The sequence below is a fragment of the Acinetobacter sp. YH12231 genome (genome assembly GCF_013417755.1).
Classification (GTDB): domain Bacteria; phylum Pseudomonadota; class Gammaproteobacteria; order Pseudomonadales; family Moraxellaceae; genus Acinetobacter; species Acinetobacter amyesii.
Genome location: NZ_VPDJ01000003.1, coordinates 57,672 through 115,342, shown reverse-complemented (window position 1 = coordinate 115,342; position 57,671 = coordinate 57,672). Strand labels below are relative to the sequence as shown.

Below are 57,671 nucleotides of genomic sequence, written 5' to 3'. Positions count from 1 at the left end.
GGCAAAAAACATAAGTTTGGTGTGATTGAAATTCCATCGTTTTACTTAAACTATCGTGCACGTCGTGCGGGTACAGATTACCGTTCTGTGTCGGAAGATACCAATAAAGCTTTAAAAACTTTAGATGCGCAAAATGTTGAAGGCATCATCATTGACTTGCGTAACAACCCTGGTGGCTCACTTGAAGAAGTAGCACGTATGCTTGGACAAGTGATTAAATCAGGTCCAGTGGTGCAAATCCGTGATGGTAATGGCAATGTCAGCGTGTTTGAAGATGATGATGGTGGCGCGCAAACTTATGCAGGCCCATTGGCGGTATTGATTAATTTGGCTTCGGCTTCTGCGAGTGAAATTTATTCTGCTGCGATTCAAGACTATGAGCGTGGTGTGGTGATTGGTAGTACCACAACGGGTAAAGGAACAGCGCAGGTACAACTTGACTCTTTAGCCTATGGTCAAGCAACCTTAACGCAACGTAAATTTTACCGAGTGACGGGCGGCAGTACCCAAAATAAAGGGGTCGTACCGGATATTAAGCTGGTCGATATTTACAATGAAGAGTTTGGTGAGCGTAAATCGAAAAATGCTTTACAGTGGGATACTATTCCAACTGCACCGTTTAAACGTGAAGGCTCGATCCAAGCCTATGTTCCAGATTTGATTAAGTCATCTCAGCAACGCGTCACGATTGATCCTCAATTTAAGTATTTAGAGCAACGTACAGCGATTGCAAAAAAGACGGATGAGCAAAAGCGTGTGGTACTCGACTTAACGAAGCGTAAAGCTGAATTGTTGGCACTTGAGCAAAAGTCTTTGGATGCTGAAAATCAACGTCGTAAAGTGGTGGGTCAAAAGCCTTATGCCAACTGGGAGAGCTACCAAGCGTCTATGGATGCATTGGTGGAAGCACGTGCGAAAATGAAGGCGAACCAACGTCCAGCACTGCCTGAAGAAGAAGTCTTTGTGATGGAAGCAGCGAATGTGCTAATGGACTATGCCAAATTACAAGGTACGAATCCAACAACAGCAGCCAAAAAGTAAGCCATTCATCCATAAAAATATTGAGCTGATTGCTTAAGTTTTTGACGGAAAAGATGAATTTACCTATTGAGAAATAGCGAGCTACGGCTCGCTATTTTTTTGTGTAGAGAGGCATGATTTAAATCTAGAAAACAATATAGAAATCAATCTAATTTATTCATTTTATTATGGTTAGAAACTGTTCTAAAATAAAAACCACCTGATGCATTTTTTATCAAAAGTTTAAGTTTTAGTGAACTTGATCAAGCTTTCTTTTTTTAAATTAATCAGTTGCTTAAAATCTTGAAAGAAAGACTTGACCATTATCGTAGACTAATAGATTCTAAGGGAAAATAAGTAAGTAATTGAAAACGTAACAAGTTAAAGGGAAGAGATAGATTGGGTAATTCGGTTAAAGAAAGTGCCACGATAACCTAAGCGGAACGCTTGATATGACTCATATTCATTATGATTACAGTCTGGTCGCTGGTTCAATCGTAGTTGCATTATTAAGTTGTTACTTTGCTGTTTCACTCGAACAAATGTTGTTTCGTGGAACACGACCAAGATATGAAAATGTCATTTTATTCTTCAGCGGTGCAATTTTAGGTGCTGCGATCTGGTGCATGCATTTTGTAAGCATGATAGCCAGCCATTTGCCTTCAAGCCATAGTTTCGATACCAGTCTGACCCTGATATCCTATTTTATTGCTTTCGTTGCTTCCACTTTTGCTGTGTGGTTAACCACACGACAGACATTACCTTTTCCTCGTTTAATTTTAGGTTCAGTGTTAATGGGCCTTGGCATTTCCGGCATGCATTATACCGGTATGCTGAGTTTAGCCGTTCAGGGCTATGAACAACGGTATGAACCTTTAATTGTTATCTGTTCAATTTTAGTTGCGATCTGTGGTTCGGGTTTGGCCTTTTGGATGACGTTTAAAAATAAATATTCGCCAAAACGGAATATTTTGAATGTCTTTGTCGCATTAATGCTGACTTTTAGCATTGTGGCTATGCATTATATTGGTATGGCGGCTGTTGATTTTGTACCGCTAAACTCGATGGATGTATTGGTGGCAGCGCAGATAAACCATAATTTATTGCTGTTTATTGTCTTATTTGTCACCAGTTTATTGTTGATGGCAGCCTTTAGTGTAGCGGTATTAGAACAACGTTTAGAGCATCGCAGTTTACAGTTGATGCGTGCAAATCGAGAATTGGCCAATCAAGCGGTACAAGACAATTTGACCCGTTTACCTAATCGACTGTTTTTGGCTGAATATGCACATTTTCTATTTACAGAGCATCGCTTAAGACAAGATAAAATTGCTTTTATTTATATTGATATCGACCGTTTTAAAGCGGTCAATGATGTGTTTGGACACCATGTGGGTGATCAATTGCTGATTCAAATTGCCACGCGAATTCATCGTTTAATCGATGATCAAGCCAAATTGCTACGAATCGGTGGCGATGAGTTTCTGATTGTGCTTGAGTCGGCAAGCAATGACTCTGCGACAGCAATGTCTGAAAAAATATTGGAATTGATGCAAGAAAGCTTTTTGATTGCAGGCAAGGAAATCAATATTTCAGGCAGTATTGGTATTGCGATGTACCCTGAACATGGTGCGAACCTACAAGATCTGCTGATCAATGCAGATACAGCAATGTTGAGTTCAAAGTATCAAGGGCGGAATACCTATTCATTTTTTAATTATACCGCTGACCAATTTGAAGAAAAAAGTCAGACGAAACTGATCAATGATTTATATAAAGCGGTAGAAGAACAACAATTTATCTTATTTTATCAGCCAAAATTCAATGCCACTGATCGTGAAATTTGTGGGGTTGAGGCCTTAATTCGTTGGAATCATCCAACCTTAGGTATGCTGACGCCAAATAAGTTTATCAATGGTGCGGAAAAAACTGGACTGATTATTGCCATGGGCTATTGGGCGCTTGAAGAAGCCTGTAAGCAAATTCAGCACTGGGAAAAGCTGAATATGCCGCTGTATCCGATTGCGGTCAATTTATCGGCCATCCAGTTTGAGCATAAACATTTATTTAGTACTTTAGAGTCGCTTTTTGCACGTTATGAAATTAACCCGTCAAATTTAATTATTGAAATTACCGAGTCAACAGCGATGCATCATATCGATGCCAGTATCGTGACTTTTGAACATTTGAGACAGATGGGGATTAAAGTTGCGATTGATGACTTTGGAACAGGACATTCAAGTTTCTTGTATTTAAAAGAACTACCTGTAGATGAGCTGAAAATTGACCGTGAATTTATCCGCAATTTGAGCGTTGGCTCTAAAGAAGAAATTATTTTAGAAAGTATTATTCACTTGGCAATTCGACTGGGGCTAACAGTCACTGCAGAAGGTGTAGAGACAGAACAACAAGCAGAAATTTTAAAACGTTTAGGTTGCCAACAGTTACAAGGATATTTGTTAGGAATGCCGATGCCAGTGGTACAGCTTGAAGAAAGCATGAAAGCGAAAGTTGAATAAGGTCATTTGTAGTCTGATCGCATTGCCAATGTGTATAGAAAAAAAGAAAATGAAATGTGCTATATCGTCGATAAAAACAGGTCGTCATCCAATGTAAAACATCAAGACACGCCACGCTAAGATTTTGACTCAACCCGATGTGGTTGATTATTTTTAATGGTCAATCTGATACAATATCGCCAATTTTCCATATTGATCAGATCTGATCTTTTGCACTGCGAGTTTTGCAGTAGGTGTCTTTCATGAGTTTTAAAGAAGAATTAGCGACACAGGTCGCTCAGCGACGTACTTTCGCTATTATTTCCCACCCCGATGCCGGTAAAACCACAATGACAGAAAAACTGTTGTTATGGGGACAGGCGATTCAGGTTGCAGGTATGGTAAAAAGCCGTAAATCTGATCGTGCGGCAACGTCTGACTGGATGGAAATGGAAAAAGAACGTGGGATTTCGATCACCACTTCGGTTATGCAGTTCCCGTTTAAAGACAAGATGATTAACTTGCTCGACACCCCAGGGCATGAAGACTTTTCTGAAGATACCTACCGTACATTAACTGCCGTTGACTCTGCACTTATGGTGATTGATGGTGCAAAAGGTGTCGAAGATCGTACGATCAAGTTGATGGAAGTGTGTCGTATGCGCGACACGCCGATTATTTCATTCGTCAACAAAATGGACCGTGAAATTCGTGAGCCATTAGAATTGCTTGATGAAATCGAAAACGTTTTAAAAATTAAATGTGTTCCGATTACTTGGCCACTGGGCACAGGTCGTGACTTTGCCGGTGTATTTAACCTACTCGAAGAAAAGTTCTACGTTTATAAGGCAGGTTTCGGTTCAACCATTACGGATATTGAAGTCCGTGATGGCTATGACTATGCAGATTTGCGTGAAAAAGTCGGTGATCTCGCTTGGGCTGCATTTGAAGAATCATTGGAATTGGTTCAAATGGCCAATGAACCTTTAGACCGTGATGAATTTTTGGCAGGTCGTCAAACGCCAGTCTTGTTTGGTACGGCACTCGGTAACTTTGGTGTGGACCACGTTTTGGATGCATTTAGTCAATATGCGCCTGAACCTAAAGCACATCCAACTCAAGACCGTAAAGTTGAAGCGACTGAAGAAGGCTTCACTGGTTTCGTCTTTAAAATTCAAGCCAATATGGATCCAAAACACCGTGACCGTATTGCATTCATGCGTATCTGTTCGGGTAAGTATGAAAAAGGCTTAAAAATGAAACATGTGCGTCTAGGTAAAGATGTGCGTATTAGTGATGCCTTAACGTTCCTTGCCGGTGACCGTCAACACCTTGAAGAAGCATGGCCGGGTGACATTATCGGTTTGCATAACCATGGTACGATTCAAATCGGTGATACTTTCACTTCGGGTGAAGATTTACATTTTACCGGTATTCCTCACTTCGCCCCTGAAATGTTCCGTCGCGTGCGTTTAAAAGATCCTTTGAAGTCAAAACAGCTACAAAAAGGCTTAAAAGAACTTTCAGAAGAAGGGGCTACTCAGGTCTTTATGCCTCAAAACAGTAACGACTTAATCGTGGGTGCTGTGGGTGTGCTTCAGTTTGAAGTTGTGGCTTATCGTCTGAAAGAAGAATACAAAGTTGATTGTATTTATGAGCCTGTAAGTATCAATACCGTACGTTGGGTATCGTGTGATGACGAGAAAAAATTCAACGAATTTAAGAAAAAAGCACACGACCAATTGTCTGTCGATGGCGGTGGTCATTTAACTTATCTTGCACCAAGTCGTGTGAATTTACAGTTAATGCAAGAACGTTATCCGGATATCGTGTTCAGCAATACACGTGAACACTAAGTTGTTCTTTTACAGAAATAAAACAGCTTCTTCGTGAAGCTGTTTTATTTTGTGGTAGAGTTTTTAAATCCATACATTACGCAATCATTTGGTCGTTTAGGACATCATGAAAAAATTCAAGGATGCTACAGTTTTTGCACTTTTGGGGAGTGTTTTGCTGCTCAGTGCATGTGATTCAGGAAAAGAAAACAAAGCGACAAAGCCGGCCGACGGTGGTGCTTCTGAAGCGGCTGTGATTAATCCAGATGTTTTGCCTTATTTAAATATCCAAGAGCAAGCCGCAAAAATCGCCAAACCGTTTTGTGAAAATAAAAGTTGTATTGATTTAGAGATACAAACCATTCAGACCGTAGATACATGGTTGAATGGCTGGATTGAAAAGAATCAGGCCAGCGTCGTACAAGATCAGATTGCATTAAAGCAAAATATGAATCTCCAACAAGCCGTCGATGCGTATGTGAAAAAATCAGATGCTTGGCAGGCAGAGTTTAAAACCAATAAAGCCTATGAATTGGCCATGTACACACGAGTTCCATATCAACAGAATCAATATGTGTTGCTGCAAATCGGTGTTGATACCAAACAGGAAAATATCACGGTCAAAGAGCGTTATTATTTTTTTGTGGCAGACCGCCGTGCGAAAAAGAATCTTAAACCTTTAGATATTATTGATGCAAAGCAACAGCAAAATATGGATGCTATTGTGCAGCAAGCCTATAGCAAATGGCTAGATGAACAAGAGGTAGATGTCAAAAAATCGGCACCGAAAAAACTCTATTGGGGCCAAGCAGATTGGTTCTTTGATCAAGAAGGTGTCGGTTTGCATTACCGTACAGATGAAATTGTCAAAGATGGTAAACAACTGGATATTTATCTCAGCAAAGCACAAACACAACAAGTATTGAAAGCTGACGTTTATCAGCATATGTTCTAAACAACGAAAGTATTTAATTTGATAAGATATTTACCAAAATAAATATCAATCATTCGAAATGAAAGGTTGAAGCAATGGTGCAAAAAAATAAAATTTGGGCAAGCTCAATATTGGCAGTTTCTGTTGCATTCACGGCGTGTCAGCCACAACAAGCTGAACCTGAAAAAAAGCCGGATCAAGCCAAAACTGAACAGCCAGATTTGAGTGCAAAACTGATTGGTGATGCGGAAAAATTACAACTGAATTTACCTGAATGTGATGGCGGGGTCTGTCCTGAAATTTCAGTTGAACGCTTAAACAGTAATCAAGCCTTTATTGATGAATTTATTGATGCGAAAATCTTAAAACAGTTAGACGAAATTCTATCTATTTCGCCTTTAGAAGATAAGACGCTGAGCACTGATGCTCCCGCTGCAAGTGAAGTTCCTGCAGCATCTGAAACAAAATCTGCTTTGGCCAAGGTTGAAACGCCCAAATTAAAATTGGAAAAAGCCACGCAGCCTTATATGCAAGCGTTTTTAAATTTAGATAAAGAATTGAAATCTTTAAGTGCCAATCAGCAAATCAGTTTGATGATTAAACCTAAAATATTGAATGCTGAAAAACCCTTGGCAACAGTGGTTTTAAATACCAGTTCATATTTAGGTGGAGCGCATGGTTCTTCTGCACAGCAATATTATAACTTCGATTTAAGCACTCAAAAATTGGTACAGCTCAATGACATATTATTGCCTAATCAACGTGCAGAGCTTGAAAAGCGGGGCTATGAAGTCTTTAAAACTTGGGTGAAAGATGCCAAGTTGGCAGACAATATTCAAGAATACGAACAGATTTGGAAATTTAAACTGTCTGATAATTTTTATCTGAGTCAGCAAGGTTTAATTTTGCAATATGCCGAATATGAAATTGGGCCGTATGTGGTGGGTTTACCTCGCTTGACCATTCCCTATGATCAATTGCAAAGTGTATTGAAAAAGCAATATCTACCTCCAGTTGAAGCTGTTGAAGCTGTTGAAGCCTCAGCCGCAAAAGCAAATTAATTAGTTCAATGACTTACTCACTGTTTGATACGCATACGCATTTTGATGTCCCTGATTTTGACGCTGATCGGGAACAGTTGGCGTATGCTGCCAAACAGGCGGGTGTCGATGCGTTGGTATTGATTGGTTTTTTACAGTCACGTTTTCAAGATTTGCTGCAAACTCAAGAGTTTTTAGCTCGTTTATCCAATGTTCCAAAAAGCTATTTAGCTCCCGGCTTACATCCGTTTTATATTGAGCAACATCGTACAGAACATTTGCTCGATGTGGAGCAGATGCTAAAGCAGCATGATTGTGTTGCTGTCGGTGAAATAGGTTTAGATACCTTTTTGAAACAGCATAAACAGCCTGAACTTTTTCAAAAGCAGCAGCAGTATTTTTCCGCACAACTTGAGTTAGCACAGCAGTTTGATAAACCCATTTTGCTGCATATTCGCAAATCCCATGCGGAGGTGCTTTCGATGCTAAAGCAGCATCAATTTAAACTCGGTGGTATCGCACATGCATTTAGTGGTGGTGTTGAAGAAGCGAAGGCATTTACCAAACTAGGTTTTAAAATTGGTATAACAGGGCAAATCACCAATCCTAATGCAAAAAAATTACATCAAGTGGTTCAGACTTTGGATGTAGATCATTTGGTCTTAGAAACCGACTGTCCAGATATGACACCCTTATGTTGTCAGCATTCGACGGAAGGGCGTACTCGTAATACGCCGGTCAATTTGCCCTATGTCTTGCAGGGGTTAGCTCAGAGCTTAAACCGTACTGAATCTGAGATTGCACAGATCTTATGGACTAATTCATTACAAGCATTGCATCTGGACGCTTAAGGGCCAATAAATATTGATGCTGCTTGATTGAATCTAGTTTCATTCGCATCGTGCATGCAATGATGGTTTTCTAAAAAAAGGCGCATTATGCAATTTCTAAAATGCTTTAGACTTGGCATTATGCTGTTAAATTATTTTGAGTGAGTTTCACATGGCACAAGGACTATTGGCTGGCAAACGCTTTTTAATCGCGGGTATTGCAAGTAAGTTATCAATCGCATTTGGTATTGCGCAAGCTTTACATCGCGAAGGTGCAGAACTGGCTTTTACATATCCAAATGAAAAATTAAAAAAACGTGTAGATGATTTTGCTGAACAATTTGGTTCAACTTTAGTTTTCCCATGTGATGTCGCAGTGGACGCTGAAATTGATACCGCTTTTGCTGAACTTGCTAAACATTGGGATGGTCTAGACGGTGTTGTGCATTCAATTGGTTTTGCACCGGCACATACTTTAGATGGCGATTTCACTGATATTACCGACCGTGAAGGTTTTAAAATTGCTCACGACATCAGCGCATATAGCTTTATTGCGATGGCTCGTGCGGCAAAACCTTTATTGGCTGCACGTCAAGGTTGCTTATTGACGCTGACTTACCAAGGTTCTGAACGCGTAATGCCAAACTATAACGTTATGGGCATGGCAAAAGCGTCACTAGAAGCAGGCGTACGTTATTTGGCAACAAGTCTTGGTGCTGAAGGTATTCGTGTCAATGCGATTTCAGCAGGTCCGATTCGTACCTTAGCGGCTTCAGGGATTAAATCTTTCCGTAAAATGTTAGACCTAAATGAAAAAGTCGCACCACTTAAACGCAATGTAACTATTGAAGATGTCGGTAATGCAGCATTGTTCCTTTGCTCGCCTTGGGCAAATGGTATTACAGGTGAAATTTTGTATGTTGATGCTGGCTTTAATACTGTAGGTATGAGCGCTGATCTAATGGCAGATGCTGAGTAATTCTCTTTAAGTTCCCTCTCCCTTTGGGAGAGGGCGAGGGTGAGGGAATAAAAACCTCTCCCCTTGGAAACAGTGTTTCTCATCTCCTGGAAGGAGAGGGAATAAATAAAGCATAAAAAAGACCGCAAAAGCGGTCTTTTTTAGATTTGAAGATAAGCGATTAAGCTTGGCCTTCAGCAGCAGTTTGCGCACGTTGCAAATTCGCTTCGAATTCAGCATCGAAGTTAATTGGTGTAAGCAATAATTGTGGGAAGCTGCCTTTAGTAACCATATCGTTCACAGCTTCACGTAGGAATGGGAACAAGATATTTGGGCAGTAAGCACCAAGAATGTAAGGAAGACGTTCTTCTTCAACGCTATCGATCAGGAAGATACCTGCTTGAGTAACGTCAACGATAAATGCAGTGTCACCCGCATTGTTCGCTTGAACGACAACTTTCAGTGAAACTTCGAAGTGTGTTGGATCAACTTTTTCTGCAGAAGAAGAAAGGTTGATATTTAGTTCAGGCTGCCATTCTTTAGTAAATACTTGAGCCCCAGGTACTTCGAAAGAAATATCTTTAGTATAAATACGCTCTAATGCCAATTGTGGTTGAGCTTGTTGTTCTTCACTCATTGTTTATTCCTTAATATGAGGTGACATTTATGTTTAAAATTAAGATAGCATGCCGTCGAGTTTGCCTTCACGCTCTAAAGCATAAAGTTGGTCAAAACCGCCAATAAACTGATCATTAATAAAAATTTGAGGAACGGTACGGTGGTTGGTGCGTTGCATCAATTCAACACGTACTTCAGGCGCTTCATTGGATAAATTAATTTCTTTATAAGCCACGCCTTTACGCTCTAGGAGCTGTTTTGCACGAATGCAGTAAGGACATACAGTTGTTGAATAAATCGTAACTTCAGCCATGTTAATCTCCTAAGAAGCGCTTATTTGCTTTTAACTAAAGGTAAGCCTTGAGCTTTCCAGTTGCTAATGCCGCCGTCTAAACGGTATGCATCTGCATGACCGACTTGTTGCAATGCAGAACCTGCCACTTGACCAAGGTTACATACAAAAACCAACGGGCGATCAGAAGTTTTTAACTCTTCAATGTGTTTTGTAATTTGGCTATATGGAATATTACGGCTACCGCTAATATGACCTTCGCGGAAGTCTTTCGCATCACGTAAGTCAATCAATTGAGCATTTTTAGCTTTAACTAAAATCCCTAAAGATTGAGGTGAAATTTTGCGACCATTACGCTGGCCTTCAAGAATAAAGAACAGCACGACCAATACAGCCAGCGTTCCAAATAAGAAGGGGTGATTCCCCATAAATTCGAACCAACGTTCCACAATTCACCTAACTACAATTTTAAATTGCCAAGAGTATAGCCCATAAATATGGTGATCAAAATCACCCCTTCAAGGGCATGAACAGAATAAAAATTAATTTTTTTGCTGCGCTTCCGTGATTTCGTCGATCAGACGTAAATAACTGTCTAATCGACGCGGTAAAATTTCGCCATTTTGAGCCGCCATTCTAAGCGCACATTGCTTTTCATGTTTATGCGTACAGTTACGGAACTGACAATAACCCAAATGTGACTCAATCTCAGGGAAACCTTGTTGAACTTTTTCCAGTTCTAAGTGCCATAAACCAAATTCACGGATTCCTGGTGAATCAATCAATGCAGAACCTTCACCAAACGCAATTAAGCGCGTAGAGGTGGTGGTGTGCTGACCGAGCGCGGAGTTTTCCGAAATAATATTGGTTTTTTGCGCAGCATCCGGAACAATGGCATTAATTAAAGTGCTCTTACCAACCCCAGACTGACCTACAAATGCGACAGTTTCACCAGAAAGTCGAGCAGAAAGTGCGCTTAAGTCACCATCGGATTGGGTTTGCATGACCTCATAGCCCAAGTCACGATATTCTTGTAATAGCGTTAAGATCGGATCGTTGTCTTTAAGCAAGTCGGATTTATTTAAGACCAATAAGGCTGGAATATCAGCATCTGCACAGGCCACCAAATAGCGGTCAATCAGGCCAGGTGCTGGCTCAGGAAGCGGTGCAAATACAATCACAATCAGGCTGACATTGGCTGCGACAGGTTTCACTTTGTGATAACGGTCAGGGCGTGTCAGTAAAGATTGGCGTGGATGAATCGCGGTAATAATCCCTAAACCTGTGATCGGGTCAGCTTGCCATTTGACACGGTCACCCGTCACCAATAATTCGAGATTGGTACGGGTATGGCAGCGCCAAACACTGCCTAATTCGATAGGTTTCCAATGTGGTTCAGGTTCACCTGCTTGCACAATGGGTTTTTCAGGATGCTGGTCGGGTGTAGACAGCGCTTGAACTTCAAGTTGACGACCATAATGTTGGACGACCAAGCCTTCCAAATCTGCAGAAGTATCGATTTCTTCCTGACGAGATTTATGTTGCTTCTGAATGCGACGTTGCTGCTGTTCAGTCAGTCGGCGCTTACGAATTAAAGCCATTCATATCCTAAAAAACCATGAAAACTAGATGGCAAAAATAGCATGAAAGCAGGGTCTATTTACAGCGCAAGCCCAATAAATTTGCTACTATGTTCATTTTTACAGCCTAATAAGATTGCACATTTATGAGCAGCACACCTGATACACGCCTGATTTGGATTGACCTTGAAATGACAGGTCTAGATACAGATAACGACCAGATTATTGAAGTTGCAACAATTGTGACGGATGATAATTTAAATATTCTGGCGGAAGGGCCTGTGCTTGCGGTACATCAGTCTGACCGTGTGCTCAATGCGATGGATGAATGGAACACTCGCCAACATGGTCAATCAGGTCTGATCGAACGTGTACGTCGTAGTAAATTGACAGCACAAGATGCTGAACAGCAAACTTTAGAATTTTTGAAAAAATGGGTAAATCCAAAATCATCACCGATGTGCGGTAACTCAATTTGCCAAGATCGTCGTTTCTTGCATCGTTTAATGCCTGAAATGGAACAATACTTCCACTACCGTAATCTCGATGTATCATCAGTGAAAGAATTGGCGAAACGCTGGCGCCCAGAGATCATGGGGGGCTTGAAGAAAAATGCCTCGCATTTAGCAATGGATGATATCCGTGACTCGATTGCAGAGCTTAAATACTACCGTGAATATTTCTTTATTATGAATAAAGACTAAGGTTGTAAGATCGAAAAAGAGGCGAAAGCCTCTTTTTTTTATCCGAGATATTTTCTCTATCGTTGATAGATGTTGGCTTGATGAATCTCGAGAAAACTTGCAGGTTGAGCCAAATCGGTAAAGCCAAATTGGCGATATAGGCCATGTGCATCCGCCGTCGCAAGCAACATGCGTCTTAGATCTACGGCGCCACATTTTTCAAATAAAGTACTCACAATTAATTTTGAATAGCCTTTGCCTCGATGCGCATCGGCGACATAAATATCGGCTAAATAAGCAAAAGTTGCATAATCCGTAATGGCACGACCAAAACCGATGAGTTCTTCATCGAGAAGTAAGGCCACGGCCAAAGAGTTTTCAATCGCTTTTTTCACCACATGTTTTGGAATATCTTTTGACCAATAGGTATGGCTTAAAAAGCGATGCACGGTATCTAAATCCATTTCATTTTGTCATCGGTAATTTTTAAATTATTTGGCAGAGGATGGATGTCCATGGCAATACACACTTGAGTTTTAGATCTATGGTTATACTTTTTAAAGCAGACCTCCGTTCGCTGTAAATGTTTATTTTGATGGATTTAGACCTGATGCGAATGCCGCTCTGTTGCGCTGACTGCTGAATTGCGTTTTATCAAAGAAAATAAGTAGCGAATTTGCTAAAATGGCGGCTGATTTAACACTGCCTCCAAACCTATGACTGAACTGCTCCAAGATGATGAATATGACCGCCGTTTTGCTGGCGTAGCCAAAATATATAGTGATGAAAGTTTTCATCATTATGAAAAAAGTCATGTCATGGTGATAGGGATTGGTGGTGTAGGCTCATGGGCGGTCGAAGCTTTAGCGCGTACTGGTATTGGTGAGCTGACCTTGGTCGATATGGATGTCGTTGCTGCATCGAATATTAATCGACAATTGCCTGCCATGAGCACGACACTGGGACATGAAAAAATTGAAGTGATGGCAGAGCGATGCCGTGCGATCAATCCCCGAATCAAAATAAATTTGATTGATGATTATCTCACACCCGAAAATGTCAAAGAAATTTTGGCAGGTGCTCCTGACCTAATTTTAGATTGTATTGATGATGTGAAGGCCAAATTTGCCTTAATGCTACATTGCCGTTTTAATAAAATTCCGTTGATCGTTTCCGGTGGAGCAGGGGGTAAACTTGATCCGCTGAAAATCCGAGTCGCAGATTTATCAAGAACAGAGCAAGACCCGATGTTAGCCAAATTGCGCACACAATTACGCGGCAAAGGCATTTGTAAAAAGCCGAAAGAAAAGTTTGGGATTACCTGTGTTTATTCGATTGATAATCCATTTTCCAGTGCTGATGTTTGTCCAAGTGCAGGCTTACGTTGTGGTGGATATGGTTCAGCAGTAGTCGTGACGTCCAGCTTTGCGATGGTGGCTGTGTCAGAGGTGCTCAAAAAACTTGATGCAAAACGAGCAAAAGCATGACAGCTATCTCATTTTGAAAAAAATAAAGCACCGAATTCGGTGCTTTTTTTGTATATAGAATTAAAATCAGACACAATGTTGGAATAATTAAAATATTGATTTTTTTGGGGCGAGTATGTGGTTTTTACTGATACTAATTTTGGGGATGGGAGCACTTGCGTTTTGGATGTGGAAAAGACCCGATCCAGTAAAACGCGATCAGGCTAAAGCGGTTGGGCATGACTTGTGGATAGACCAATTAGATGCACAGCTGAAATTTGCAGAACGTTTAATGCTTGATGCACCAACCGACTATGCGCGTGCCTATGAGTTGTATCAAAATTTGGCCAAACAGCATGAAATTCCACAGGCCTATGTCGCTATGGGACAGATGCATTTACAAGGCTTAGGCAGAGAAGTTAGTGTGGAAAATGCGCTGGCTCTATTGGAAAAAGCCAATAGTTTAGGTAGTGATGATGCTGCATATGTGTTGGGACAAGTTGAAGAAGGTATCTATGGCGGTGTACCCAATCTTGAAAAAGCGCAGTATTGGTATCGACATGCGATTTCACGCGGTCATTTGGATGCACAATATCGACTCGCCGAACTAAACCCAGAAGATCAGACACATGCCGAGCAGCAACATTTAGATTTGTTGCAAAAAAATGCGGACAATGGACATGCCAATTCACAGTATCAATTGGCACAGTTCTATTTAAAACAAGCCACGCCAAATATTGCTCTGGGATTGGAATATTTACTGAAAGCTGCCCAACAAGACCATATGGCGGCTATTCAGCAATTGCAGCAGTTCTATGCTCAAGGAAAGTATCTTGCGCAAAATGATGAAAAGTCATTGCAATATTTAAAGCGAGGATTGCTACTCGGGCACCAGCAGCAGTTGTATGAATATTATCAAGCAGTATTGATGGGTAAAATCGATGTCGATCAGCGTCAGCGGGTTTATCATGATCTTTTGCAGCAGGCCAAAGAGCACAAAGTTGCTGCAGCCAGCCGATTATTAGGTATTGCACATTTTCATGGTTGGTATTTGGAGAAGCAGGAAACTTTAGGTTTTCGCTTTCTGACCGAAGCTGCTCAACTTAAAGATGCTGATGCAATTAGTCTTATTGCAGCGCTGTATTTTGAAAAGTATTTGGTTCGTGATGATCCGCAAAAAGCATTTGAGTTATATCAAACAGCGTATCAATTCAAACCATTATTCATTAACCAAGTCGGTTTGGCCCTATGCTATCTACACGGCGTCGGTGTTGAGCGAAATATCAAGCAAGCGCAGCAACTTTTAGTTGAAGCGGCAAGACACTTAAATGATATGTCCATTACGTGTGTCGCCGATCAAAACTATGTGATTGGACGTTTTTATGCATTGCCAGAGTATCCATTAGCACATCGTGATCAGTGTCTGAGTTATCTGGAAAAAGCCGCAGAACAAGGTTCGCAGGATGCTGCTTGGTATCTCTACCGTTTAGCCGTGGACAATATCTTGCCTGATCTACAATTTGATGATGCTCAAAGCCAGCGAGCATTGTTGAAGGCGGCAAAATTAGGCCATCCTGATGCACTCACGCAACTGGGTCTGGTTAATTTAAAAGGACAATGGGGAACACAAGATTTCCAACAAGCGTTGCAGTATTTCTCGCAAGCGGCAGCATTGGGAAATGTGACTGCCTTGTACCAGCTTGGTGAAATGTCAGAACATGGTTTAGGTGTACAGCAAGATTTAACCCTAGCGCATAGCTATTATGCACAAGCGGCTCAGGGGATGAGTGCTGCGGCGTTAACGCGATTGGGCTATTTATATATTCATGGCATGGGCGTAGAGCGTGATCTTAAAATTGCACAGCAATATTTGGAAAAAGCGGCCTTGCAAGGCTATGTCGAAGCACAAGAACAATTGGAGAATATTCACGCATTTTTAAATACTAATTAATCGTGATGCAAGGCAGTAAGGTGGTATGAAGAGACCTGAAGTTTAGTTTGATGGTCTCTACATTTTTTTAATGCAGAAATAAATAGAGTAAAAATAACATAAAGAATTGATGTAGAAATTTGAATTTTTACTTACATAAAACCCAAAAAAGCAGGCAGATTATGCCTAGAAAAATATGAGTTTTTTTGATTAAATACCCCGCATATTTTATAAAAATCTGATTTTAGATAATAACGATGCTGAACAATATTTATTCTGCACTTGAGAAATTGGGCATTAGTCCACAAAAACGTGCCTTGCATATTCAATTTTCCAATACCACGCTGAATGAACAAGTATTCTTGCAACGTATTGATGGGGAACATGCGCTTAGTACGGGTTTAAATGTTCAACTGATTTGTCTGTCTACTTCTGCCACCTTAGAACTCAAACAATTTATTGGTACGCAAGTCGCAATCGATCAGGTAACCGATGCGGGTCAACTTTTTCGTATTACCGGGATCATTACAGAAGCATTTCAAGGCCAAAGTGATGGTGCATTAACGCTATATAAGTTGACCTTAGAAGATGCAACGGCATTGTGGCATAAGCGTCGTAATAGCCGTGTGTTTATGAATAAATCGGTCAAAGATGTGGTCGAGATTATTTTTAAGGAATGGCAAAAAAAGAGCCCACTTTTTGCAGCGAGCTTAAGTTTGGACTTAAGTGGCTTAAAAAAAGAGTATGACGTTCGACCATTCATGATGCAAAGTAATGAAACCGACTATGATTTTATTACTCGCTTACTACGCAGTGAAGGCATTCATTGGTTGGTTGATGAAGCGCAGCATTTTGTCTCTTCCTCTTCAGCGCCACTCCAAGCCCAAAAGCTGCGTTTAATTGATGAAAATAGTCAATATCAGCCTCTAGATCGTCGCAATATCCGTTTTCATCGCAGCAGCGCTACAGAAAAGCAAGACAGCATGACCAGTTTTATTGGGCAACGCAGTTTGCAACCGACGTCGGTACATGTGCAGCGGTGGCAGGCGGATGTGCTTGAACAGGACGAGGGGGGTGGTGCAGTACAAAGCAAGCACCTACATAGTCAAAATCAAGATAATGCGAGCTTAAGCTTAGAGCAGGCATGGCATGTGAGCCCTGCATGGATGCAAGATCTGAATGGTGAAGATGCTGCAACTGCTTCTAATAGTGCTCAAGTTGAACGTCTCAATCAAAATTTTAGTGATTATTATGCGGCTCAAGCCAAACAATTTATTGCCAAAAGTACCGTACGTGATACGCAAGTTGGTTATTGGTTCAAATTGGATGAGCATCCAGAGATTGACCAGCATCGTGGTGCAGATCAAGAGTTTTTGATTTTATCTAAGTCTTTTTATAATCAAAATAATTTACCCAAAGACTTAACCGATCAAGTTACACAACTGATCCATCAAAGTCAGTGGCAAGTCAAACAAAGCGATGCGGATGAACGCCAAGCCAATACCTTGGCTTTACAACGTCGAAATATAACGACCGTCCCTGAATTTAATCCACTTACACATCGACCAGTAACACATCCCCAACGTGCCAAAGTTGTGGGGCCTGCCGGTGAAGAAATCCATGTTGATGAATGGGGGCGGATAAAAGTCCGTTTCCTATTTACCCGTTCCGATGATCATGGCCATGATGGCGGTGCAGGTGCGAATAATAATGACACAGACTCGGCTTGGGTGGATGTACTGACCCCTTGGGCCGGCGAAGGTTATGGCGCACGTTTCTTACCTCGAATTGGTGAAATAGTTGTCGTTGATTTCTTTGATGGAAACATTGACCGACCTTTTGTCGTGGGTCGTATTCATGAAGCGCAGCGTAGTCCTACTAAATTTGATAATAAAGGACAATTACCAGATACCAAAAAGCTAGCAGGGATTCGTTCTAAAGAAGTCGGGGGTGAAGGCTTTGGACAACTGCGCTTTGATGACACTACAGGACAAATATCCACCCAACTGCAAAGCAGTCACGGTGTGACACAGTTAAACTTAGGTAATTTAAGCCATCCTAAAGAAAAGGCCGAGAGTGAAAGTCGGGGTGAAGGCTTTGAACTGCGGACCGATCAATGGGGGGCGGTACGAGCTGGACAAGGTTTATTGGTGTCGACACATCAGCAAGCACAGGCAGGTGGGGTGCATTTATCGAGCAATGAAGCCCATACTCAAATCGAAAGTGCATTGAATAATGCTAAAGGGCTGAGTGATGTAGCGAAAAACCAACAGACCGACCCGCTTGAAGTATTGGAGAGTCTTCAAGCCTTTATTGAGGTGTTAAGTCAGGATGATCAGCAAAAAGCTGCTGAGTTTAAGTCGGCAGTGATGGTATTAGCTGCGCCAAATTCGATTGCGATAAGTTCCAATGAAGATGTACATATTTCCGCAAATGGTCAGATCAGCCAAACTGCAGGCGATAGTATGAACATTTCCACGCAAAAATCTTTAATAGGTCATGCAGGCAAAAAAATCAGTTTATTTGCAGCGCAAGAAGGATTGAGAGCATTTGCTGGGAAAGGGAAAGTTGAAATTCAGGCACAAGGTGATGGACTCGATCTAATTGCACGTAAGGGCATTCAGATTATTTCAACCGAAGATACGGTATATATCACCAGCCCTAAAGAAATAAACTTAACTGCGGGTGGTTCGCAGATCAAACTGAATGGCTCGGGAATATATCCAACTACAGGTGGGAAGTTTGAGGCGAAAGCGGGGCAGCATAAGTTTGTGGAAGGGGAAAAGGTGGAGGTTCCACCAATTAAATTAAATTCGTCACCTTGTTACTTAACATTTGAAATTGTCGATGAATTTGGTAAGCCAGGACAAGGTGTTGAATATGTAGTTTTTAAATCTGATGGTACGCAAAAAATTGGTAAGACTGATGCTAATGGTAAAACGGAAAGATTCGAAACTGATGGTCCAGAGCGAATAGGTGTGCATATTTCAGATAAAGACGCTTCAAAATATAAAATTTTGCAAAATAACTAAATTGGATAAGAAAATGGATAAATATTACGTTATTGATAATAAAATTCAGCTTAGTAAGCAGGGGGGTGGAGCGCTCTCTAAAGTAAAATATAAAGTACAAATAGTACAAAATAACAAAGTAGTAAAAGAGCTACAGGATGTAACTGATGAAAATGGGCAAACAAAAAATGTAATAGTAGAGAGTATTTGCCAACTAAGATTTTTTGTTTATGGATTTAAGAGTCCTTATTCAGCTAAAAGTGAATGGATGATCCCATTATTTTCTAAAAGTGATGTAAGTAATATTATTGTCATTGATGAAGAGAAGTTACTTGAAAACTCTAAATTTCCAAGTGAACAGAAATATGAATTAAGAAAGAAAGAATTAAGAAATACAATAAAAGTAATGAAAGAGAATTCTACGAAGGGAATTTTTTCAAACAATGGTATCGGAAAAATTAACATTCAAAAATCAGTTTTTGAATTATCGGGTAGTAAGCCAATAGACCCAAAATTTGCAGAAATACTGAAAAATAAAAACTTAAGTAATAGTAATGGTTTGATTGAACCATTTGAACGGTCACTTAAAGATTTAGGCAATAATTATATTGAATATAAAAAGAAATGTACAAAAAAAATTTATAAAGCTAAGGTATTTTTCTTGAAGACGTATTCTGTTTTTCAGTTTATGAATTCACAGTCAAAACCTATATCTAATATTCAATATCAAGTATTTGAGAAAAATAATAAGAAGCCAATTTTAAACAATTTTCCAAAGAGTGCTGAAAAAAATGGGGTAACAGGAATTGCATTCACTACCAAAAGTAGTCAGGTTAAATATAAAATAGGAAATCAAGATAAAGAGAGTGAATTTTTTCCCTCGATCACTTGTATTGATAAAAATCAAATTAATCAAATTCGTATAGGTGTAGCAATCGGTGGGAGCAGCCCGAATGAAAATACTACTGTCGGCTTAGGTAAAGCTAAAAAAATACCAATTGTAGTAAATCCTCATACTGATGAATTGTTAATATTACCTCAGGATGCTTTCGATACATTTGAAAAAATAACGCGTGACTTAGAAGATTCTATAAAAAATATACATCGTACAAAATATGAATTAGATGAAAAAATGAACTATTTATCTAGCTCTACTGCTAAGTCTACTGCTGAAATTGAAGAAATTGAAAAAAGATTAAATATTAATCAACAAAAAGCAATAGAAAAATTAAATGAAAAATTTGGAAATAAAGCAGATTTGCGAGAAGTTTTGGTTTTAGAAACCAAAGGAGATACTAAAACAGGGGAAAAACAACTATTAAGAAAATATTTAACGGCGAAGGAATATGATCAATTAAAGTCAAAGCGACTAAATGGTGAATCAAAAATAAAAATAAAAACTGCTGCGATTAAATCTAGGAATTATGAAGAAGATGGTGATATAGAAATTGACTTACTAGATATGAAGAAAAGCTTCGATGATTTAAAAGAGCAACTAAGCGTAGAAATTTATAAAAAGAAATTTGGTGATGATGAAAAAGTTATCTACGACATGATAGGTGGGATTGGTGGAGAAATTGCAGAACAATATAAAAATAGTAATGGGGTCAATGTTAGTGTTGAGTCGCAATGGATGCGCTTAGTTGCTGGAAATGGAGGTGAAGCTTCAATACATGCGACTAATAAAGGAACTTCAATTAGAGCAAAAGGCGATCTCTCTGCAAAATTTGTATTATTTGAAAAGCAAAAAGAATGGAGAAGCTTTTATCCAAGTGAAAATGGTTGGAATCTAGAGGTCGGAGATATGGCACTAGGTACTATTCGCTTTATTCGCGGTTGTAGTTTACATGGTTTTGCTGGTGCAAATATTGGATTGGCAGGTAATTTATCGGTTGATTTGCCAATGACTGTTGGTGCGCCTCAAGTTGTTTATCCTACGACACGGACACCAAGGCGTACTAATGCTACTTCCCGCGGTATTTTAAAGCCTGATGATGCTGATTTTGACAAAACAACAGAAAATCAAGTGACAGCTGAAGTAAAAGCATTTGGTGGAGCCCAAATGGGTGTTACTGCTTTAGGCTCTATAGAGTGGTATAACGATAAGACAGAGAGTCCAGCTAAGTTTGTTAATTTGGCCTCTGCAGCACCGACGGTGGGTGGAAGTATTGGTGGAGGGTTTGAGGGGAAATTTCAAATATTTCTTGAAGGTGGAAAATTTAAATTTCGTGTGGCTTTGCATGTATGTTGGGGGATCGGGGCAAAGGGAGCTTTAGACTTTGAAGTTGATTTCAAGCAAATGTGGTATTTTGCGCTGTTTGTAAAAAGTCAATTATTACAAGCGTCATTTAAACAGCTTTTATATATTAATGAATTAGCTTTCACTGCATTAGCGCAAATATTAGCTTATTGTATTGGAGATAATCATCCTTTGACACAAAATGTTAATGAATTAGTCATTGATTTTAGTGTTTGGATAAGTGGCCTTTCTTCTGATCAACAACGTTATAGAGCCGCTATGAATATCAACTCACCTAGTGGTTTAGATGGTTTAGTCATTGCCTCACCTGAAACCAAGGGGATATTGATCTATGGGGTAACACACTGGACAACTCGTACAGCTTCTTTATTTGATATGACGATTAGCATGAGTGGTTTAGATGTAGAGATTAACCGTTTTGTAACACGGAAAAATGCCATTATTAATATATTTAAAACCTGTATCTCCACTCAGGAATGGATGAATGTCATTCAACATGTGCATCCTCGTGCTAAAACCCAGTCCAAAAGTAATATGCAAAAAATTGAAGGGGATATTATTCGCTTTTTAAACTATGGCGAAGATGTCAGTATTGCTGAAGATATTATTATTGCACTCAATTCCGGGGGAGATTATGCAGGTGGTCGAGAGAACCAATGGTTAAAAGATTTCCTTAAATACCGTAAGCAGGCAAAACCGATACAAGGTTACCCTTTGAATCATTTAATTGTAAAAAATCAAGATGATATGCAATTTAAACAGTTGGATTATATGAATGGTTATGCAGATAACGACGCAATTTTAGCTACAAATTTAGATATTTTAGCTCCATTTGACGACAAGGACATACAGCTCTATCAAGCTTGAGCTTGATAGAGCTGAACGTTACGTTAGACTATAGAATCTTTTTAGTTTGGTTTACTACACAGCGTACAGAGTTGTCAAAGTTTGGATTGATTACTCCCTTAAATCTTTCAGGGAAATCTACTGGTTGAATAGGGTGAGTATGACTACGCCGTACAGTTAAACCCTCCCCCATCTGCAAGGTTTGGCCATCTAGAGGTTTAGCACTACGGAGGACTTTCTCAGTTCCTGCTTTAGGGCCTTTCGGGTTTTTTTCAGGGGAATGTTGATAATAATCTGCTGCATACCAATCAAGCATCCATTCATAGTTGTCTGTAATTAAATCATAAAAACCTAGTGCTGAAGCTGGGTATCTGCCTATTACAGAAATTTCAGCACCAATAGACTTAAATTCATGAAATAATGCTTGTCGCTGTTTAAAACTCCATACATTTACGCCATTTTCGATTTTTCCTGTATTGGTTGGAAAATGAATCTTTTGGCCTTTATTGCGGGCAGCATATTCCCACTGAGCTTCGGTCGGGAGGTCTATGTCAAGTTTTAGTTGTGTACCTAACCATTGGCAATAATTTCGTCCCTCTTGCCAAGAAACACCTGCAGAAGAAACAGGATATCTAAATTGTGAAGAGTGAGACTCGGTTGAGCCTACTTTAGGGGTATTGGTTGCAGCGCTGTATATGTCTAAATCTGCATAGGTGGCTTTATAAGCAGACATGCTAAAGCTATCTAGAGTTACTTTGTGAACAGGTTTGCTATCAATCTTGCTGTCATAATGATCAAAATCCCCCATCATAAAAGTACCACCTTCCACAAAAATCATATTCTTTTTGGTTTTTTCTAGCAATTTTTGAATTTGTGCTTGTAATTCGGGAGAAGCATTATTTTGATGATTAGAAGGTGCTTGAGTCTCGTTGGTAGTTTTTGCGCATGCACTTAAAGCAAAGGTTGATAGTAAAATAATGGCTAGGTTTTGATTGATCATATTCTTAAAAATTATAGAGTTGTTAAAATATTGCCAAAGAATAAAGCAAATTTAATATCTCAAAAAGAGAGTTTTTGTTATTTAAACCCTTTAGATGTAAAAAAAGCCCCTCAGGGCTTTTTTTATATAAATCAAGGTAACTGTTGAATCGGACTGCCACCCAACGCCTGCATTAAAGTTACATAAGCATTATATTGACTCTGTTTGGTTTGAACCAAAGACAGTCGCGCATTACGTGTGGTCTCCTGTGCATCTAGCAAGTTTTTCAACGCAATTGCACCATTTCGATAACGTACTTCAGTCAAACGCTCAGTCTTTTCTGCAAGCTGTACATTACGCTCTTGCAAAGCAACTTGTTGACTTAACTCAGTACGATTGGATAGTGCATTTTCCACATCGGCAAAAGCCTGATACAAGGTCTGACGATATTGAATAATAGATTTTTCATAATCTAAATCGCTAATCGCAAGGTCTTTCTTCATATCGTTATATTGCAAGAAAGGTAAACTTAAACTTGCACCCAAAGCCAAAGCAGGGTTTTGTAATAAATTACTCAAAGAGGTACTGCTCGATCCTAAATTGCCAGTCAAACTAATCGAAGGATAGTAACTCGCTTTCGTTGCATCTTTATTTGCCAAAGCTTTACGTAATCTTAATTCGCTCGCTTGTAAATCTGGACGGCGAGACAACAACTCGGCAGGTAAACCTGCAGCAATCGTAGGTAATGCAATTCGAGGTAAACGCTGCGGCTCTGAAATATTCAGTTGTTGCACAGGTTGATGTAACAACACAGCCAATGCAGTGCGTGTTTCCACTTTTTGTTGGGCAATTTGGCTTAAGGTCGATTTTTGACTTTGGACCGACTGTTCTGCTTGGGTTAGATCTAAACCTGACACAGCGCCAGCTTTATATTGCACCTTGACCAAGTCATAGGTTTTTTGCGTACTGGCCAAATTTTGCTGCGCAATACTGTAGCGCTCATTTAAATAGCCAAGTTGCCAATATAGGTTTGCTGTTGTTGCAATCAAGCTTTGGGCAGTGGCTTGCAGGTCTTGTTCAGTCGCTAAAGCTTCCCACTTTGCTGCTTCAGTCTGGCTAGCCAAACGACCAAATAAATCTACTTCATAACTGACGCCACCGCTGAGTGATACACCTTTTGAGGAATCATCACCTGAATTAAGGTCAAAGTTATGTCCAGTTGAAACACTTGAACTCACGCGTGGCCCTTGTTTATTTTCAGCTAAACCTGCTTGTAGCCGAGCTTGCTGTAAATTAATACCTGCAACAGCAAGGTCAGTATTGGCAGCTAAAACTTGATTCACCAACTGGTTCAATTGAGCATCATTAAACAATGTCCACCATTGGTCAGCATAAGTATCTGCATGAACTTGCTGACTCATGGCTTTCGCATTTTGAAATTGCGTCGGAATTTGTGTTGCAGGAGCTTCGTACGGCGTTTTAACCACAGCGGCACAGCCGACTAAGCTACTTCCGAGAATGAAGGCACTTGCAAGTTTAGTTAAGGTCATTTGCATCATTAATTCCTTATTCGCGAGAAAGCGCATCGACAGGGTTAAGCTGTGCGGCATTACGTGCAGGAATAAAGCCAAACACAATACCAATCATACTTGAGCAGACAAATGCAGCAACGATAGACGTCGTTGAATAGGCCATTTGAAATGTTCCACCGGCAAAATGACTAATCAATTGTCCAATACCTAAAGATAATAAAACCCCAAGCACACCGCCTAAGATACACACCAACACCGCCTCAATCAGGAACTGTTGCAGAATGTCACTTTGACGTGCACCCACGGCCATACGCACACCAATTTCTTGGGTACGTTCAGTCACAGAAACCAACATAATGTTCATGACCCCAATACCACCGACGACCAATGAAATCACGGCAATCGCAGACACTAATAGGGTCATTGTTGCCGTGGTTTGTTGAATGGTTTCGCGGATACTATCGGAGTTCTGTGTAAAGACATCTTGCGCGCCATGACGTTGTACCAATAAGCTTAAGATGGCGTTCTCAGCAGCAGCACTTGGATATTCATCTTTCACTCGGACAATGATGCTACGTACATTCGACTGACCTAACATACGACTCATGACCGTTGAATAGGGTAAATACACATTCAGGCTATCTGAGTTGCCCATCATGCTTTTTTGTTCTTCGATCACGCCAATGATACGGCTCGGCACACTGCCTAACAAAATGACTTGACCCACAGGGTTGGTGCCATCGGCAAAGAAAGTATTTTTAGTATTACTATCAATCACCACATCTTGCGCTTGCTCAGTCACACTTTCTTTATCAAAAGGTTGACCAGAAGCGAAGTTCATTCCTTTGACATAGAAGAAATCTTCACTCACGCCATTCACTGTGGTCGACGCTTCAGTGTCTTTAAAACGTGCTGTAACAGATGAATTGACTGAAGGACTAACGCCATCGACATAAGGCTGTTCAGCAAGGGCCGTCGCATCGGCAGGAATCAATGTTTTGGCTTGGGATGATCTGGAATTATCACCAAAGCCTCGACCTTGATAAACCGTAATGGTATTGGTTCCCAAGCTGCTGATATTTTCTAAAATTTGCTTTTGCGAACCATTACCCAAGGCCACCACTGAGACCACAGAGGCAATACCGATAATAATCCCGAGCATGGTGAGGAAGGTCCGCATCCGGTGTGCATTCATGGCAAGGATCGCCATACGGAATGCTTCACCAAGACGGTCAACGGCAGAGCGCCAACTCGAGGTTTTTTTCTGGGTGTTTGGAACGAGTTGTTGCTTTTCTAAAGGTTCATCATCTGTTTCAGGCACATTGGGCTGATCTGAAATGATGTTACCGTCTGAAATTTCAATAATTCGAGTCGCATTTTTTGCAACATTATGATCGTGCGTGACCAAAATAATGGTATGACCTTTGGCATTGAGTTCGCGTAAAATCCGCATCACTTCAATACCACTATTCTTATCCAATGCACCGGTGGGTTCATCGGCAAGAATAACGTCACCACCATTCATGAGGGCGCGGGCAATCGACACACGTTGTTGCTGACCACCCGAGAGTTGGCTCGGACGGTTTTGAGTTTTTTCACCCAATCCTAGGTCGGTCAGCAGTTGCTTGGCACGTGCATTACGTTCGGTTGCATCTGCACCGGCATAGATAGCGGGAACTTCGACGTTACCCGCAGCATTCAAATCACCGAGTAAGTGATAACGCTGGAAAATAAAGCCGAAATATTCACGGCGTAACTGTGCCAGTTCATCAGGTTCAAGTTCACGGGTTTCACGCCCCTTGACCTTGTAACTGCCTTTGGTTGGCTTATCTAAACACCCCAAAATGTTCATGAGGGTAGATTTACCAGAACCGGACTGACCTACAATCGCCACCAGTTCACCTGGGTAAATCTCAAGATTAACCCCTTTTAGAATCTGGACTGTGCTTTCACCAGCAGGGAATTCACGAGTCAGATTCTTGACCTCGAGTAGAGGCGTCTGATTTTGACTCATCATTACATTCTCATTGGGCCGCCGCGATTACTGCGTTTTGCAGAATCATTACTAGTGTCTGAACCGTCGGCAATCACGACTTGATCACCTTGTTTTAAGCCACGAATCACTTGTGCGGTCACACGGTTATTTAAGCCAAGTAATACGGGTTGAGGTTGCGCAGCGCCATCCGCTTGTAATACACGCACCATGGCAACGCTCGCTTTACCTTGTTTGACCAGTGCCTTTTCAGCTTCAGTCAGTTCTAAACCTTTAGGACGATTTGGATGGTCTTTGTTCGATTTAGCTTCTGCGTTGGCATTTTTATCCGCAGATTGACCATCGGTAGACGTATTATTTCGGCTACGTTGTGGACGGTTTGAGGTTTGTACGGCAGCGGCAGGTACCGTTAAGACATTCTTGGCTTCATCTAAAATGATATACACCTGAGCGGTCATATCGATACGCAATTTGCCATCTTCATTTGGGACATCAAATAACGCATTGTAGTAAACCGCAGTACTTGAAGACGAAGAGGTATTGCTGTTGCTTTCGGTGTTAATTGAATTTGGTGCAGGTTCAACTTGGCGCAGGGTAGCATAGTGTTTTGTTTCACTGTCGCCCAACGTCGTAAAGTAAACACTTTGACCTTCTTGGACTTTCATGACATCGGCTTCAGAAATTTCAGCTTTAATGGTCATGGTGTTGAGTTTTGCCAATTTCACAATGGTTGGTGCACTTTGGTTGGCGTTTACGGTTTGACCTTCTTCCGTCACAATCGCCACGATGGTGCCATCCATGGGTGCAACAATTTGTGTATAGCCTAAGTCTTCTTTTGCAGTCGCTAAAGTTAAGCGCGATTGTTCGATTTGTGCATCAATGGCTGCAATATCAGCTTGTGCGGTTTTATAGCTTGCTAGCGCAGATTCTAGTTCTGCACGACTGGTCGCATCTTGAGCATACATCGCTTGTTGACGCTTATATTCAGCATCGACTTTGGCTAAATTTGCATTTTTTACTGCCAATTGCGCTTGTTGATTTTTAATACTGGCTTCGGCTGTTTTGAGGTCATTTTCCTGACGCACTGAATCAATTTGGGCAATCAATTGACCTTGTTTTACTTCATCGCCAAGTTGCACATACATTTTTTTTACTTGACCTGAAACCTGCGCTCCTACGCTGACCATTTTAGTTGCTTCAAGCACACCAGTGGCAAGCACTGAGTTTTCAATATCCCCACGGCTGACTTCGGCCGTAATGTACTGAGGTTGCTCTTGTTTTGGTTTGAAAAAATGCCATGCTGTGACAGCGATCGCCAGAGCAGCGATGATGGCTACGATCAATTTTGCTGGTTTTATTTTTGGCATGATTGGCAGTAAAGCGTTAAGAAAGTTATTTGAATTATAAGAGTTAAATACGGATAAATTGTGAATATTTTAGCAAAGAAGTAATGATTATTATTTCCCTTTAGGCTTTCCGATTGATATGAAGGGACTTAGCAGAATCTGTAAACAGACTCATTCTACTGCGTAAAATAATTTTTTAACTGTAACTAAATGCCAATTAAAGTACAAAAAGCATATTTCATGCCTATTTATTTGAATCTAATTTCAAATTAGAAAAAAGTTGAATGAAAATTAAAAAAAGTGGTGCTATAAAGCTTTTTTGTAGCCTATGTTAATGATATTAAAATAAAAATATGCATTGTGTTTGTGCTTTAGTGTGCACAGTTTTTGTTGAGCGTGTGTGATTTTTTGCAATAGTCTTGTTCTAAAAATGCAGCTAAGATCAAAACCCATAAAAAAATTATGGGTTTAATGATAAGTGGTTTTTTTTCATTAAATATACAAAATAAAATAGGAATATAAGTCGGGGTTAGATATGGAATGGAATGAAAAATATAATATCGGCATTGATGTTATTGATAATCAACATCGCCAGATTTTAGATTATATCAATACGTTGGAAGCAATCCTCGTGAATGGCAGTCGAGAGAAAATCAAAGAGGTTTTGGATGATTTGATTGACTATACACAATCGCATTTCAGCTTTGAAGAAAATTTATTGGAACAGGTACATTATCAGTATTTGCCGTCTCATCGTGGGATTCATGAGCATTTTGTGAGGCGACTGAATGAGTATCGAACCAAATTTGAAAATGGTGTTTCGGTTGAACAAGATTTATATCGTTTATTGTCTAAATGGCTGATTAATCACATTCAGCATGATGATCAAGATTATGTAGATTCAGTGCGAGACAATATGCTGCACTATCTGCGCTCGCAGGAACAGAAAAAAGGCAAAAGTTGGTTTGCTCGCTTTTTTAGTTAAGTCAACAGGGACGGAAATAACCTTTTACCGCACATCTGAGCAATGGCTTGCATAATCAGATGTTCGGCATTTTCATGTCCCAAACCTTTAATCGAGGCATCTAAACGTAACAACAGGGCAGGCCACGTCAAAAACTCATTGGCATTTAAACGGCGTAAAGCTTGTTGATACAGCCCGACCTTGGTCTTCCAAATGCCAATTTGTAAGGCATTTTGTGGTTGCTCAAACAGTTGCATCAGCAAGCGCATTTCCTTGCTGATACTCCATAAAATGAGTGACATCGGCTCACCAGATGCAATCAAATATTGAAAAATTTTAATTGATTGCGCCAAATTGCCTTGCAGCATTGCATCATTTAAATCGTAAGTGGTGTAGCGTGACTGATCTTGTAAGCAAGAGTACAGATGATCAATCTGAATCATCTCTGCTTCAGGAAAAGTATCTACGACACGCATTAAACTATTTTTTGCCGCCAGTAAATTGTGCTCATGATGCTGTTCTAGCCATTGCCAAGCATCATTGGCGAGTTGAATGCCAAGCTTTTGCGCCTCGGTGGCTAAGATTTGCTGACGATCTTTAGGGTAGTTTGCAGTCAGTGCAACATTGACTCCATTGGCATCAATGGTTTGGAAAAAACTGGTCTTTAAACTCGCACTGTCTTGCTTCGGCATGACCACGAGCAGCAAGTTACTTTCATTTTGCTGCAAATAGCTTTTTAACAGTTTTAGTCCATTGGCATCGGGTTTAATGCTGCCATGTGCCTCAATTGCCAGTTGACTGGAAAATAATGACAAGCTATTTAAAGCATTAAAGACATTTTTCCAATCAGCAGCAGAGCTAATGTCATACCGTTGACGCTCGACTTCTCGAGTGTTCCAACTCTTACGAAATGCATCCAGGAGATTTTGTTCAAGTAAAGGCTCTTGACCATGCAGCACCCAGGCACCTTGCGCTTCATCTACACGTTTTAATGCCTGAAGATAGTCAAGTTTCATAAATCAAAATTACTCAGCTTTGGTCGGTGCAGTTAGTGGGTTTGCTTTCGGTAAGCGGTTTGATGAAATTTGGCGCACGATCTGTTGTGCAATGTCATCAATAATCACTTGTTTTAAATATTTTTCTTCTTGGTCATCGGTGTTCACGGTTGCAACGTCGTATTGGTAGCTACGTGTTGCCATCAATGTACGGGGTTCAGTTACAGGATTGCCTTGAGCATCTTCAATTTGGAACGTCACGTTTAAGCGCAATAAAGTCTCAACCAATTTACCATTGAGTTCTAAACGTCGCGGAGTGTAATCCAACACATGTAAGACATATGCATTTTGATTATTACTCAATTGCACGCCTGCAGAACCTAAATAAATCGCTAACTTTTCATGTAAGTCATCCGTATCTTCAGGAAGTGCCAATCGCATATTGGAATAGGCCACAGGTACAGCAGCAGGGTTGGTGCCTTTTAAATGAAAACCACAACCGACCATGCCTGCGCTCAGGCCCATAGTTAATACAATTGCAGCAACACGTTGAACCAAGTGCATAAAGTGTCCTCTGTTTCCCGAAGGGATAATGTTGAAATCCTGTGTGGATTGTAAAGTCAAAGCCCGTTGACTGGCAACGGGCTTTGTTTGGGAATTGTTTTTTAATCCCTCCCGACCTCCCTTTAAAAAAGGGAGGAGACCCGATTTTTTATTGGGAGCGGGAAGTCCCCCTTTTGTAAAGGGGGATTTAGGGGGATTAAATTAAACCACCAAATTCACTAATTTATTCGGCACCACAATTTCTTTCTTGGTTGGACCAGTCAAGAATTGTTGAACTTCAGGTAATGCTTTTGCTTGTGCCAGAATGTCATCTTTAGAGGCCTCGACAGATACTTCTAATTTGCCACGAAGCTTACCGTTCACTTGCACTACAATCGTTTGTGTATTGCGAGTCAGCGCAGATTCATCTACAGCAGGGAAGCGTGCTGATGTTAATTCGATACCAAACTCAGCCAATAAGGTTTGGCTTAAATGTGGCGCAAAAGGAGCAAGTAAAGTTAGAAGGGTAATGATTGATTCACGTGCAACGGCAACGTCATTGTCATCTTTGGCTTCAAACTTATTGTTTGCATTCAAAAGTTCCATCATCGCAGCAATGGCGGTGTTGAAGGCATGACGACGTGCAATGTCATCACCCACTTTTTGAATGGTTTCGTGTGTTTTACGACGCAAGTCTTGTGCAGCGGTAGATAGTGTCGCTTTGTCGATGTTTGCAGCAGAGTTGCCTTGTTCAAGGAAACCAGATGCTAGGCGCCATACACGTTTTAAGAAACGGTTTGCACCTTCAACACCTGCGTCAGACCATTCAAGTGATTGATCTGGTGGTGCAGCAAACATCATGAATACACGTGCAGTATCTGCGCCGTATTGGTCAATAATGGCTTGCGGGTCGATACCGTTATTTTTCGATTTCGACATTTTTTCTTGACCGCCAACCACGACGTCTTGACCATCACCTTGATATTTCGCAGAAATGATACGACCTTTTTCATCACGTTCTAAATCGATGTCAGCAGGGTTAAACCAAGTTTTCTTACCTGACTCTGATTCACGGTAGTAAGTATCCGCAAGAACCATACCTTGAGTAAGCAAGTTGGTGAATGGCTCGTTCCCTTGTACCACACCTTCATCACGCATCAATTTGTGGAAGAAGCGTGCATAAAGTAAATGAAGAATTGCGTGTTCAACACCACCGATGTATTGGTTCACAGGTAACCAAGTTTGACCCGCTTCAGGTTTTACCATACCGTCAGTGAAATCTGGAGATGCATAGCGTGCATAGTACCAAGATGATTCTACAAAGGTATCCAAAGTATCTGTTTCACGACGAGCATCGCCACCACAGCATGGGCAAGTGGTTTCATAGAACTCAGGCATTTTGTTGAGTGGATTGCCTGAACCGTCTGGAACCACGTCCGTTGGCAATACAACTGGAAGTTGTTCTTCAGGTACTGGAACCTGACCACATTTTTCACAGTTGATCATAGGAATTGGACAACCCCAATAACGCTGACGAGAAACACCCCAGTCACGTAAACGGAATTGAACTTTCGAGTTGGCAAGTCCAGTCGGTTCTAATTTTGCAAGGAATGCATCATATGCACCTTGTAAATCTAAACCATCAAATTCGCCTGAATTCACCAGTTTGCCTTCTTTAGAACCGTACCATTCTTGCCAAGTTGTTGCGTCAAAGTCTGCATCGTCTGCACCTTTGGCATCAATCACTTGCTTAATGGTTAAGCCATATTTATTCGCAAATTCGAAGTCACGTTCATCGTGTGAAGGCACTGCCATCACCGCACCTGAGCCGTAAGACATCAAGACGTAGTTTGCGATCCAAACAGGAATTTGTTCGCCAGTAACAGGGTGTTTAACAAATAAACCTGTTGCCATACCTTTCTTTTCAGCAGTCGCAAGATCAGCTTCTGCAACAGAACCCATACGGCACTCTTCGATAAATGCAGCAAGCTCAGGATTGCTTTCCGCAGCTTTAAGTGCCATCGGATGTTCTGCTGCAACCGCAACATAAGTCACACCCATGAGTGTGTCAGCACGAGTGGTAAATACAGTTAAACCATCTGCATAAACGTCTGGATTCGCTGAAGGGAAGGTAATTTCCATACCCTGTGAGCGACCAATCCAGTTACGTTGCATGGTTAAAACTTGCTGTGGCCAGCCGTCTTTTAATGTGTCTAGATCGTCAAGTAATTCTTGCGCATAGTCAGTGATGCGGAAGTAGTACATTGGAATATCACGTTTCTCAACCAATGCACCTGAACGCCAGCCACGACCATTTTCAACTTGTTCGTTTGCTAAAACTGTTTGATCGACTGGATCCCAATTCACTGTAGAAAGCTTACGGTAAATTAAGCCTTTTTTATAAAGCTGTACGAATAACCATTGTTCCCAGCGGTAGTATTCAGGTGTGCAAGTTGCAAATTCACGATCCCAATCTACAGAAAGACCTAACTTTTTAAGCTGATTACGCATGTAATCAATGTTTTCAAAAGTCCATTTTGCAGGAGCGACTTGATGGGCAATTGCAGCATTTTCAGCAGGTAGGCCGAAAGCATCCCAACCCATGGGTTGTAGCACAGTTTCACCTTGTAAGCGGTGGAAACGGCTGATCACGTCACCAATCGTATAGTTACGCACATGACCCATATGCAGTTTGCCACTTGGATAAGGGAACATAGAGAGGATATAACGACGTGGTCCTTCTACTTGGTCGGCAACTTTAAAGGCTTTGCGATTTTCCCAGTCTTGTTGGACTGTAGGTTCAATCGCACTGGCTTGATATTCAGGGTCAATGTGAGTAGTCATAAACGTAAATAGAAATAACGGTTAAAAAGTTTGTGCTACAGCATAGCGCAAAATACGCCTAGAGTGAATTTTGCGATGCTGTGTAGATGTAAATAATTTAAGTCAAAATTGAAGGCTTTGGCGTAAATTATTGTGGTGCGGAGGCTACGGCTTGACCTTGGCGGAGCGCTGCATTGGCTTCGCGTTGTTGTTCCGCTAGTTGCTCATTTTGTTCATTCGACTGTTCGGCTTCACGTGAAACCTCTTCTTGGTTTTTTGCTGGAGTTGATTGCGTAGTTGTTGTTGCACCATAGGTATTCACTTTACCTTTACGCTGCGCATTTTTTGGCGGTGGCGTGGTGGTGTAATGCGTTGAACCTTTTGCATCCACCCACTTGTAATATTCTTTCGCTGAAAGGTTCAAACTGGTCAGGCAAAATGCCATGCTAGATAAAATACAGGCAGTGCGAGCAATCGTCGTCTTCATCATAAATTCAGTCCCAAAGTTAGAGTGATCATGCAAAATTATGCTGAAAATTTTGCGCTTTTTTGACAGCAGAATCTATGCATTTTTTAGCACAAAGGATAAAAGGGGCATCGTGTGGGATGAATAACTTTGTGAATGATGAATTGTGGAATTAATAAGCAATCAAAATATTGTGTTTTTATCATTTAATCCATGCCTTAAGTTGAAAGTGAGGCAATTGAATTAAAAACCCACAGCAATTCATTTAATTTATTTATTAGATTTATAAAAGTATTTTATTAAATACATGCTAACTGGTTATAAATAAACAAACTACAAAGAATGCAAAGAACGGGAGTGTGCTTAAAAAACAAACGGTCTGTAAGTAATCAGAAAAAAGCCCATTTTTAAACTTGACTTTAATGGTTGAAACTACAAAAATGCTGTCTTTAGTTTTATATGCCTTAGATCGATCACCCTTCGAATGAGTGCATTTTAGCAATGGACTTCTTCTCTAGCCGAGAGGTTGAACAAAGCCAACAAAATATGTTTATCCCAACATGTTTTAGACCCCATATTGCTCAAACAGCAAGCAGGTCAGATTTTTTTCTTATTGCTATGAAAACTATGAAATTTGTGTGCTATAACAGAGCACACAGTTAATGAATTAACCACGACAAATGCCCTCCATTTGTGCGTGAAAAAAGATTAGGGTGAATCACGTTGGAACTTTTATCTGGTGGTGAAATGCTTGTTCGCGCTTTAGCGGACGAAGGCGTTGAACATGTTTTTGGATACCCAGGCGGCGCAGTACTGCATATTTATGATGCGCTATTTCAACAAGAAAAAATCAATCATTACCTAGTGCGCCACGAGCAAGCTGCTGGTCATATGGCTGATGCTTACTCACGTGTCACAGGTAAAACAGGTGTCGTATTGGTGACATCTGGTCCTGGTGCAACAAATACCGTAACTCCAATTGCAACTGCCTATATGGACTCAATCCCAATGGTGATTTTGTCAGGTCAGGTTGCAAGCCATCTTATCGGTGAGGATGCGTTCCAAGAAACGGATATGGTCGGTATTTCGCGCCCAATCGTAAAACACAGCTTCCAAGTACGTCATGCAAGCGAAATCCCTTCGATTATTAAGAAGGCATTTTATATCGCTTCAAGTGGTCGTCCGGGTCCTGTTGTCGTTGATATTCCAAAAGATGCAACGAATCCTGCAGAGAAATTTGCTTACGAATATCCTGAAAAAGTGAAAATGCGTTCGTATCAACCGCCGCATCGTGGTCACTCAGGTCAAATTCGTAAAGCAATTGATGAATTGATTCATGCTAAACGCCCAATTATTTATTCAGGCGGTGGTGTGGTTCAAGGCAACGCTTCTGCACAGTTGACAGAACTTGCACATTTATTGGGTTATCCAGTAACCAGTACTTTAATGGGTCTTGGTGCGTATCCGGGCAATGATGAACAATTCATCGGTATGTTGGGTATGCATGGTACTTACGAAGCCAATATGACGATGCACAATGCAGATGTGATTTTGTGTGTAGGTGCGCGCTTCGATGACCGTGTAACCAATAACCCAGCGAAATTCTGTCCAAATGCGAAAGTCATTCATATTGATATTGACCCAGCAACGATTTCAAAAACAATTATGGCGCACATCCCAATTGTGGGTGCAGTAGAGCCTGTATTGACTGAAATGTTGGCTCAATTAAAGCAATTGAATGTGTCTAAACCAAATCCAGAAGATATCGCGGCTTGGTGGAAACAAATCAATGAATGGCGCCAAGTTCATGGTTTGAACTATGACAAACCAACTGATGGTTCAATGAAACCACAGCAAGTTGTTGAAGCGTTGGATAAAATTACCAATAGCCAAGCCATCATTACTTCAGACGTTGGTCAACACCAAATGTTTGGTGCGCTTTACTACAAATACACACGTCCACGTCAATGGATCAACTCAGGTGGTCTAGGAACCATGGGTGTAGGTTTGCCATATGCTATGGCAGCTAAACTTGCCTTCCCAGATCAACAAGTAGTGTGTATTACTGGCGAAGCATCGATTCAGATGTGTATCCAAGAACTATCTACATGTAAGCAATATGGCTTGAATGTAAAAATTCTATGCTTGAATAACCGTGCATTAGGTATGGTTAAGCAATGGCAAGACATGAACTACGAAGGTCGTCACTCAAGCTCGTATGTTGAGTCACTTCCAGACTTCCCTAAATTAATGGAGGCGTATGGTCATGTAGGTATTCAAATTGACCATGCAGATGAACTCGAGTCGAAGCTTGCTGAAGCGATGGCGATCAATGACAAGTGCGTGTTTATTAACGTGATGGTTGACCGTTCAGAGCATGTATATCCAATGTTGGTTGCTGGCCAGTCAATGAAAGATATGTGGTTAGGCAAAGGAGAGCGCACACAATGAGACATATTATCTCTGTACTTGTAGAAAACGAAGCAGGTGCGCTTTCACGTTTGGTAGGTTTATTCTCTCAGCGTGGTTATAACATTGAGACATTAAACGTAGCGCCAACAGAAGATCCGACGCTTTCGCGTTTGACTTTAACCACGTATGGCGATGAGCATAAAATTGAACAAATCACCAAACAACTCAACAAGCTTGTCGAAGTTGTTAAAGTTGTTGATTTGTCTGAAGGTGCTCATATTGAACGTGAATTGATGTTAATTAAAGTCAAAGCACTTGGTTCAGCGCGCGCAGAAATTAAACGTACTGCGGATATTTTCCGTGGACAAATCGTAGACGTAACACCAACGACATATACCATTCAAATCGCAGGTACAACTGAAAAGATAGATGGTTTTATTGATGCCTTAGCTGAAAATACAATTCTAGAAGTTGTACGTTCAGGTGTTTCAGGTATCGCACGTGGCGAAAAAGTTTTAACTATCTAATTTTATATATTCACCTCACTCCTATGGGTGAGGTACTTGAAACGTGAATAATCAAACAGAATCACGGTATCAAGTTAAAGGAAACAAAAGCATTTTAGCGGAGACAGCAATGCAAATTTTTTACGATAAAGACACAGACTTATCTATCATCCAAGGCAAAAAAGTAGCAATCATTGGTTATGGTTCACAAGGCCATGCTCATGCGCTTAACCTTAAAGATTCAGGCGTTGACGTAACTGTAGGTCTACGTGCTGGTTCTACTTCTTGGAAAAAAGCTGAAAATGCTGGTCTTAAAGTTTCAGAAGTTCCTGCTGCTGTAGCTCAAGCTGACTTAGTTATGATTTTGACTCCAGATGAGTTCCAATCACAACTTTACCGTGACGTAATTGAGCCAAACATCAAGCAAGGTGCAACGCTAGCATTTGCTCATGGTTTCTCTGTTCTTTATAACCAAGTTGTTCCACGTGCTGACCTTGACGTAATCATGGTTGCTCCAAAAGCGCCTGGTCATACTGTACGTTCAGAATTCCAACGTGGTTCAGGTGTACCTGATCTTATCGCTGTTCACCAAGATGCTTCTGGTAATGCACGTAACGTTGCGCTTTCTTACGCTTCAGGTGTGGGTGGTGGTCGTACTGGTATTATCGAAACTTCATTCCGTGAAGAAACTGAAACTGACCTTTTCGGTGAGCAAGCAGTTCTTTGTGGTGGTGCTGTTGAATTGGTTAAAATGGGCTTCGAAACTCTTGTTGAAGCTGGTTATGCACCAGAAATGGCTTACTTCGAATGTCTACACGAACTTAAATTGATCGTTGACTTAATGTTCGAAGGCGGTATCGCGGACATGAACTACTCAGTATCAAACAATGCTGAATATGGCGAATACGTAACTGGTGTTGAAGTAATCAACGAACAGTCTCGTGAAGCTATGCGTAATGCGCTTAAACGTATTCAATCTGGTGAATACGCGAAGATGTTCATCCAAGAAGGTGCGTTGAACTACCCATCTATGACTGCTCGTCGTCGTCAAAACGCGGCGCATGGTATCGAAGTAACTGGTAACAAGTTACGTGCGATGATGCCTTGGATCCAAGCGAACAAAATCGTTGATAAAGAGAAAAACTAATTTCTTGAATCAATTGATTTGAATACGAAGACCCACTCATTTTGAGTGGGTTTTTTAATATCTAAAGTTACGTACCTTGGATCCAAGCGAACAAAATCGTAGACAAAGAAAAGAACGAAGTTCTGATATCTAAGTCAAAAAGCCCTTGTTTTTAACAGGGGCTTTTTTATCCCTTATAAAAGACGGCATCAAGGCTACGAGCCTCAAATGATGTAAGCGATACTTTCATCATTTTCGCGCCTTGGATCCAAGCAAACAAAATCGTTGATAAAGAGAAAAACTAATTTCTTGAATCAATTGATTTGAATACGAAGACCCACTCATTTTGAGTGGGTTTTTTAATATTTAAAGTTACGTGCCTTAAAAATAAAAAAGTAGTGCTTTCATTCCTTACGCGTCACTCAGAACAGTGTGCTGCCTCGTTGTACTTCGTACAAAACAATGTTTTGTACTCGTTCATACTTTGGATCCAATCGAACAAAATCGTAAGCAAAGAAAAGAATTTATTTAATTATCTTTTGAGTTTTATGATACAAGGAACCCAATATTAGCGTGGGTTAGAATAATGATTTTATATAAATATGTGAGTTTTGAAGCTGCTTTAACGATTTTGAAAACAAAATCTCTAGGTTTTTCACATTTAGAAGATTTTAATGACCCATTTGAATGCACTGGTTTTGGTTTTTATGATTTGGATGTACCGACATCGGCAGCAGTAGGGCATTCCGAAATCAGTTTTCTAGAAAATATGTGATTTTAAGTTTGACTAGAACTGCTTTAAATCTACTCATCTGGCCACATTATGGGGATAGTTAAAAAAGGTGTCGTGATCGGAATAGACACATGCAAAGCAGGCCTTGAAGATGGTGATCAATTTATTATTCCTTCAACAAAAGGGGAGTTGAGATATTTAAAAACAGCGCCGAAGCAAGCCAATGTGGCAAGTGTTGAAAAATTAATGTCTGTAGGAAATTCAAATATTTTAAATTGGGATAATGAAGAAGTTTTAATAAAGCATGGTTTGCTTTATAAAATGCAGGAATGGGCATACGAAGAGGAAGTACGTATTGTAAAGAATATTAGCGATGCTCAATTCGGGTATCACTTTTCTACAAAAACACATGCATATATCAATGACCAACTTTGGCAAAGAGTCCAATTGCAAACGCGTCCAATTTATACATTAAAATTGCCTGAAGAAGCCTTTGTTGAAGTATATGTTGGGAAAAATGCATATATTGATCTTAGAAGAAAGCAAGAGCTTGTGAAGCCCGTAATTGATCATAAGGTAGATCAGTTTGAATTGCTGAAAGATCTATGTATTGAATCTAATATTGGTTTGAAATGTATTTCATTAGATTTGGAAACATGGGCTTTAAAAGCGACTCCAATTTAATCTGATAGTTTGAGTCGTAGGTAGTTTCAAAACTCCTATATTTGTGTCATCTGTGTTGAATTTAGGTTGTGATAGAGTAGGCATTATTCATGCTGCATGGAGTGTGTAATTGCAATGAAAATATCAAAACTCTCTCTTTTACTCGCTCTTTGTCTACCTGTGGTGAGTTTTGCACAAGATGCAGATATAACACTGTCTGAGTTAAAGCCTTTACCTGATGTTCGCATATCCATGCAGCGGATGCTTCGCTCGACTGAAGGACGCTATTTCTTAGATTTGTATGCTGGCATATGGAATCCGCACGGGACGTTGACTGATCTGCAAGAGCCCAAACAAATTAACTTTAAAGGGACTCAAAAAGCAGATTTTATTGACTTGAATTCAGTCAATGTTGGGACGGAACAAAGTGCTGCAGCAGCTTATCGATTGGCAGGTACATTGAATGCAAATACAGGCTACTTTAAAGCTGAACTGACGGAACAAACGGCACCACCATCTACAAGTTATCTACAGTTTGAACCTGCGTTTAAAGCTGCAGATAAACCTATCCTGCTGTTTAAGTTTTATGGGGTGCAATCCGCAGACCAACCTTATGGGAAGTCTCTAAAACGCGTAGATGTGGTTAATAAATCAAATGGCAAAGTACTACAGTCATTACAAGGCTTTAATGCTTTTGGGAATAGTATGGGATTCTTAGATGTAAACTTTGATGGATACTATGATGTTGTACTTTCAGATACCTCTGATGGTCGAAAAATAGAAGATAAGCGATTTATTTATTGGATGTACAATCCTAAAACGAAGAATTTTCAACGCTCACCACAATTGGAAAAAATTGCTGGCTTCCCAAAATTAAAAGGAGAGTTGCAGCAGATCGACTTTGGATCAGGTCAAATCTTTCGAGTCGATCAAGGATTGCTTTATCCAGTCAGTGAGTAAGTTAAATTTTAAAAAGCCCCATAACTTGGGGCTTTTTTTATTTATAGAATTTTCTAAAGATGAATGTAGATACTTTTAAATGAGGTAGTCAGTATTTTGAATAAAAAATCAAAGTAAAAAGAGGGTTGAAAGAGAGGGACTGAATTTTAACATACATGATATTTCATGTAATAAATGAGATTCTAAAAATTTGAAAAACAAAAAACTGAAATTTAAAGAAAGAAAATATGATTTACAAAAGCTTAACATTGGAAACTAAGACGTGTTTCAAAACCTGTAATTTAATACAAAGGCTCAGTATTTGGTGACGTAATTCTTGTATTGCGTTTCAAAAGACATACCTGAAAGTAGTGATTATACATTCGAGATTCTATTTAAAAATAAAATTTAATCGGCCTTTACTATTAATATAGTTGAATATTCAAATATTATTGGTTTGTTTGAAAATTATTTTGAACTATTTCACAAATATTTGGTGAAATATGTAACAGCCTATATTATTTTTAATGTTACTAAATTTAATAAAAACAATAAGATATGTTATACCAAAAAATAGGGATATGAAAAAAATCCCCAAAATTTGGGATAAAGAGAAAAATTAAATAAAAATATAAAAATTAAAAATATTTAATATATTACAACCACATAATTTAAATATTCGTAAAAAATAATATTACATGAATATTCGTGTGAATATTCCGCATTAGGTTCTTTTTTTCTCCACATGATTAAGAATGAATCAGCACCTAGGGAAAGTAAGATTAATTAGTTTTTCTTAATAAATATCCTTTGATGCACATACTAATAAATCTCATATGAGAATGGAGAAGTGAAATGTCTACATCTAAAATTTTAACCGCAGTACTATCTGCAACATTGTTCGTAGCACTTCCAGCAACATCTGCAATCGCTGGTGGTAAAAAAGAATCTAAACAATGTGGCGGTGCGCCGTGTGAAGGCGAAATCGACATAAAGTTACAGATTCTTAAAGCATGTGAGCTTTTGGTAGGTAAAGACATCAAACTCGTTGAAGACAGTTATACGGGTGCTAGTGGCTTTACAGTTACAACGAACACTCCATATACATTAAATCTATCTACGCTAAACGCGGGTTCAAGTGCAGATACTTTTGTAAAACATGAAACCACTAGTGATAAAGTATTTACAAAAATCACGACTTCAAAAGGTGGTGTGAATTATCCAATCGGTTCTACACCTGTAGCTGGTATGAGCGTTGATAACTTTGCTGTATCTGTAGCTCCAAAAAATACAATTTCAGGTACTCAACGTGCTGGTACATACAAAGATACTTTATATATCAAAGTAGCTTACTAATCCAAATTTAGGGAGTTGATTCTACACAGTTAGGGTCAACTTCTTTTTATTTTTGAATTGATAATAATATTTAAATGTACTGGGGTGGGTATATGAAAAGTTTATTCAAAGTCGTTTCATTTAGTTTAATGACTTGCTTATTGAGTCCTCAAATATTTGCAGGTATTTCAATTAGCCCTGTGCAGTTATATTTAACCGATAAATCTAAACAACGCAGTGCGACATTTACTTTGGAGTCGAAAGGGGATGATGAGACACCACGTATTTTTGAGGCTCAAGCATTTAAATGGACTCAAAATGCTGCAGGCGAAGATGTTCTTTCACCTGAATCCAATATTATTATCAATCCGAAGAACTTTATTTTAAAACCAAATTCAAAACAAATGGTTCGTGTGGGTTTTACTCAATCTGTAGAAAGTATGAACCTACAACAAGAAGAAGCATGGCGTATTCTTTATACTGAGCTACCTCAAGTGACGAACTCTGAATCGAAAATTGCACTGTTATTAAGTATTAATGTGCCATTTTTTGTCGGCAAACAAGAACCCGCTTATTTGAAATTTATTGCTAAAAAATCGAATGGTCGCACCATTATTCAGGTTGAAAATTTAGCAAAATCACACATTCAAATCCAAAAACTTTATGTCATCGATAAAAGCAAGAAAACAGTCGCTGAATCTTCCGATATGAAATATTTATTGGCATTAGGTAAAAACCAATACGACATCGGGAGTGTTTCTTTACAAGGCGCTAGTAATTATAAAGTCGTTGTGGAAACAGATAAAGGTGACACTCCTTTGGAGTTTAATTTAGTTGAGTAGTGGCTATGAATAGAATTACATTGCTTCTATATTGTATTTTATGTGCTAATTCTGCTCATGCAGAAGCTGTTGATATGCCTGATGATTTATTTCCAACCAGTATTTGGGTAAACGAAGTAGACCGCAAGAGCGAAGTATTATTACTGACTGAAAATAACAAGTTTTATATAGAGTGCGCAGATCTTGATAAGCTGCAAATTAAAGTAGAAATTCTGAAACGACATGCAACTAAAAATTCATTTTGTTTGGTAACGGATCAAGATATTCATTCTGGATTTGATCCTCAATTGCAAGCTATCAAAATTAATCTTCCATCAAAATATTTCTTTGGGCTAGAAACGGATGCCTTAATCAGTCAGCCGATGCCTGCAAATTTTGGTGCATTTCTTAATTATGAAATGCATTTTGAAAATAATACTCAACATAATAATTTTGGTGTGCTACCTGAACTGGGCGTGTTTAAAGACAATTGGATTTTAAGAAATAATGCCTTTTATCGAAATAATAAAGGTGATGATTATCGTGAAGAAAAATTCGTCAGGTTAAATAGTAGTCTTGAGTTTGATTTTTCTAAAAGTGCGACCAAACTGATTATTGGTGATACGACCTCTGCATATAGTGCATTAATTCATGGTGTGCGATTTGGTGGTTTGAGTTTTGGTACAGACTATACATCACGTCCAGATTTCGTGTATTGGAATATTCCAAGTCTAAAAGGTAGTGCGGTTTTGCCTTCGACTGTTGATTTATATATTGATGGCGTAAATATTTATCAGAAAAAGATTTCACCTGGAGATTATAACTTACAAACAGGTGCCAATATTGAAAGTGCCGGTACAGCGCAAATGGTTGTACAAGATGTACTGGGGAATACCACTGTTCGAAGCTTCCCGGTATTAATTAGTAGTAAATTGCTCAAAGAAGATTTAAATGATTACAACATATCATTAGGGAAACTACGCTTCAGTTATGACGAAGAAAATAGTGATTATCGCGATTTTTTTAGTTCAGCCTATTGGCGTAGAGGTGTCACCAGTCGTACCACGTTGGGTGCAAGTGCAACCTATAGTGACAAAGTAAAAAATGCAGGACTGCTATGGACGCAAGCGGTCAATCGATGGTTTGTTTTAGACAGTATTTTTTTAGGCAGTAAAACCGATAATGACGATGGTTATTCTGCAGGTTTGGCTATCAGTCGTAATTTCGGAAAACTCAATTTTGGTGTGAGTTCACGCTACGCTACAAATGATTATCGGGCGTTAGGTTATGAGGATAATCATATTTTCCCAAAATTTGAAAATATGGCGTATTTAAGTTTTGCTAATTTTCCATTCTTTCAAAATTTAAACCTGAACTATATCGAACAAACCCAGTATGAATCTAATGATCCTTTATTTGAATTAGAGGATCGCAAAATGCTCACAGTGGGTGTGAGTCGCGAAATCACACAGAATTTAATGTATACCGCCAATTATTTTAAAGAATTTGGTGATAGCGATGACTCAGGTGCTTTTATTACATTTTCTTATAATTTTGGTGGTGGTAAACGTATTCAGGCTGATGCAGGTACCAATAAATCCGGCGGTGTACGTTTCATCCAAAATGCATTTGGTGAATATGGTGCAAATTATGCGCTAGGTGTGGATTATCGTAATGATGAAATGGTATTAAATGCCTATGGTGGTTTGTCCACTAATGTTGGTGATTTAACCCTAAGTCATCTCTATAGTGAAAATGATTCAACAACACAGGTTGGCTACCGTGGCGCTATGGTGTGGTTGGGTGGTCAATACGCATTGACCAGTTTTGTCGATAATGCTTTTGCTTTAGTGAATGTTGGTGGTCGTGAAGATATTGATGTCATGCGATCAATGTCTCCAGTCGCGAAAACCAATAAAAAAGGCTATGCCTTTGTACACGATATCGTTCCTTATATTAATTACGATATTTCATTCGATGAAAACCAATTGCCGATCGAAAGCAAAGTTCCGAATGCTGCACATCGTTTAGTTGCGTTAAGACAGCGTGGTTATAACATTAATTTTTCAGTATTTGATACACAACAAATATTGGTCAAAATATTGGATGAACAAGGTCATCAATTTGTGGCAGGAAGTGAAGTTGCAATTGATACCCCAGAAGCTGATGTTTATCCAGTGGGTTCAGATGGCACGGTAATGTTATATGGTTTGGTTGAAGGCTACTACAAGTTGACGGTGAGGACCAGTGGTGGTCGATCTTGCCAAACAGCTTTAACAGTGCCGAAAAAGGTAGAAAACCAAACTCCTGAATTAATTACATTGCAGTGTAAATAAAGGAGTATTTCCAATGAAAAGTATTTTACTCATCTCAGCAGCGTTATTTAGTTCAATGACATTTGCAGCGCCGAGTCGTTGTGAAATGGGACGAATCAGTGAAACCAATATGCGCTTGGCGAATTACTATAATAGTCAAGCGGCAAGTTCATTTAGTGTCGATTGTTCCGGTAAATACCGCATACGCTTTAATAGCCGTAATTTGCAGGATACTTCGGGCAGTAGTTTTGTGACGAATGGCCCGATTAAGCTCAAAACACGAATGACTGTTTCAGGTGCGATGGAAAATCTGTGGAATGTTTCTACAGAGCAAGGCGCTGGCAAAAATAACTATGTGATTGCTGTGCGTTTGGTGGAGCGAGTGAATGCAACGACACCTGCAGGAATCTACCGCGATACAGTCTTTGTAAATATGGTGTTTTGAGAGGCTTAGTGAGTGATTTTATTTCATGGTTAAGGTGATTATATGCAGAGTGCTAAGTTCATGTCGCTAGATTGAAGCTTGAGTATAGATATTTAGGTGAATCTTGGGCTTCAATCTAAGAAGCTTAATTTTCTGTTATGCGTATAAAGTCAGAAATGAAGGAAATTTGATTTCAGCATATGCTTCCCCGATAACTACTTTGGGTGTGGCGATTATTTTTGCACTACGCTTGACTAAAAGTGTGAGACGAATTGAAAAGTTTAATCAAACGTTGGCAACAACGGTCACTCAAGTAAAGGAAGAGTTGACGCATACCCTACAAAATCATTATCAGTTAGAAATGGAAAATACCCGCTTGCAAGAGCGTATTCAAATTGCACATGAGCTACATGATGGCTTAGGTGGCTCCTTGGTTCGTTCAATGGCATCGGTTGAGCAGAGTTCCAAAGATCTGACCAATTCGCAATTTTTATCGATGTTGAAAATTTTAAGAGATGATTTACGACATATCATTGATAGCGGTTCAAGTTTAGTCACCAAACTGCCTGAAACCCCATTGTTATGGATGGCACCCTTTAGGCACCGTTTTAATCAGTTATTTGATTAGCTCGATATACACGCTAAATGGTCAGTTCCTGCAAAATGGGAAGTGGATGTTACTCCAATGGAATGTTTAACCCTACAGCGTGTAGCCGAAGAAGCATTAACCAATATTGTGAAGCATAGTCATGCGACCGTGGTGCAGATTCGGATTTATTATGAAAACTCGGCATTGATAATGGAAGTAGAAGACAATGGCGTGGGGGTTGATGTGGATTTAGTCAATCAAGCCGGTTTGAGTGTGGGGCTTCGTAGTATGAGTGGGCGTTTAGAGCGGATGAACGCAGATATGCAAATCACTTCTCGTGCGGGTCAGACGATTTTAAAAGTGATTAAAAATTACGGATAAATCATGATTTTGTAGAAGAAATTACTCAATTTTTTTCAATAAACTGTCATCAAATAATCATCAAAATGAAAAAAACTGCTGCTTAAACTGTGACTATACATTTATAAGAAGCATGTAAGATCATGACAGAATCGGCTATCAATTTAGGGCGTATGCAGGATGAACCTGCACGCTTTCAATTCCAATTTAAGCATATGCAATCACGAATGGATGTGCAAACGGTCTCAACTTTAATTCGTCCAGGTCTAAAAATCGCCATTGTTACAGATACGTGGGCGCCAGAAATTAATGGTGTTGCACATTCTTTATTGCAGTTGTGTAAAGGCTTGCAGCAACAAGGCAACTCAATATTTTTAATACGCCCTGAACAATCCGAAAGTTGTCAAGATTTTCGACCTGATCAAGAGTGTTTGGTTCGAGCGCAGTCAATTCCTAAATATTCAGGTTTACAGTTTGGCTGGCCGCAATTGATCAAACTTAGTAAAGCTTTAAAAAAAGCCCAAGTCGACATTGTGCATATAGTCACTGAAGGACCTTTGGGATTTGCTATGCTTCAACTGGCGCGTTCTTTACAGATTCCTGTGTCCAGTGGTTTTCATTCGGCCTTTCATGATTTTAGTCGCTTCTTTGATTTAGCGTTTTTAATGAAGCCTGTACAACATTATTTACGATGGTTTCATAACAATACTCAACTCACCTGTGTCCCGAGCCAAGATACTGCGGATGCCTTGCATCGATTAGGTTTTAGTTGTCCATTGGTGGTGGTAGGGCGAGGTGTGGACCATAGTCGATTTTCTCCCTCACATTATCGAGCAGAACTGAGACAACAGTGGCAAGCAGATGAACATACCCGCGTGATGCTCTATGTCGGTCGGCTATCTCCTGAAAAAGAAGTGGATGTTTTGATTTCTGCCTACCGTTCGATGTTGGCTATGGATGCACGAACGAAATTGGTCATTGTGGGTGATGGGCCTGATCGTGAACGACTAATGCAACTGGCAAAATCCCTAGATGTTATTTTTATGGGAAGTTTAAGTGGTCAGGCTTTATCGGAAGCCTATGCCAGTGCGGATGTTTTTGTTTTCGCAAGTCAGGTTGAGACCTTTGGTAATGTGGTTTTGGAGGCGATGGCTAGCGGATTGCCGGTGATTGCATATAATGCTGCATGTGCCCAACTGCACGTGAGAAATCAGCAAACGGGATGGTTATGTCATTTATCTCGAACCGATGAATTTATTCGTCTCATGCAGCAATTGCCGCAACGCGCTAAATTAAAAACCATGGGCATCGAGGCGGCAAAAGACGCTGCTAAAATTGGTTGGCAATATCCTGTACAGCAATTTGAGCACGCGCTATATCGCGTGGTGGATCAAGCTATGATGAGCCAATGGAGCTAGCGCTATTGGTTGTATAGAAAAGTTGAGCATCTTCAAAAATTAATATTCATCGAACTGTCATCAAAGCATCATTGCACTGTCAAAAAGATAACTTAAGCTGAGTCAAACACAGATCTCAACTTGTAAAAATAACAACACAAATCTAGCTCAACCCCAACATAGTCAGGCTTTGACTGTAGATAGGAGATTAGCGATGAATTTTAAAAATGCAAAAACAAGAATGCTGCATCTCGATTTAAAAGGCTGTATTTATCTCAATCATTTTTCGCATCAACAAGTTGTCGCTGACATATTTAAAATGGTGAGTCGACTTGGTGATGGTGTGTTTTGGTATGTCATGTTGGCGACGGTCTGGATCGTGCAGGGCATGTATTACAGTGTACAAATCGTCTATGTATTACTGGGTGGTTTCGTCGGCACCTCGATCTATAAACTCCTCAAAAAGAAAACTGTGCGCCCAAGACCGTACCAAGTGCATCAAGTGATTCGCTTAGGTGAACGCCCTCTAGATCATTTTAGTTTTCCATCAGGGCATACTCTACATGCAGTCATGGCAACAACTGTGCTGGGCTATATTCAACCCATGCTGTTGGTCCTGATGTTGCCCTTTAGCTTATTAGTGGCATTATCTCGCATGATCTTAGGTTTGCATTACCCAAGTGATGTCGCTGTCGGTGCTGCTATAGGCGCTGCAGTGGGTGCGGCGATTATTCTCTGTGCACCTCTTTTCGGTTTGGTTTTATAGTTTGATGTGGACATCTCAATTGCAAAATCTGGTAATAAAAAAATTAAAAGGGTTTATCACGTCGAATTGCTGAAATTTGTTAAAGTAAGCCATCATTCTATAGACGATGTTAGGAAGACCCATGGGTTTACGCTGGACAGATACCATTGATATCGCAATTGAGCTGTATGAAGCTCACCCTGATGTTGATCCGCAATGGATTCGCTTTACTGACCTACATGCATGGGTATGTGCATTGCCAAATTTCACTGATGACCCTGAAAAGTCGACTGAAGGTCTGCTTGAGGGAATTCAGATGGCCTGGATTGATGAGGCAAGTTAATCCCTACATCGAAAAAAGCAATTTTTTTGTATAGCAAAAGCAGAAAATAGCGCATTATTCGGTATAATGCGGCAAATTTTTCACGTCAAATTGACTTAAGGAGCCTCTCATGGCTATTGAACGTACTTTATCTATCGTTAAACCAGACGCAGTTGCTAAAAACCACATCGGCGACATCTTTGCTCGTTTCGAAAAAGCTGGTCTTCAAATCGTTGCAACTAAAATGAAACACTTGACTCAAGCTGAAGCTGAAGGCTTCTACGCTGAGCACAAAGAACGTGGTTTCTTTGGTGACCTAGTTGCATTCATGACTTCTGGTCCAGTTGTAGTTTCAGTTCTTGAAGGCGAAAACGCAGTTCTTGCTCACCGTGAAATCCTTGGCGCAACTAACCCTAAAGAAGCTGCTCCTGGTACTATCCGTGCAGACTTCGCTGTAAGCATCGACGAAAACGCTGCTCACGGTTCTGACTCTGTAGCATCTGCTGATCGTGAAGTTAACTACTTCTTCGCTCAAACTGAGATCGCTCCACGTACTCGTTAATTCGAAGTATTCAAACCAGATAAGTGGTATACTGCTTGTCTGGTTTTTTTATTCTCTGAATAATTCTTTGCTCAATAACTGAGCTTCTCCTTTGATCTTTAGACATGGTTTAGGTAATTACACATGAGTACTGAAGTAGTCGCTACATCAGCTGTTTCTGATGCACAGCAACAATCTCCATCCGCTCCGACGCAGAAAAATACTGTGGAGAAAGTGAATTTACTGGGCATGTCACGTCCGCAAATGGAAAAATTCTTCGAAGAAATGGGGGAGAAAAAGTTCCGTGCTGGGCAGGTGATGAAATGGATTCATCAGTTCTTCGTGACTGATTTTGCTGAAATGACCAATATTTCTGGTAAATTGCGTGAAAAACTAGAAAAGATTTGTGAAATTAAAGCGCCTGAAGTGGTGCATAAAAATTATTCAAAAGACGGTACTCGTAAATGGGTGTTCCGTGTAGGTGATGGTGCAGGTTCATTGGTTGAAACTGTACTCATTCCTGCAGAAGATAAAACCGGCGCACGTAAGACCTTGTGTATTTCGTCACAAGTGGGCTGTGCTCTGGACTGTTCATTCTGTTCAACTGGGAAACAAGGTTTTCAACGTGACTTGAGCCAAGCTGAAATTATTGGACAGCTTTGGATGGCGAACTTCTCTTATATGGAAGATGTGCTAGTTGCGGATCGTGAACGTTCAGTGACCAACGTGGTGATGATGGGCATGGGTGAGCCGTTGTTGAACTATGATGCTGTATTGAATTCAATGCGTATCATGTTGGATGACTTTGCGTATGGCATGTCGAAGCGTCGTGTGACTTTATCAACATCAGGTGTGGTACCTAAAATTGACCAATTGGCACAAGACATTGATGTAGCCTTGGCAATTTCACTCCATGCGCCAAATGATGAACTACGTAACGAACTAGTTCCGATCAATAAAAAATATCCGTTGGAACAGTTGATTGCAGCGTGTCAGCGTTATATCGCAAAAGATGGTAATGAAAGTTCGCGTAAACACGTGACCATCGAATACGTGATGTTAGATGGTGTAAATGACCATCCTGAACATGCACAGCAAATGTTAAAGCTGTTGAAAAACTTACCAAGCAAAATTAATTTAATTCCGTTTAACCCGTTCCCGCATGCGCCATACGGTCGTTCAAGCCGTAACCGTATTATTTCTTTCCAAAAAACTTTGTCTGATGCCGGTTTTGTGTGTACGATTCGTCAGACACGTGGTGATGATATCGATGCTGCGTGTGGACAACTCGTGGGGCAAGTTGCTGACCGTACTCGTCGTGCGGAGCAATGGAAAAAGAAAGTTGCGCAGCAAAATGAGATACTGCGCTCACAAGGATAATAAAGAGGCAGCCAATTGAAAAAGTTAACGTATAAGTTCACTTTCGTTTCAGCTTTATGTGCATCGGTTTTGGCATTAACAGCATGTCAAACGCCTGAGATTGGGAAAAAAGACCCAGAGAAAGCCGTAAAAATCAGAACGCAATTGGCTGTTGAACACCTGAAAGCAGGGGATTTGGACTCTGCTAAACGCGCATTAGATCAGGCTTTAGAGGTGGATTCTCGCGATTCTCAGGCCAATATGATGATGGGTGTCTTACTACAACGAGAAGGCAGTCCAGCCAACTTAGAAAAAGCAGATAGTTATTTTAAGCGTGCAATTTCAGCAGACTCAAAAAATTCTCAAGCACGTAACAACTACGGTACGTATTTATACCAAGTTGAGCGCTATAATGATGCGATTGAACAGTTCAGCATCGCAGGTTCAACTTTAGGTTATGATCAACGTTTCAAAGCATTGGAAAATTTAGGTCGAATTTACCTGAAAGTGGGTGATGTGGCGAATGCTGAAAAATCATTCAAACAAGCTTTGCAGGCTAATCGTGATTCCTATGTTTCAATGTTAGAGTTGTCTGAAATCTTTTATTTGAATCAGCAGTTCCCTGCTGCCACACAAATGTATGAACAATTTGTACGTGCAGTAGGACAAAAAAATCAGGGTGCGCGTGCACTCTGGATTGGCATTCGAACAGCGCGTGCCAATGGCGACAATTTGGGTATGCAAGTACTGGTCAATCAGTTACGTGCTTTGTTCCCAGAAAGTCCTGAATACCAACGCTATTTGCAATTACAGTACAGTACTGAGGCCGTATGGAAGTAAATCCTAATTCACCGCAATCGAATGGTTCGAGCGTAGCTCCAAATGCATTAGGAAATGTACAACGCCCAGGTGAGTATTTACGTCAAGTACGTATTACGCAAAAACTGGAACTTGAAGCTGTCGCATCAGAACTCAATATTCCATTAAAAACACTGACTGCACTTGAGCAAGATGATTATAAGTCATTGCCTGAAGCGACCTTTATTAAAGGTTACTACCGCACTTATGCCAAATATTTAAAAGTTGATGCAACCAATATCATTCAACGTTTTGATGATATTTATGCTAACGATACGGGATTGTTGCCAAATCACGCGTTAAACAATTCACCGATTAAAATTATGGGTAAATTACCCGGTTCTAACCGTGACCGTAATCGTAAATGGATCAAACGTGGTCTGATTGCATTGGCTGTGTTGGTAGTCATTGGTGCGATCGTGGCAGCGATTCAGGGCATGACCTCGGGCAGCGATAATGAAGACGCTGTGACCAGTGATGTCGCTTCAGAAGTTCAAGTCCTCGACATGAATGGCGGAAATGCAGCGGTCAGCGGTGATCAATTGATATTGACCTTTAGTAGCCCGACTTCAGTACATATTGTTGATTCGACGGGTAAGGTGTTGGCGACGGGTCGTCAAGCATCGACGCTCAACTTAAACGGTGAAACACCATTCCAAATTCGTTTGGATGATGCAACAGTAGTGTCATTAAGCTTAAATAATGAAAATATTTCATTGTCACCATATACCGTAAACGGCAAAGCAGATTTCCGTTTATCACGTTAAGGGACAACAGAGCAGACTGAACAATGATTGAAAATCCAATTAAGCGCCGTCCAACGCGTAAAATTAAAGTAGGTTCGGTGTATGTCGGTGGTGATGCGCCGATCAGCATCCAAAGTATGACCAATACTGAAACCTGTGATGTCGAAGCGACCGTGGCACAAATTCAGCGCTGTGTAGACGTCGGTGCGGACATCATGCGTGTTTCTGTACCGAGTATGGAAGCTGCTGAAGCTTTTGGTGAAATTCGTAAACGTGTGCAAGTGCCATTGGTTGCCGATATTCACTTTGATTATAAAATTGCTTTACGTGTTGCAGACCTTGGTGCAGATTGTTTGCGTATCAACCCGGGTAATATTGGCTCAGAAGCTAAAATTCGTGAAGTAGTAGCTGCTGCACAACATAATGACATCTCTATGCGTATTGGTGTCAATGCCGGCTCACTGGAAAAAGATATTCAAAAGAAATATGGTGAGCCTACAGGTCAGGCCTTGCTTGAATCTGCAATGCGCCATATTGATATTTTAGACCGTTTAAATTTCCATGAATTTAAAGTGTCAGTCAAAGCATCGAATGTATTCCTGACTATGGATGCTTACCGATTACTTTCTGCACAAATTGATAACCCATTACACTTAGGTGTGACTGAAGCAGGTGTCTACCGCACGGGTTCAGTCAAATCTGCTATCGCTTTAGGCGGTTTGTTGATGGAAGGCATTGGTGACACCATGCGTATTTCATTGGCCGCAGAGCCTGAAGAAGAAATCAAAATTGGCTTTGATATTTTAAAATCATTGGGCTTACGTTCAAACGGCATTAACTTTATTGCATGCCCAAGTTGTTCGCGCCAAGAATTTAATGTCATCAAAGTCATGCAAACATTGGAAGAGCGTTTAGAAGATATTCGTACCCCAATGGATGTATCGGTGATTGGTTGTAAAGTGAATGGTCCGGGTGAAGCCAAAGAAGCCGATATTGGTGTAGTAGGTGCAAGTCCGCGTTCACTGGTGTATCGTAATGGCGAAAAGAGCCATTTAATTGACACAAATCAGTTGGTTGACGAAATCGAAGCGATGGTTCGTCAACGTGTTAGCGATCTTGAAGACGCTAAAGCTAAAGAGATTATTCGCACAAGTTTTTCTGAGTAGATCATGAGTTCAATCGTCGCAATCAAAGGTTTTAATGACATTCTCCCTACGCAAAGTCCTGCATGGAGACGTCTAGAACAGCATCTATCAAGCCTGATGGATGCTTATGGTTATCAGCAAATTCGCTTGCCGATTGTGGAGCAGACTCATCTGTTCAAACGTTCTATTGGTGATGCAACGGATATCGTTGAAAAAGAAATGTACACATTCCTAGATAAAGGTAATCCGCCTGAGTCTTTGACTTTGCGTCCAGAAGGAACAGCAGGGTGTGTACGTGCAATGCTTGAACATAACTTACTTCGTGGTGCTACACCGCGTGTATGGTATGTCGGCCCAATGTTCCGCTATGAAAAACCACAAAAAGGTCGCTACCGTCAGTTCCATCAATTTGGCGTAGAAACTTTTGGTGTTGCAACACCAGATCAAGATGCAGAATTGATTTTAATGACTGCGCGTTTGTGGAAACGCATGGGCGTTGCAGATAAAGTTCAATTAGAACTCAATACTTTAGGTGAGTCTGATGAACGTGCAGCTTATCGTGCAGCATTGGTTGAATTCTTAGAGTCACATAAAAATGACTTAGATGAAGATTCACAGCGTCGTCTAACCACGAATCCACTGCGTATTTTGGATTCTAAAGATGCAAAAACACAAAGCATTTTGGAAAATGCGCCAAAACTTCACGACTTTATGGGTGAAGAAACGTTGGCTCACTTTGCTCAATTGCAGCAGTATTTGACTGACGCTGGTATTGGTTTTGTGATCAATCAAAAATTGGTTCGTGGTCTCGACTACTACAATAAAACGGTCTTTGAATGGACAACTACACACTTAGGTTCTCAAGGAACGGTATGTGCTGGTGGTCGTTATGACGGTTTAGTCGGTCAGCTTAAAGGTAAAGCAGACCAGTCGGTGCCTGCTGTTGGTTTTGCAATGGGTATGGAGCGTTTGCTTCTTCTACTTGAACAAGTGGAAGATAATACCCCTGTGCGTGACTGTGAGCTATTCTTAGTTTCAGATCCTGCAACTCAAGGTAAAGCGTTGGTACTTGCTGAACAAATTCGTGATCAACTTGAAGCGGCGGGTAGCAACATTCGCTTAAAAGTTGGTTCACAAGGTTCAATGAAATCGCAAATGAAAAAAGCTGACCAATCGGGTGCTTTATTTGCTGTGATTTACGGTGAACGTGAGCAAGCAGCAGGGCAAGTGCTGGTAAAAGAGCTAGCGATTGCAGAACAACACGAAGTGAATGTGGCAGACTTTGTTGCCTTCATTATCGAAAAAATTTCTTCAAAATAATCCCTATAACATAAGGAAAAAGGTAATTTCATGAGCGCATTGAGTGAAGAAGAACAACTTGATAATTTAAAATCGTTTGCTAAAAAATATGGCTCTGCCATTGTTAGCGGCATTTTAATTGCGTTGATTGCCTTTTTCGGATGGGAATACTGGCAGAAGAAAACTTTGGCTGAATCGCAAATGCAAACAGCCAAAGTCCAGCAGTTAATGGATGATGCTCAGTCGGCGACGGGTGACGCTTTTACACAACTTTCTGCGACTGCAGATAAAATTGTAAAAGAAGCGCCAGATTCGCCACAAGCCATCCAAACTCAGTTGCTTATGGCAAAATTGGCGTATGATAAAGCGGATTATGCCAACGCTGAAAAAGCTTTGAAAAAAGTTGAAAATTCAAAAGTTGATGATGCAGGCTTAGTTCAATTGGTGAAATTACGTTTGGCGTATGCACAATTGGCACAAAAGAAATTTGATGAAGCATTAAAAACTTTAGAAGCGGTTAAAGAACCTGCTTTTCAAGCAACTGCAGATGAAGCCCGTGGCGATGTCTATGTTGCAAAAAATGATATCGAAAATGCAAAGAAAGTTTATCAAAGTGCATGGGAGGCTTTGGTTGAGCGACAAGAAGAACGTCAAATTTTACAAATTAAACTCGAAAGTGTAGGCGTTTTAGTTGATGATCCTGAAATTGAACGTCCGATTATAGATACACAAGTGGAAGCAACTGAATGAATAGAAAATACAAAATTACCTGTGCGCTGACAGTTTTAACACTTGCTTTGGCTGGTTGTGCAAATAAAGGAAAAGTAGAAAAAGTAAAACCAAATCCTTTACCAAAATTGGAACAGGCAAAAACTTTAGCACCTGTATTTTCAAACAGTGTGGCTTCAACTGAAGAAGCAGATCCACTGCGTTTACGTATGGATGCAGATAATGGCGTTGTTTTTAGCGTAAATCCTAATGGTGAAGTTCAAGCCTACAAAGGCAAAGAGCGTTTATGGCAGAAGAAAATCTCTAAACAAGGTTTGACTGCAGGTGTAGAAGCAGCTGACGGAATTGTGGTTGTCGGTAATGCAAAAGGTCAATTATTTGCATTAGATCAGGCAACAGGTGAACAAAAGTGGACTGCGCAATTAACCGGCGCGTTACTTTCACCGTCGTTGATTCAAGCAGGTCGCGTTATTTCAGTTACCAATGATGGTACGGTATACGCAAACGATGTGGCAACGGGCCAACAAACTTGGACCTATAACTTGCCAAATGTGCAGTTTAGTTTACGTGGTATGGCAGCACCGGTATCACTCGATGCGCGTCATGTTCTCATCGCTTCTTCAAATGCCTATATCTATGTGATTGATGCATTGAGCGGTATTCCGAAAATGCAGCGTCGTGTTGCAGTGTCAGACGGTCGTTCAGATGTACAACGTCTCATTGATATTGACGGTGAACCGACTGTAGCAGGTCAATTTTTAATTACCACCAGTTACCAAGGCCAAGTGACAGCGCTTGATCTTGCCTCACAACAAGTGATCTGGAGCAATGATGCGAGCAGCATTCAGCGTCCTGAAGTTGCGGGCAATGGTGTCTTTGTGACACAAACTGATGGTAAAATTGTGGCTTATGAAATTACCACTGGTCAAACATTGTGGGAAAATGACCAATTGCTTAATCGTAATTTGAGTAACCCAGTGATGTTAGGTCAAGACCTTGTGGTTGGTGATCTTGATGGGGTACTTCACTTAATCAACCCAGCGACAGGTGAGTTGGTTGGTCGTTCTAAAACCAGTGGTGAAGTACGTTCACTACGTGTAATTGACAATCAATTATATGTGTCGACACGTAAGGGTGCATTAAGCATTTGGCAGAACCGTTAATTTTTCTGCGGCTTATGTTAAAATAAGCCAAACCGTATTTTTAACGCGGGGGATTGAATCATCAATGCCCCGTGTTTTTATTTATTTTAGGCATTTATCCTATTTCCATTCTTCCTAAGCTTTCTGATGTTCAGACCAGACCAAACTGGCTGATCTGGAATAAAGGTTAATCTATGAAACCCGTAATTGCGCTCATTGGTCGTCCGAACGTCGGAAAATCAACGTTGTTTAACCAGATAACCAAGAGCCGTGATGCTCTCGTTGCTGACTTTGCCGGTCTGACTCGTGACCGTAAATATGGTGACGCGACTTATCAAAATAAATCTTTCATTGTCGTTGATACTGGGGGTATTGGCGAAACTGAAGGTGGTATCGATTCGTACATGGCAGAACAGTCAAAAACTGCCATTAATGAAGCAGATATTATTGTCTTCGTGGTCGATGCGCGCGCAGGCCTATTGGCATCTGATGAGCAAATTGCACGTGACTTACGTACGCTAGGTAAAAAAGTTTATCTTGTTGCCAACAAAGTTGATGGTGTACATGCCGAAGCAGCTTTAGTTGAATTCTTCAAATTGGGTATGGGTGAACCACTTCAAGTGGCTGCCAGCCATGGTCGTGGTGTTCAGCAAATGCTTGAAGAAGTGTTGGCTGATGTACCTGAAGATGAAAGTGAAGAACAACACGATAAAGACACAGGCTTACGTTTAGCGATTATTGGTCGTCCAAACGTAGGTAAATCGACTTTAGTGAACCGTTTGTTGGGTGAAGACCGTGTGGTTGCATTTGACCAACCGGGTACTACACGTGACTCGATTTATATCCCATTTGAACGTGATGGCCGTAAATACACATTAATCGATACTGCGGGTGTACGTCGTAAAGGTAAAGTGGACGAAATGATCGAGAAATTCTCGATTGTGAAAACTTTACAAGCGATGAAAGATGCGCATGTTGTGGTTATTGTTGTCGATGCACGTGAAGGGATCGTTGAGCAAGACTTGCATTTGATCGGTTATGCGCTTGAAGCAGGCCGTGCGATGGTGATTGCCATTAACAAATGGGACAACATGTCTGACTATGACCGTAAACAGTGTAAATTAGATGTTGAACGTCGTTTTGACTTTATTCCATGGGCAAAAATTCACTTAATTTCTGCACTTCACGGTACAGGTGTTGGTGATCTTTATCCATCGATCCACCGTGCTTATGATTCTTCGCATTTGAAAGTATCACCTGCGAAAATCACTCAGATCTTGAATGATGCAACTGATGCGCACCAACCACCAATGGTTCAAGGTCGTCGTATCAAAATGCGTTATGCGCATATTGGCGGACAAAATCCACCGACTATTGTGATTCATGGTAACAAGGTCGATAAAACGCCAAATGACTATCGTCGTTACCTAGAAAACGTGTTCCGTAAAGTTTATAAACTTGAAGGTACGCCAGTCAAAATTGAATTTAAAACCTCTGATAACCCATTTGAAGGTCGTAAGTCGCAAATCGATGAGCGTACGGCGGCACGTAAACGTCGTTATGTTCAGAAGTTCAAAAAGGCGGAAAAGAAATTCAAACGCTAAGTTTAGATGAACAAAAAAAGCCTGCAGATATGCAGGCTTTTTTATTTCACTTTATTTATCTAAAAAGATGTAGAAATTAGTTTTTACACTTTTTAGCTTGGCGGTAAATATCAATATTA

General features: G+C 40.3%; 51 protein-coding genes (2 of these 51 cut by a window edge). 37 read left to right on the top strand and 14 right to left on the bottom strand.

Going from position 1 to position 57,671, the window contains the following annotated elements; genetic code table 11:
- The 7 genes from FTV11_RS01820 to FTV11_RS01790 form a co-directional block, all read left to right on the top strand.
- On the top strand, window positions 1–1,041 hold the 3' end of the coding sequence (locus FTV11_RS01820; protein WP_180073283.1) for a carboxy terminal-processing peptidase. It extends 1,170 nt beyond the left edge of the window; 1,041 of the gene's 2,211 nt are visible here — the last part of the coding sequence; its start codon lies beyond the left edge, outside the window; it ends in the stop codon at window positions 1,039–1,041.
- A gap of 431 nt (window positions 1,042–1,472) precedes the next feature.
- Window positions 1,473–3,539 (top strand): bifunctional diguanylate cyclase/phosphodiesterase, encoded by a 2,067-nt coding sequence (locus tag FTV11_RS01815; RefSeq protein WP_180026003.1) that lies wholly within the window; start codon window positions 1,473–1,475, stop codon window positions 3,537–3,539.
- A 242-nt stretch (window positions 3,540–3,781) separates the two neighbouring features.
- Window positions 3,782–5,374, top strand: coding sequence for a peptide chain release factor 3 (locus FTV11_RS01810; RefSeq protein ID WP_078192693.1), 1,593 nt, complete (start codon window positions 3,782–3,784; stop codon window positions 5,372–5,374).
- 106 nt (window positions 5,375–5,480) lie between these two features.
- On the top strand, window positions 5,481–6,308 hold the full coding sequence (locus FTV11_RS01805; protein ID WP_180025996.1) for a hypothetical protein: 828 nt from the start codon (window positions 5,481–5,483) through the stop codon (window positions 6,306–6,308).
- 74 nt (window positions 6,309–6,382) lie between these two features.
- Window positions 6,383–7,348 (top strand): RsiV family protein, encoded by a 966-nt coding sequence (locus FTV11_RS01800; RefSeq protein WP_180073282.1) that lies wholly within the window; start codon window positions 6,383–6,385, stop codon window positions 7,346–7,348.
- An 8-nt stretch (window positions 7,349–7,356) separates the two neighbouring features.
- A complete protein-coding gene (locus FTV11_RS01795) occupies window positions 7,357–8,178 on the top strand; it encodes a TatD family hydrolase (RefSeq protein ID WP_180025994.1) in 822 nt (273 codons plus the stop codon).
- Window positions 8,179–8,329: 151 nt separating this feature from the next.
- Window positions 8,330–9,136, top strand: a complete 807-nt coding sequence (locus FTV11_RS01790) for an enoyl-ACP reductase (RefSeq protein WP_078189642.1) — start codon at window positions 8,330–8,332, stop codon at window positions 9,134–9,136.
- A 160-nt stretch (window positions 9,137–9,296) separates the two neighbouring features.
- Here FTV11_RS01790 and secB read toward each other — a convergent pair whose 3' ends face one another.
- From secB to rsgA, 4 genes are all read right to left on the bottom strand, one after another.
- Window positions 9,297–9,752, bottom strand: a complete 456-nt coding sequence (gene secB / locus FTV11_RS01785) for a protein-export chaperone SecB (RefSeq protein WP_078189641.1) — start codon at window positions 9,750–9,752, stop codon at window positions 9,297–9,299.
- Between the two features lie 39 nt (window positions 9,753–9,791).
- On the bottom strand, window positions 9,792–10,046 hold the full coding sequence (gene grxC / locus FTV11_RS01780; RefSeq protein ID WP_078189640.1) for a glutaredoxin 3: 255 nt from the start codon (window positions 10,044–10,046) through the stop codon (window positions 9,792–9,794).
- A 20-nt stretch (window positions 10,047–10,066) separates the two neighbouring features.
- On the bottom strand, window positions 10,067–10,474 hold the full coding sequence (locus FTV11_RS01775) for a rhodanese-like domain-containing protein (protein ID WP_078189639.1): 408 nt from the start codon (window positions 10,472–10,474) through the stop codon (window positions 10,067–10,069).
- A 93-nt stretch (window positions 10,475–10,567) separates the two neighbouring features.
- Entirely contained in the window at window positions 10,568–11,626 is a 1,059-nt protein-coding gene (gene rsgA / locus FTV11_RS01770) for a ribosome small subunit-dependent GTPase A (RefSeq protein WP_180004539.1), read from the bottom strand.
- Between the two features lie 125 nt (window positions 11,627–11,751).
- Between rsgA and orn the strand changes: the two genes are divergently transcribed.
- Complete coding sequence (orn, locus tag FTV11_RS01765; RefSeq protein WP_067763591.1) at window positions 11,752–12,309, top strand: oligoribonuclease; 558 nt, start codon at window positions 11,752–11,754, stop codon at window positions 12,307–12,309.
- 56 nt (window positions 12,310–12,365) lie between these two features.
- Here the strand turns inward: orn and FTV11_RS01760 are convergent, their stop codons facing one another.
- Window positions 12,366–12,752 (bottom strand): GNAT family N-acetyltransferase, encoded by a 387-nt coding sequence (locus FTV11_RS01760; RefSeq protein ID WP_180073281.1) that lies wholly within the window; start codon window positions 12,750–12,752, stop codon window positions 12,366–12,368.
- 252 nt (window positions 12,753–13,004) lie between these two features.
- Here FTV11_RS01760 and FTV11_RS01755 point away from each other — a divergent pair, with 252 nt between their 5' ends.
- The 4 genes from FTV11_RS01755 to FTV11_RS01740 all read left to right on the top strand — a co-directional run bounded on the left by FTV11_RS01755 (window position 13,005) and on the right by FTV11_RS01740 (window position 21,822).
- Complete coding sequence (locus FTV11_RS01755) at window positions 13,005–13,775, top strand: ThiF family adenylyltransferase (RefSeq protein WP_180004537.1); 771 nt, start codon at window positions 13,005–13,007, stop codon at window positions 13,773–13,775.
- 115 nt (window positions 13,776–13,890) lie between these two features.
- Entirely contained in the window at window positions 13,891–15,705 is a 1,815-nt protein-coding gene (locus FTV11_RS01750; RefSeq protein ID WP_180073280.1) for a tetratricopeptide repeat protein, read from the top strand.
- Window positions 15,706–15,941: 236 nt separating this feature from the next.
- Complete coding sequence (locus FTV11_RS01745; protein ID WP_180073279.1) at window positions 15,942–18,716, top strand: type VI secretion system Vgr family protein; 2,775 nt, start codon at window positions 15,942–15,944, stop codon at window positions 18,714–18,716.
- A 13-nt stretch (window positions 18,717–18,729) separates the two neighbouring features.
- Window positions 18,730–21,822 (top strand): hypothetical protein, encoded by a 3,093-nt coding sequence (locus FTV11_RS01740; RefSeq protein WP_180025989.1) that lies wholly within the window; start codon window positions 18,730–18,732, stop codon window positions 21,820–21,822.
- A gap of 28 nt (window positions 21,823–21,850) precedes the next feature.
- On the opposite strand, the gene FTV11_RS01735 is transcribed toward FTV11_RS01740, so the two are convergent.
- The 4 genes from FTV11_RS01735 to FTV11_RS01720 all read right to left on the bottom strand — a co-directional run bounded on the left by FTV11_RS01735 (window position 21,851) and on the right by FTV11_RS01720 (window position 27,672).
- Window positions 21,851–22,801 (bottom strand): SUMF1/EgtB/PvdO family nonheme iron enzyme, encoded by a 951-nt coding sequence (locus FTV11_RS01735; protein WP_180007204.1) that lies wholly within the window; start codon window positions 22,799–22,801, stop codon window positions 21,851–21,853.
- A gap of 131 nt (window positions 22,802–22,932) precedes the next feature.
- Window positions 22,933–24,336 (bottom strand): efflux transporter outer membrane subunit, encoded by a 1,404-nt coding sequence (locus FTV11_RS01730; protein ID WP_180007263.1) that lies wholly within the window; start codon window positions 24,334–24,336, stop codon window positions 22,933–22,935.
- A 10-nt stretch (window positions 24,337–24,346) separates the two neighbouring features.
- Window positions 24,347–26,326 carry a MacB family efflux pump subunit gene (locus tag FTV11_RS01725; RefSeq protein WP_180026034.1) on the bottom strand — a complete coding sequence of 660 codons (1,980 nt, stop codon included), beginning with the start codon at window positions 26,324–26,326 and terminating at the stop codon, window positions 24,347–24,349.
- 2 nt (window positions 26,327–26,328) lie between these two features.
- Complete coding sequence (locus tag FTV11_RS01720; RefSeq protein ID WP_180025988.1) at window positions 26,329–27,672, bottom strand: MacA family efflux pump subunit; 1,344 nt, start codon at window positions 27,670–27,672, stop codon at window positions 26,329–26,331.
- A 514-nt stretch (window positions 27,673–28,186) separates the two neighbouring features.
- Here FTV11_RS01720 and FTV11_RS01715 point away from each other — a divergent pair.
- On the top strand, window positions 28,187–28,636 hold the full coding sequence (locus FTV11_RS01715; RefSeq protein WP_180007206.1) for a bacteriohemerythrin: 450 nt from the start codon (window positions 28,187–28,189) through the stop codon (window positions 28,634–28,636).
- Here the strand turns inward: FTV11_RS01715 and holA are convergent.
- From holA to FTV11_RS01695, 4 genes are all read right to left on the bottom strand, one after another.
- Window positions 28,633–29,631: a DNA polymerase III subunit delta gene (gene holA, locus FTV11_RS01710; RefSeq protein ID WP_180007207.1), complete on the bottom strand. Its 999-nt coding sequence runs from the start codon at window positions 29,629–29,631 to the stop codon at window positions 28,633–28,635. The two genes, FTV11_RS01715 and holA, sit on opposite strands and share 4 nt — an antisense overlap.
- A 9-nt stretch (window positions 29,632–29,640) precedes the next feature.
- On the bottom strand, window positions 29,641–30,174 hold the full coding sequence (gene lptE / locus FTV11_RS01705; protein ID WP_078192675.1) for an LPS assembly lipoprotein LptE: 534 nt from the start codon (window positions 30,172–30,174) through the stop codon (window positions 29,641–29,643).
- Between the two features lie 201 nt (window positions 30,175–30,375).
- Entirely contained in the window at window positions 30,376–32,997 is a 2,622-nt protein-coding gene (gene leuS / locus FTV11_RS01700; RefSeq protein WP_180073278.1) for a leucine--tRNA ligase, read from the bottom strand.
- A gap of 127 nt (window positions 32,998–33,124) precedes the next feature.
- Window positions 33,125–33,421 (bottom strand): DUF4124 domain-containing protein, encoded by a 297-nt coding sequence (locus FTV11_RS01695; protein WP_373685393.1) that lies wholly within the window; start codon window positions 33,419–33,421, stop codon window positions 33,125–33,127.
- Window positions 33,422–34,165: 744 nt separating this feature from the next.
- Between FTV11_RS01695 and FTV11_RS01690 the strand changes: the two genes are divergently transcribed.
- The 24 genes from FTV11_RS01690 (at window position 34,166) to der (ending at window position 57,552) form a co-directional block, all read left to right on the top strand.
- Window positions 34,166–35,893: an acetolactate synthase 3 large subunit gene (locus FTV11_RS01690; RefSeq protein ID WP_168378448.1), complete on the top strand. Its 1,728-nt coding sequence runs from the start codon at window positions 34,166–34,168 to the stop codon at window positions 35,891–35,893.
- Window positions 35,890–36,381, top strand: a complete 492-nt coding sequence (gene ilvN / locus FTV11_RS01685; RefSeq protein ID WP_078189625.1) for an acetolactate synthase small subunit — start codon at window positions 35,890–35,892, stop codon at window positions 36,379–36,381. The genes FTV11_RS01690 and ilvN overlap by 4 nt, the downstream gene beginning before the upstream one ends.
- 109 nt (window positions 36,382–36,490) lie before the next feature.
- On the top strand, window positions 36,491–37,507 hold the full coding sequence (ilvC, locus tag FTV11_RS01680; RefSeq protein ID WP_078192867.1) for a ketol-acid reductoisomerase: 1,017 nt from the start codon (window positions 36,491–36,493) through the stop codon (window positions 37,505–37,507).
- 565 nt (window positions 37,508–38,072) lie between these two features.
- Window positions 38,073–38,261, top strand: a complete 189-nt coding sequence (locus FTV11_RS01675) for a hypothetical protein (RefSeq protein ID WP_257223133.1) — start codon at window positions 38,073–38,075, stop codon at window positions 38,259–38,261.
- 48 nt (window positions 38,262–38,309) lie between these two features.
- Entirely contained in the window at window positions 38,310–38,903 is a 594-nt protein-coding gene (locus FTV11_RS01670; RefSeq protein ID WP_180073276.1) for a DUF2971 domain-containing protein, read from the top strand.
- 114 nt (window positions 38,904–39,017) lie between these two features.
- Entirely contained in the window at window positions 39,018–39,842 is an 825-nt protein-coding gene (locus FTV11_RS01665; protein ID WP_257222505.1) for a hypothetical protein, read from the top strand.
- Between the two features lie 834 nt (window positions 39,843–40,676).
- A complete protein-coding gene (locus FTV11_RS01660) occupies window positions 40,677–41,177 on the top strand; it encodes a hypothetical protein (RefSeq protein ID WP_180005392.1) in 501 nt (166 codons plus the stop codon).
- A gap of 92 nt (window positions 41,178–41,269) precedes the next feature.
- The gene (locus tag FTV11_RS01655; protein WP_180005391.1) at window positions 41,270–41,998 is read left to right on the top strand and encodes a molecular chaperone; all 729 of its coding nucleotides are present in this window, start codon (window positions 41,270–41,272) and stop codon (window positions 41,996–41,998) included.
- A 5-nt stretch (window positions 41,999–42,003) separates the two neighbouring features.
- Complete coding sequence (locus tag FTV11_RS01650; RefSeq protein ID WP_180073275.1) at window positions 42,004–44,313, top strand: fimbria/pilus outer membrane usher protein; 2,310 nt, start codon at window positions 42,004–42,006, stop codon at window positions 44,311–44,313.
- Window positions 44,314–44,326: 13 nt separating this feature from the next.
- A complete protein-coding gene (locus FTV11_RS01645) occupies window positions 44,327–44,737 on the top strand; it encodes a hypothetical protein (RefSeq protein ID WP_180007213.1) in 411 nt (136 codons plus the stop codon).
- 166 nt (window positions 44,738–44,903) lie between these two features.
- A complete protein-coding gene (locus FTV11_RS17015) occupies window positions 44,904–45,344 on the top strand; it encodes a hypothetical protein (RefSeq protein ID WP_257223131.1) in 441 nt (146 codons plus the stop codon).
- A 57-nt stretch (window positions 45,345–45,401) separates the two neighbouring features.
- Window positions 45,402–45,686, top strand: coding sequence for a sensor histidine kinase (locus tag FTV11_RS17010; RefSeq protein ID WP_257223130.1), 285 nt, complete (start codon window positions 45,402–45,404; stop codon window positions 45,684–45,686).
- Between the two features lie 119 nt (window positions 45,687–45,805).
- Window positions 45,806–47,083: a glycosyltransferase family 4 protein gene (locus tag FTV11_RS01635; protein WP_373685392.1), complete on the top strand. Its 1,278-nt coding sequence runs from the start codon at window positions 45,806–45,808 to the stop codon at window positions 47,081–47,083.
- A gap of 193 nt (window positions 47,084–47,276) precedes the next feature.
- Complete coding sequence (locus FTV11_RS01630; RefSeq protein WP_180062959.1) at window positions 47,277–47,828, top strand: phosphatase PAP2 family protein; 552 nt, start codon at window positions 47,277–47,279, stop codon at window positions 47,826–47,828.
- 121 nt (window positions 47,829–47,949) lie between these two features.
- On the top strand, window positions 47,950–48,150 hold the full coding sequence (gene iscX / locus FTV11_RS01625; protein ID WP_078189615.1) for a Fe-S cluster assembly protein IscX: 201 nt from the start codon (window positions 47,950–47,952) through the stop codon (window positions 48,148–48,150).
- Between the two features lie 109 nt (window positions 48,151–48,259).
- Window positions 48,260–48,691, top strand: coding sequence for a nucleoside-diphosphate kinase (gene ndk / locus FTV11_RS01620; protein ID WP_078189614.1), 432 nt, complete (start codon window positions 48,260–48,262; stop codon window positions 48,689–48,691).
- 123 nt (window positions 48,692–48,814) lie between these two features.
- A complete protein-coding gene (gene rlmN / locus FTV11_RS01615; RefSeq protein WP_180073273.1) occupies window positions 48,815–50,050 on the top strand; it encodes a 23S rRNA (adenine(2503)-C(2))-methyltransferase RlmN in 1,236 nt (411 codons plus the stop codon).
- A gap of 15 nt (window positions 50,051–50,065) precedes the next feature.
- The gene (gene pilW / locus FTV11_RS01610) at window positions 50,066–50,869 is read left to right on the top strand and encodes a type IV pilus biogenesis/stability protein PilW (protein WP_078189612.1); all 804 of its coding nucleotides are present in this window, start codon (window positions 50,066–50,068) and stop codon (window positions 50,867–50,869) included.
- A complete protein-coding gene (locus FTV11_RS01605) occupies window positions 50,860–51,654 on the top strand; it encodes a RodZ domain-containing protein (RefSeq protein ID WP_180073272.1) in 795 nt (264 codons plus the stop codon). The genes pilW and FTV11_RS01605 overlap by 10 nt, the downstream gene beginning before the upstream one ends.
- Window positions 51,655–51,677: 23 nt before the next feature.
- Window positions 51,678–52,799 carry a flavodoxin-dependent (E)-4-hydroxy-3-methylbut-2-enyl-diphosphate synthase gene (gene ispG, locus FTV11_RS01600; RefSeq protein WP_180011668.1) on the top strand — a complete coding sequence of 374 codons (1,122 nt, stop codon included), beginning with the start codon at window positions 51,678–51,680 and terminating at the stop codon, window positions 52,797–52,799.
- 3 nt (window positions 52,800–52,802) lie between these two features.
- The gene (hisS, locus tag FTV11_RS01595; protein ID WP_078189609.1) at window positions 52,803–54,098 is read left to right on the top strand and encodes a histidine--tRNA ligase; all 1,296 of its coding nucleotides are present in this window, start codon (window positions 52,803–52,805) and stop codon (window positions 54,096–54,098) included.
- A 30-nt stretch (window positions 54,099–54,128) separates the two neighbouring features.
- A complete protein-coding gene (locus FTV11_RS01590) occupies window positions 54,129–54,827 on the top strand; it encodes a tetratricopeptide repeat protein (protein ID WP_180073271.1) in 699 nt (232 codons plus the stop codon).
- The gene (gene bamB, locus FTV11_RS01585; protein ID WP_078189607.1) at window positions 54,824–55,969 is read left to right on the top strand and encodes an outer membrane protein assembly factor BamB; all 1,146 of its coding nucleotides are present in this window, start codon (window positions 54,824–54,826) and stop codon (window positions 55,967–55,969) included. Before FTV11_RS01590 ends, bamB begins: the two co-directional genes overlap by 4 nt.
- Window positions 55,970–56,142: 173 nt before the next feature.
- Window positions 56,143–57,552, top strand: coding sequence for a ribosome biogenesis GTPase Der (gene der / locus FTV11_RS01580; protein ID WP_180073270.1), 1,410 nt, complete (start codon window positions 56,143–56,145; stop codon window positions 57,550–57,552).
- 76 nt (window positions 57,553–57,628) lie between these two features.
- On the opposite strand, the gene FTV11_RS01575 is transcribed toward der, so the two are convergent.
- Window positions 57,629–57,671, bottom strand: partial view of a hypothetical protein gene (locus FTV11_RS01575; protein WP_180073269.1) — the 3' end only. It continues 527 nt past the right edge of the window; 43 of the gene's 570 nt are visible here — the last part of the coding sequence; its start codon lies off the right edge, out of view — the gene reads right to left on this strand; it ends in the stop codon at window positions 57,629–57,631.

Excerpts from the sequence above, each read along its gene's own strand:
- FTV11_RS01815 (WP_180026003.1), top strand. The coding sequence starts at position 1,473 with ATGACTCATATTCATTATGATTACAGTCTGGTCGCTGGTTCAATCGTA.
- FTV11_RS01810 (WP_078192693.1), top strand. The coding sequence starts at position 3,782 with ATGAGTTTTAAAGAAGAATTAGCGACACAGGTCGCTCAGCGACGTACT.
- FTV11_RS01805 (WP_180025996.1), top strand. The coding sequence starts at position 5,481 with ATGAAAAAATTCAAGGATGCTACAGTTTTTGCACTTTTGGGGAGTGTT.
- FTV11_RS01800 (WP_180073282.1), top strand. The coding sequence starts at position 6,383 with ATGGTGCAAAAAAATAAAATTTGGGCAAGCTCAATATTGGCAGTTTCT.
- FTV11_RS01795 (WP_180025994.1), top strand. The coding sequence starts at position 7,357 with ATGACTTACTCACTGTTTGATACGCATACGCATTTTGATGTCCCTGAT.
- FTV11_RS01790 (WP_078189642.1), top strand. The coding sequence starts at position 8,330 with ATGGCACAAGGACTATTGGCTGGCAAACGCTTTTTAATCGCGGGTATT.
- secB (WP_078189641.1), bottom strand. The coding sequence starts at position 9,752 with ATGAGTGAAGAACAACAAGCTCAACCACAATTGGCATTAGAGCGTATT.
- grxC (WP_078189640.1), bottom strand. The coding sequence starts at position 10,046 with ATGGCTGAAGTTACGATTTATTCAACAACTGTATGTCCTTACTGCATT.
- rsgA (WP_180004539.1), bottom strand. The coding sequence starts at position 11,626 with ATGGCTTTAATTCGTAAGCGCCGACTGACTGAACAGCAGCAACGTCGC.
- orn (WP_067763591.1), top strand. The coding sequence starts at position 11,752 with ATGAGCAGCACACCTGATACACGCCTGATTTGGATTGACCTTGAAATG.
- FTV11_RS01760 (WP_180073281.1), bottom strand. The coding sequence starts at position 12,752 with ATGGATTTAGATACCGTGCATCGCTTTTTAAGCCATACCTATTGGTCA.
- FTV11_RS01755 (WP_180004537.1), top strand. The coding sequence starts at position 13,005 with ATGACTGAACTGCTCCAAGATGATGAATATGACCGCCGTTTTGCTGGC.
- FTV11_RS01750 (WP_180073280.1), top strand. The coding sequence starts at position 13,891 with ATGTGGTTTTTACTGATACTAATTTTGGGGATGGGAGCACTTGCGTTT.
- FTV11_RS01745 (WP_180073279.1), top strand. The coding sequence starts at position 15,942 with ATGCTGAACAATATTTATTCTGCACTTGAGAAATTGGGCATTAGTCCA.
- FTV11_RS01740 (WP_180025989.1), top strand. The coding sequence starts at position 18,730 with ATGGATAAATATTACGTTATTGATAATAAAATTCAGCTTAGTAAGCAG.
- FTV11_RS01735 (WP_180007204.1), bottom strand. The coding sequence starts at position 22,801 with ATGATCAATCAAAACCTAGCCATTATTTTACTATCAACCTTTGCTTTA.
- FTV11_RS01730 (WP_180007263.1), bottom strand. The coding sequence starts at position 24,336 with ATGCAAATGACCTTAACTAAACTTGCAAGTGCCTTCATTCTCGGAAGT.
- FTV11_RS01725 (WP_180026034.1), bottom strand. The coding sequence starts at position 26,326 with ATGAGTCAAAATCAGACGCCTCTACTCGAGGTCAAGAATCTGACTCGT.
- FTV11_RS01720 (WP_180025988.1), bottom strand. The coding sequence starts at position 27,672 with ATGCCAAAAATAAAACCAGCAAAATTGATCGTAGCCATCATCGCTGCT.
- FTV11_RS01715 (WP_180007206.1), top strand. The coding sequence starts at position 28,187 with ATGGAATGGAATGAAAAATATAATATCGGCATTGATGTTATTGATAAT.
- holA (WP_180007207.1), bottom strand. The coding sequence starts at position 29,631 with ATGAAACTTGACTATCTTCAGGCATTAAAACGTGTAGATGAAGCGCAA.
- lptE (WP_078192675.1), bottom strand. The coding sequence starts at position 30,174 with ATGCACTTGGTTCAACGTGTTGCTGCAATTGTATTAACTATGGGCCTG.
- leuS (WP_180073278.1), bottom strand. The coding sequence starts at position 32,997 with ATGACTACTCACATTGACCCTGAATATCAAGCCAGTGCGATTGAACCT.
- FTV11_RS01695 (WP_373685393.1), bottom strand. The coding sequence starts at position 33,421 with ATGGCATTTTGCCTGACCAGTTTGAACCTTTCAGCGAAAGAATATTAC.
- ilvN (WP_078189625.1), top strand. The coding sequence starts at position 35,890 with ATGAGACATATTATCTCTGTACTTGTAGAAAACGAAGCAGGTGCGCTT.
- ilvC (WP_078192867.1), top strand. The coding sequence starts at position 36,491 with ATGCAAATTTTTTACGATAAAGACACAGACTTATCTATCATCCAAGGC.
- FTV11_RS01675 (WP_257223133.1), top strand. The coding sequence starts at position 38,073 with ATGATTTTATATAAATATGTGAGTTTTGAAGCTGCTTTAACGATTTTG.
- FTV11_RS01670 (WP_180073276.1), top strand. The coding sequence starts at position 38,310 with ATGGGGATAGTTAAAAAAGGTGTCGTGATCGGAATAGACACATGCAAA.
- FTV11_RS01665 (WP_257222505.1), top strand. The coding sequence starts at position 39,018 with ATGAAAATATCAAAACTCTCTCTTTTACTCGCTCTTTGTCTACCTGTG.
- FTV11_RS01660 (WP_180005392.1), top strand. The coding sequence starts at position 40,677 with ATGTCTACATCTAAAATTTTAACCGCAGTACTATCTGCAACATTGTTC.
- FTV11_RS01655 (WP_180005391.1), top strand. The coding sequence starts at position 41,270 with ATGAAAAGTTTATTCAAAGTCGTTTCATTTAGTTTAATGACTTGCTTA.
- FTV11_RS01650 (WP_180073275.1), top strand. The coding sequence starts at position 42,004 with ATGAATAGAATTACATTGCTTCTATATTGTATTTTATGTGCTAATTCT.
- FTV11_RS01645 (WP_180007213.1), top strand. The coding sequence starts at position 44,327 with ATGAAAAGTATTTTACTCATCTCAGCAGCGTTATTTAGTTCAATGACA.
- FTV11_RS17010 (WP_257223130.1), top strand. The coding sequence starts at position 45,402 with ATGGAATGTTTAACCCTACAGCGTGTAGCCGAAGAAGCATTAACCAAT.
- FTV11_RS01630 (WP_180062959.1), top strand. The coding sequence starts at position 47,277 with ATGAATTTTAAAAATGCAAAAACAAGAATGCTGCATCTCGATTTAAAA.
- iscX (WP_078189615.1), top strand. The coding sequence starts at position 47,950 with ATGGGTTTACGCTGGACAGATACCATTGATATCGCAATTGAGCTGTAT.
- ndk (WP_078189614.1), top strand. The coding sequence starts at position 48,260 with ATGGCTATTGAACGTACTTTATCTATCGTTAAACCAGACGCAGTTGCT.
- rlmN (WP_180073273.1), top strand. The coding sequence starts at position 48,815 with ATGAGTACTGAAGTAGTCGCTACATCAGCTGTTTCTGATGCACAGCAA.
- FTV11_RS01605 (WP_180073272.1), top strand. The coding sequence starts at position 50,860 with ATGGAAGTAAATCCTAATTCACCGCAATCGAATGGTTCGAGCGTAGCT.
- ispG (WP_180011668.1), top strand. The coding sequence starts at position 51,678 with ATGATTGAAAATCCAATTAAGCGCCGTCCAACGCGTAAAATTAAAGTA.
- hisS (WP_078189609.1), top strand. The coding sequence starts at position 52,803 with ATGAGTTCAATCGTCGCAATCAAAGGTTTTAATGACATTCTCCCTACG.
- FTV11_RS01590 (WP_180073271.1), top strand. The coding sequence starts at position 54,129 with ATGAGCGCATTGAGTGAAGAAGAACAACTTGATAATTTAAAATCGTTT.
- bamB (WP_078189607.1), top strand. The coding sequence starts at position 54,824 with ATGAATAGAAAATACAAAATTACCTGTGCGCTGACAGTTTTAACACTT.
- der (WP_180073270.1), top strand. The coding sequence starts at position 56,143 with ATGAAACCCGTAATTGCGCTCATTGGTCGTCCGAACGTCGGAAAATCA.